The sequence below is a fragment of the Bradyrhizobium sp. HKCCYLRH3073 genome (assembly GCF_051167995.1).
GTDB lineage: Bacteria > Pseudomonadota > Alphaproteobacteria > Rhizobiales > Xanthobacteraceae > Bradyrhizobium.
On record NZ_JBNPUD010000003.1, the window covers coordinates 620030 to 676378 of the forward strand.

General features: G+C 65.5%; 55 protein-coding genes (2 of these 55 only partly in view). 27 read left to right on the plus strand and 28 right to left on the minus strand.

What is annotated here, in order from left to right; genetic code table 11:
- From ACQR1X_RS10470 to ACQR1X_RS10490, 5 genes are all read left to right on the plus strand, one after another.
- Nucleotides 1-1576, plus strand: the 3' portion of a protein-coding gene (locus ACQR1X_RS10470) for a hypothetical protein (RefSeq protein WP_434898770.1). Its footprint begins 245 nt before the window's first position; the window shows 1576 of its 1821 coding nt (coding positions 246-1821); its start codon lies beyond the left edge, outside the window; its stop codon occupies nt 1574-1576.
- 226 nt (nt 1577-1802) lie between these two features.
- Nucleotides 1803-6029, plus strand: coding sequence for a sulfotransferase (locus tag ACQR1X_RS10475; protein ID WP_434898771.1), 4227 nt, complete (start codon nt 1803-1805; stop codon nt 6027-6029).
- Between the two features lie 723 nt (nt 6030-6752).
- Nucleotides 6753-7346, plus strand: coding sequence for a formyltransferase family protein (locus ACQR1X_RS10480; protein ID WP_315799870.1), 594 nt, complete (start codon nt 6753-6755; stop codon nt 7344-7346).
- Between the two features lie 298 nt (nt 7347-7644).
- On the plus strand, nt 7645-7995 hold the full coding sequence (locus ACQR1X_RS10485) for a hypothetical protein (RefSeq protein ID WP_315751045.1): 351 nt from the start codon (nt 7645-7647) through the stop codon (nt 7993-7995).
- A gap of 22 nt (nt 7996-8017) precedes the next feature.
- Nucleotides 8018-8485 (plus strand): hypothetical protein, encoded by a 468-nt coding sequence (locus ACQR1X_RS10490; protein ID WP_315799869.1) that lies wholly within the window; start codon nt 8018-8020, stop codon nt 8483-8485.
- 6 nt (nt 8486-8491) lie between these two features.
- Here ACQR1X_RS10490 and ACQR1X_RS10495 read toward each other — a convergent pair whose 3' ends face one another.
- Nucleotides 8492-8722 carry a hypothetical protein gene (locus ACQR1X_RS10495; RefSeq protein ID WP_315799868.1) on the minus strand — a complete coding sequence of 77 codons (231 nt, stop codon included), beginning with the start codon at nt 8720-8722 and terminating at the stop codon, nt 8492-8494.
- Between the two features lie 232 nt (nt 8723-8954).
- Between ACQR1X_RS10495 and ACQR1X_RS10500 the strand changes: the two genes are divergently transcribed.
- Nucleotides 8955-9845, plus strand: a complete 891-nt coding sequence (locus ACQR1X_RS10500) for a DMT family transporter (protein WP_316178619.1) — start codon at nt 8955-8957, stop codon at nt 9843-9845.
- A gap of 199 nt (nt 9846-10044) precedes the next feature.
- The gene (locus tag ACQR1X_RS10505) at nt 10045-11505 is read left to right on the plus strand and encodes a caspase family protein (RefSeq protein ID WP_315799866.1); all 1461 of its coding nucleotides are present in this window, start codon (nt 10045-10047) and stop codon (nt 11503-11505) included.
- Between the two features lie 74 nt (nt 11506-11579).
- On the opposite strand, the gene ACQR1X_RS10510 is transcribed toward ACQR1X_RS10505, so the two are convergent.
- Complete coding sequence (locus tag ACQR1X_RS10510; RefSeq protein ID WP_315799865.1) at nt 11580-11819, minus strand: BrnA antitoxin family protein; 240 nt, start codon at nt 11817-11819, stop codon at nt 11580-11582.
- 2 nt (nt 11820-11821) lie between these two features.
- Nucleotides 11822-12784: a cysteine synthase A gene (gene cysK / locus ACQR1X_RS10515; RefSeq protein WP_434898772.1), complete on the minus strand. Its 963-nt coding sequence runs from the start codon at nt 12782-12784 to the stop codon at nt 11822-11824.
- Between the two features lie 489 nt (nt 12785-13273).
- Between cysK and ACQR1X_RS10520 the strand changes: the two genes are divergently transcribed.
- Nucleotides 13274-13492, plus strand: coding sequence for a hypothetical protein (locus ACQR1X_RS10520; RefSeq protein ID WP_315711782.1), 219 nt, complete (start codon nt 13274-13276; stop codon nt 13490-13492).
- Nucleotides 13493-13667: 175 nt separating this feature from the next.
- Here ACQR1X_RS10520 and tgt read toward each other — a convergent pair whose 3' ends face one another.
- Nucleotides 13668-14822, minus strand: a complete 1155-nt coding sequence (gene tgt, locus ACQR1X_RS10525) for a tRNA guanosine(34) transglycosylase Tgt (RefSeq protein ID WP_316178614.1) — start codon at nt 14820-14822, stop codon at nt 13668-13670.
- A 273-nt stretch (nt 14823-15095) separates the two neighbouring features.
- Between tgt and ACQR1X_RS10530 the strand changes: the two genes are divergently transcribed.
- Nucleotides 15096-16121, plus strand: coding sequence for an aspartate-semialdehyde dehydrogenase (locus ACQR1X_RS10530; RefSeq protein ID WP_315799862.1), 1026 nt, complete (start codon nt 15096-15098; stop codon nt 16119-16121).
- A gap of 111 nt (nt 16122-16232) precedes the next feature.
- Here ACQR1X_RS10530 and queA read toward each other — a convergent pair whose 3' ends face one another.
- The 4 genes from queA to coaD form a co-directional block, all read right to left on the minus strand.
- Nucleotides 16233-17327, minus strand: a complete 1095-nt coding sequence (gene queA, locus ACQR1X_RS10535) for a tRNA preQ1(34) S-adenosylmethionine ribosyltransferase-isomerase QueA (protein ID WP_316178612.1) — start codon at nt 17325-17327, stop codon at nt 16233-16235.
- 198 nt (nt 17328-17525) lie between these two features.
- A complete protein-coding gene (locus ACQR1X_RS10540) occupies nt 17526-17990 on the minus strand; it encodes a peptidylprolyl isomerase (RefSeq protein WP_315799860.1) in 465 nt (154 codons plus the stop codon).
- A gap of 291 nt (nt 17991-18281) precedes the next feature.
- On the minus strand, nt 18282-18845 hold the full coding sequence (locus tag ACQR1X_RS10545; protein ID WP_315711771.1) for a peptidylprolyl isomerase: 564 nt from the start codon (nt 18843-18845) through the stop codon (nt 18282-18284).
- Nucleotides 18846-18913: 68 nt separating this feature from the next.
- On the minus strand, nt 18914-19408 hold the full coding sequence (gene coaD / locus ACQR1X_RS10550; RefSeq protein WP_316215874.1) for a pantetheine-phosphate adenylyltransferase: 495 nt from the start codon (nt 19406-19408) through the stop codon (nt 18914-18916).
- A 292-nt stretch (nt 19409-19700) separates the two neighbouring features.
- Between coaD and ACQR1X_RS10555 the strand changes: the two genes are divergently transcribed.
- Nucleotides 19701-19958 carry a hypothetical protein gene (locus ACQR1X_RS10555; protein WP_434898773.1) on the plus strand — a complete coding sequence of 86 codons (258 nt, stop codon included), beginning with the start codon at nt 19701-19703 and terminating at the stop codon, nt 19956-19958.
- Between the two features lie 43 nt (nt 19959-20001).
- Here the strand turns inward: ACQR1X_RS10555 and gyrA are convergent, their stop codons facing one another.
- The 3 genes from gyrA to ACQR1X_RS10570 all read right to left on the minus strand — a co-directional run bounded on the left by gyrA (nt 20002) and on the right by ACQR1X_RS10570 (nt 23966).
- The gene (gyrA, locus tag ACQR1X_RS10560) at nt 20002-22746 is read right to left on the minus strand and encodes a DNA gyrase subunit A (RefSeq protein WP_315799857.1); all 2745 of its coding nucleotides are present in this window, start codon (nt 22744-22746) and stop codon (nt 20002-20004) included.
- 171 nt (nt 22747-22917) lie between these two features.
- Nucleotides 22918-23316 (minus strand): DUF2306 domain-containing protein, encoded by a 399-nt coding sequence (locus tag ACQR1X_RS10565; protein WP_434872846.1) that lies wholly within the window; start codon nt 23314-23316, stop codon nt 22918-22920.
- A 152-nt stretch (nt 23317-23468) separates the two neighbouring features.
- The gene (locus tag ACQR1X_RS10570; protein WP_315711764.1) at nt 23469-23966 is read right to left on the minus strand and encodes a single-stranded DNA-binding protein; all 498 of its coding nucleotides are present in this window, start codon (nt 23964-23966) and stop codon (nt 23469-23471) included.
- Nucleotides 23967-24427: 461 nt separating this feature from the next.
- Between ACQR1X_RS10570 and ACQR1X_RS10575 the strand changes: the two genes are divergently transcribed.
- The 6 genes from ACQR1X_RS10575 to uvrA all read left to right on the plus strand — a co-directional run bounded on the left by ACQR1X_RS10575 (nt 24428) and on the right by uvrA (nt 32345).
- Nucleotides 24428-25171: an outer membrane protein gene (locus ACQR1X_RS10575; protein ID WP_315799855.1), complete on the plus strand. Its 744-nt coding sequence runs from the start codon at nt 24428-24430 to the stop codon at nt 25169-25171.
- A gap of 193 nt (nt 25172-25364) precedes the next feature.
- Nucleotides 25365-26120 (plus strand): outer membrane protein, encoded by a 756-nt coding sequence (locus ACQR1X_RS10580; protein WP_316215877.1) that lies wholly within the window; start codon nt 25365-25367, stop codon nt 26118-26120.
- 284 nt (nt 26121-26404) lie between these two features.
- Nucleotides 26405-27190, plus strand: coding sequence for an outer membrane protein (locus tag ACQR1X_RS10585; RefSeq protein WP_316215878.1), 786 nt, complete (start codon nt 26405-26407; stop codon nt 27188-27190).
- Between the two features lie 212 nt (nt 27191-27402).
- Nucleotides 27403-28143, plus strand: a complete 741-nt coding sequence (locus ACQR1X_RS10590) for an outer membrane protein (protein ID WP_315799852.1) — start codon at nt 27403-27405, stop codon at nt 28141-28143.
- A 286-nt stretch (nt 28144-28429) separates the two neighbouring features.
- Nucleotides 28430-29074, plus strand: a complete 645-nt coding sequence (locus tag ACQR1X_RS10595) for an outer membrane protein (protein ID WP_315799851.1) — start codon at nt 28430-28432, stop codon at nt 29072-29074.
- Nucleotides 29075-29351: 277 nt separating this feature from the next.
- The gene (gene uvrA, locus ACQR1X_RS10600; protein WP_434898774.1) at nt 29352-32345 is read left to right on the plus strand and encodes an excinuclease ABC subunit UvrA; all 2994 of its coding nucleotides are present in this window, start codon (nt 29352-29354) and stop codon (nt 32343-32345) included.
- Between the two features lie 157 nt (nt 32346-32502).
- On the opposite strand, the gene ACQR1X_RS10605 is transcribed toward uvrA, so the two are convergent.
- From ACQR1X_RS10605 to ACQR1X_RS10620, 4 genes are all read right to left on the minus strand, one after another.
- Nucleotides 32503-32799, minus strand: coding sequence for a DUF1963 domain-containing protein (locus ACQR1X_RS10605; protein WP_316236425.1), 297 nt, complete (start codon nt 32797-32799; stop codon nt 32503-32505).
- 127 nt (nt 32800-32926) lie between these two features.
- Nucleotides 32927-33253, minus strand: coding sequence for a hypothetical protein (locus ACQR1X_RS10610; RefSeq protein ID WP_316236424.1), 327 nt, complete (start codon nt 33251-33253; stop codon nt 32927-32929).
- A gap of 232 nt (nt 33254-33485) precedes the next feature.
- On the minus strand, nt 33486-33800 hold the full coding sequence (locus ACQR1X_RS10615) for a hypothetical protein (RefSeq protein ID WP_434847757.1): 315 nt from the start codon (nt 33798-33800) through the stop codon (nt 33486-33488).
- Between the two features lie 160 nt (nt 33801-33960).
- On the minus strand, nt 33961-34953 hold the full coding sequence (locus ACQR1X_RS10620) for a lipase family protein (RefSeq protein ID WP_315799847.1): 993 nt from the start codon (nt 34951-34953) through the stop codon (nt 33961-33963).
- 273 nt (nt 34954-35226) lie between these two features.
- On the opposite strand from ACQR1X_RS10620, the gene ACQR1X_RS10625 reads away from it, so the two are divergent.
- A complete protein-coding gene (locus ACQR1X_RS10625) occupies nt 35227-35871 on the plus strand; it encodes an HAD hydrolase-like protein (RefSeq protein WP_315799846.1) in 645 nt (214 codons plus the stop codon).
- A gap of 174 nt (nt 35872-36045) precedes the next feature.
- On the opposite strand, the gene ACQR1X_RS10630 is transcribed toward ACQR1X_RS10625, so the two are convergent.
- The 6 genes from ACQR1X_RS10630 to ACQR1X_RS10655 all read right to left on the minus strand — a co-directional run bounded on the left by ACQR1X_RS10630 (nt 36046) and on the right by ACQR1X_RS10655 (nt 42564).
- A complete protein-coding gene (locus tag ACQR1X_RS10630) occupies nt 36046-36978 on the minus strand; it encodes a cytochrome D1 domain-containing protein (RefSeq protein ID WP_434898817.1) in 933 nt (310 codons plus the stop codon).
- A 245-nt stretch (nt 36979-37223) separates the two neighbouring features.
- Nucleotides 37224-37793, minus strand: coding sequence for an SRPBCC family protein (locus tag ACQR1X_RS10635; RefSeq protein WP_434881585.1), 570 nt, complete (start codon nt 37791-37793; stop codon nt 37224-37226).
- Between the two features lie 105 nt (nt 37794-37898).
- A complete protein-coding gene (locus tag ACQR1X_RS10640; RefSeq protein WP_315799844.1) occupies nt 37899-38792 on the minus strand; it encodes a UPF0149 family protein in 894 nt (297 codons plus the stop codon).
- Between the two features lie 460 nt (nt 38793-39252).
- Nucleotides 39253-40023 carry an AAA family ATPase gene (locus ACQR1X_RS10645; protein ID WP_316236420.1) on the minus strand — a complete coding sequence of 257 codons (771 nt, stop codon included), beginning with the start codon at nt 40021-40023 and terminating at the stop codon, nt 39253-39255.
- A gap of 75 nt (nt 40024-40098) precedes the next feature.
- Nucleotides 40099-40956: a PCC domain-containing protein gene (locus tag ACQR1X_RS10650; protein WP_434898775.1), complete on the minus strand. Its 858-nt coding sequence runs from the start codon at nt 40954-40956 to the stop codon at nt 40099-40101.
- Nucleotides 40957-40962: 6 nt separating this feature from the next.
- Complete coding sequence (locus ACQR1X_RS10655; protein WP_434898776.1) at nt 40963-42564, minus strand: acyl-CoA synthetase; 1602 nt, start codon at nt 42562-42564, stop codon at nt 40963-40965.
- 254 nt (nt 42565-42818) lie between these two features.
- Here ACQR1X_RS10655 and ACQR1X_RS10660 point away from each other — a divergent pair, with 254 nt between their 5' ends.
- The 3 genes from ACQR1X_RS10660 to ACQR1X_RS10670 all read left to right on the plus strand — a co-directional run bounded on the left by ACQR1X_RS10660 (nt 42819) and on the right by ACQR1X_RS10670 (nt 43930).
- Nucleotides 42819-43361, plus strand: a complete 543-nt coding sequence (locus tag ACQR1X_RS10660) for a DUF3828 domain-containing protein (protein WP_434898777.1) — start codon at nt 42819-42821, stop codon at nt 43359-43361.
- 15 nt (nt 43362-43376) lie between these two features.
- Entirely contained in the window at nt 43377-43649 is a 273-nt protein-coding gene (locus ACQR1X_RS10665; RefSeq protein WP_434898778.1) for a GNAT family N-acetyltransferase, read from the plus strand.
- Nucleotides 43650-43765: 116 nt separating this feature from the next.
- Nucleotides 43766-43930, plus strand: coding sequence for a DUF1127 domain-containing protein (locus ACQR1X_RS10670; RefSeq protein WP_315799839.1), 165 nt, complete (start codon nt 43766-43768; stop codon nt 43928-43930).
- A gap of 100 nt (nt 43931-44030) precedes the next feature.
- Here the strand turns inward: ACQR1X_RS10670 and ACQR1X_RS10675 are convergent, their stop codons facing one another.
- Nucleotides 44031-44438 carry a DUF3597 domain-containing protein gene (locus ACQR1X_RS10675; protein WP_316178580.1) on the minus strand — a complete coding sequence of 136 codons (408 nt, stop codon included), beginning with the start codon at nt 44436-44438 and terminating at the stop codon, nt 44031-44033.
- A gap of 399 nt (nt 44439-44837) precedes the next feature.
- Here ACQR1X_RS10675 and ACQR1X_RS10680 point away from each other — a divergent pair, with 399 nt between their 5' ends.
- Nucleotides 44838-45749, plus strand: coding sequence for a DUF2189 domain-containing protein (locus ACQR1X_RS10680; protein ID WP_316178578.1), 912 nt, complete (start codon nt 44838-44840; stop codon nt 45747-45749).
- Nucleotides 45750-45939: 190 nt separating this feature from the next.
- On the plus strand, nt 45940-46761 hold the full coding sequence (locus ACQR1X_RS10685) for a lytic murein transglycosylase (protein WP_315799836.1): 822 nt from the start codon (nt 45940-45942) through the stop codon (nt 46759-46761).
- Nucleotides 46762-46828: 67 nt separating this feature from the next.
- Here ACQR1X_RS10685 and ACQR1X_RS10690 read toward each other — a convergent pair whose 3' ends face one another.
- Nucleotides 46829-47092: a hypothetical protein gene (locus ACQR1X_RS10690; RefSeq protein WP_316178946.1), complete on the minus strand. Its 264-nt coding sequence runs from the start codon at nt 47090-47092 to the stop codon at nt 46829-46831.
- A gap of 477 nt (nt 47093-47569) precedes the next feature.
- Between ACQR1X_RS10690 and ACQR1X_RS10695 the strand changes: the two genes are divergently transcribed.
- The 5 genes from ACQR1X_RS10695 to ACQR1X_RS10715 all read left to right on the plus strand — a co-directional run bounded on the left by ACQR1X_RS10695 (nt 47570) and on the right by ACQR1X_RS10715 (nt 52315).
- A complete protein-coding gene (locus tag ACQR1X_RS10695) occupies nt 47570-47722 on the plus strand; it encodes a DUF1127 domain-containing protein (RefSeq protein ID WP_006614327.1) in 153 nt (50 codons plus the stop codon).
- Between the two features lie 157 nt (nt 47723-47879).
- On the plus strand, nt 47880-49313 hold the full coding sequence (gene trmFO, locus ACQR1X_RS10700; protein WP_434898779.1) for a methylenetetrahydrofolate--tRNA-(uracil(54)-C(5))-methyltransferase (FADH(2)-oxidizing) TrmFO: 1434 nt from the start codon (nt 47880-47882) through the stop codon (nt 49311-49313).
- Nucleotides 49314-49320: 7 nt separating this feature from the next.
- Entirely contained in the window at nt 49321-50421 is a 1101-nt protein-coding gene (locus ACQR1X_RS10705; RefSeq protein WP_316178574.1) for a serine/threonine protein kinase, read from the plus strand.
- A 67-nt stretch (nt 50422-50488) separates the two neighbouring features.
- On the plus strand, nt 50489-51379 hold the full coding sequence (locus ACQR1X_RS10710) for a TauD/TfdA dioxygenase family protein (protein WP_434886167.1): 891 nt from the start codon (nt 50489-50491) through the stop codon (nt 51377-51379).
- A gap of 243 nt (nt 51380-51622) precedes the next feature.
- Nucleotides 51623-52315: a TauD/TfdA dioxygenase family protein gene (locus tag ACQR1X_RS10715; protein WP_434898780.1), complete on the plus strand. Its 693-nt coding sequence runs from the start codon at nt 51623-51625 to the stop codon at nt 52313-52315.
- 13 nt (nt 52316-52328) lie between these two features.
- Here the strand turns inward: ACQR1X_RS10715 and ACQR1X_RS10720 are convergent, their stop codons facing one another.
- The 5 genes from ACQR1X_RS10720 to yajC all read right to left on the minus strand — a co-directional run.
- Nucleotides 52329-53189 (minus strand): phytoene/squalene synthase family protein, encoded by an 861-nt coding sequence (locus ACQR1X_RS10720; protein WP_434889393.1) that lies wholly within the window; start codon nt 53187-53189, stop codon nt 52329-52331.
- Nucleotides 53186-53569, minus strand: coding sequence for an Mth938-like domain-containing protein (locus ACQR1X_RS10725; RefSeq protein WP_434892056.1), 384 nt, complete (start codon nt 53567-53569; stop codon nt 53186-53188). The genes ACQR1X_RS10720 and ACQR1X_RS10725 overlap by 4 nt, the downstream gene beginning before the upstream one ends.
- 55 nt (nt 53570-53624) lie before the next feature.
- The gene (secF, locus tag ACQR1X_RS10730; RefSeq protein WP_315799828.1) at nt 53625-54650 is read right to left on the minus strand and encodes a protein translocase subunit SecF; all 1026 of its coding nucleotides are present in this window, start codon (nt 54648-54650) and stop codon (nt 53625-53627) included.
- Nucleotides 54651-54658: 8 nt separating this feature from the next.
- Nucleotides 54659-56260 (minus strand): protein translocase subunit SecD, encoded by a 1602-nt coding sequence (gene secD, locus ACQR1X_RS10735; RefSeq protein ID WP_434892055.1) that lies wholly within the window; start codon nt 56258-56260, stop codon nt 54659-54661.
- 88 nt (nt 56261-56348) lie between these two features.
- Nucleotide 56349, minus strand: a 1-nt sliver of a protein-coding gene (yajC, locus tag ACQR1X_RS10740) for a preprotein translocase subunit YajC (protein ID WP_172108587.1). 368 nt of this gene lie beyond the right edge of the window; only 1 of the gene's 369 nt is visible here; its start codon lies beyond the right edge, outside the window; only part of the stop codon is in view: it crosses the right edge, with 1 base visible at nt 56349.

Sequence of the window (56349 nt, forward strand, 5' to 3'; positions counted from 1 at the left end):
TCCCGGAGACGTCACGATCGGCGGCAAGGCCTTTACGCTCAACGCGACCGACACCGCGGTGCTCACCCAGGTCTCGAACGAGATCACGACGCTGATCAACGCGGCGCCGAACACGACCAATCCGGCGACCCTCGCCGAAGCCGACCAGACCATCCACAACGTGCAGATGCAGATCCTGGCGCAGATCCAGGGTGACGCGCATCTCTCGGCCGCGCTCAACAACGTTCCCTTCCTGGCCAACACGGGTGCCATGGATGTGGCGTTCCAGAGCCTTCCCGCCGGCAACGACAGCGCCACCAATCTCGCTGCAGCGGCCGCGGGCGACCTGACCGCCATCGGAACGGTGTTCAATGCCGTCGCTGACCTTTCGCTGGGCGGCATGAGCGCCAACAATATCAACCAGGTCCAAGCCGACTTCACGGCCGTGGCGCAGGGCCTCCAAGCGATCCTGAACGATCCCGCGAAGCTCGCTGCGATTGAAGCAGGTCAAACCGCTGTCGATGCCCAGACGACGACGCTGCATCTGATGACGCTGCTCAGCCAGGCAAACCTTCAAATCAACAACTACAACGTCGCCGAAACGATGGCCAGCCCGACGGCGCTGCGCGGCTCCGCCGACAACATCGTCGACATGATCGACGTGTTCCAGAACGACGCGGCCCTCAACGCCGCGGCGGGCGGCACCGGCATGCCGGGACACGGCGGCGGCTTCTCGGAGATGCCCGGCGGCCTGACCGGCACGGTCACGAAGTTCCAGGACAATCAGGCGCAGACCAATTTCTGGGCCAACTTCCTCGCCGAGGGCAACACGCTGGGTGCGAAGCTGGTTGCGGTCGCCAATGGAACGGGGACGGCGTCGCAGGCCCTGATCGACCAGATCACCAACTACCAGAACTTCGGTGCGGCATTCGATGCGGCGCAGGGCGCGGTGTTCAAGGGACGCTTCGACGACGAGCTCGCCGCCGGCGCTCTGCAGTCCGACACCACCATGGCCACGAAGGCCCTGATGGGCATCATGAACGGTGACACCGGTGCAGCCCTGGCGACCGATCAGGCGATGTTGAAGGCTGCCGCCGCGAACTACATCGGCAATGCCGGAGACATCGCGGGCAACAACATCGCGATCGGCGGATCGGCCTACGTCACATCCGCGACGAGCTTCGTGACGGCGACGGCGGTCAATGGCATTGCCCAGGGCACCGGTATGCCGGCGGGCGCCACGCCGAACATCGCCAACGGCACGGGCGGAACGCCTGCGAGCACGACCACGCCCGGCGGCGGCATGGGCGGAGGTGGCACGACGGGTGGCGGCACCACCGGAGGCGGCACTGCCGGCGGAGGCACCACGGGTGGCGGGACGACCGGAGGCGGCACGACGGGCGGTGGAACGGCCGGCGGAGGAACCACCGGCGGCAACAACAACACCACCACGACCCATCACTGCGGCGGCCACCACAGCCATCACAGCAGCCACCACACCGCGGCAGCAGCGGCGGCGCCAGCCGCAACGGCGGCAGCAGCATCGAGCGGTCCGGACATGTCCCACCACCACGCGATGCATCACATGTGGGGCTGACGCCCTCGGCAACCTGACCAACATTGGCCGGCGCAGACCCTTGGGTCTACGCCGGCTCGTTGCGTTGTGGCAGCACCGGCCATCGACGCTGCACGTGGCCGGACAAATTCCATGCACGGCTCGAAGGGTTCTAGCCGACCGCTTGCGATCGGCCTCGTCTAAGCCTCCGTTTCGCTTCAATCCGCCTCGACAACGGCATTCGTCGAACATTCAGCAAGTTGTCATCATGAACGAGCTCGCCGTCGCCTTCCGCCCCCGCCTCGTGCCCGCAGCGTCCGACGGCGGACAGCCGTCGGCGGCCGCGCTCAGCGATCAAGCCTTGCGCATCGCCGAGCACGCCTACCGGAAAGTTCTTTCGCTTCAGCCCCGTCATTTCCGCACCCTGTGCAGCCTCGCCATGGTCCGCCTGCAGCTCGGCGACACGCATGAGGCACGCGCCCTGCTCGACCAGGCCGCAGAGGAAGCCGGCGACGCCGCGGATCTGCACCTGTCGCTCGGCAAGACTTTCGCAGGTCTCGGCGACCTCGCCAGAGCGAGCACGCATCTGCAGCGTGCCGTCGCGCTCGACGAACGCTCGGCCGAGGCCCGGCTGCTGCTCGGCAGCGTGCTCACCAGCCTTGGCGATCCCGCCGGGGCGGTTCGGCATCTGGAGCTGGTGCTGGCCGCGGACGCAGGCAGCGCCGATGCACACCAGGCGCTCGGCTTTGCCTTGCAGCGCCTCGACCAGTACGAGCGCGCGCTCGCGCACCACGAGGCCGCGCTCGACGCGCGGCCCGATTTCGCCGCAGCCGCCGCCAGCCTCGGCGACGCCTGCCGCATGCTCGGGCGGCATTCGGAAGCCATTGCCCACTACACGCGCGCGCTCGCGATCCAGCCCAATGCGCCGGTCGTGCTGCTCAACATCGGCGGCTGCCAGCAGGCCGCCGGCGAGCTCGATGCCGCGATCCGCACCTATCAGCAGGCCCTTGCCCTGAGCCCGCATCTCGCCGAGGCGCACTACAATCTCGGCAATCTGCACCTGGAGATGAAGAGCGTCCCTGCCGCCATCTTCCATTATGAGCGCGCCATCGCCGAACGGCCGGACTTCCCGGAGGCCCATAACAATCTCGCCAATGCCCTGCAATCGCGCGGCAAGCACGACCTGGCGCTCGCGCATTACGACGAGGCGGTGCGCCGGCGCCCCGACTATGCCGTCGCCCACCGCAACCGCGGCGATGCGCTGCGCGACGTCAAGCGCTACGAGGACGCCGTCGCAAGCTATCGAACGGCCCTCGCCCACGATCCCCGCGACGCGACGACGATGAACCATCTCGCCGGCGTGCTGATGATCCTGGGACGGCTCGACGAGGCGGCGCTCGCGTATGAATCCGCCCTGGCTGTCAACCCGCGCAGTATCGGCACGCACCTCAACTACGGCGTGGTCAAGCCGTTCGCGGTCGACGACGCGCGCTGGGCGCCCTTGCAGGATCTGGCCGCGAACTCGGAGACGCTCACCGAGGATGCGCGCATCGCGCTGCACTTCACCCTCGGGCGGGCTTATGCCGACATCAAGGACGGCGAACGGTCGCTGGTCCACCTCAACGCCGGCAATGCTCTCGAGCGCCGCCGCATCAACTATGACGAGAACCAGACGCTGCGCCAGATCGAGCGCATCCGCGCGGTGTTCTCCAAGGACATGCTGCAGGCGCGCGCCGGCCATGGCGATCCATCGCAGGCGCCGGTGTTCGTCATCGGCATGCCCCGGTCCGGCACCAGCCTGGTCGAGCAGCTCCTCGCCAGCCATTCCGCCGTGCACGGCGCCGGCGAGGTCAACTATTTCGCGGCCGCCGCGGGACTGTTCACCGACCGTGCCCGCGGCGACTATCCGGAGATGCTCGCCAAGCTGTCCGACGCCGACATTGAGGCCCTCGCGCGCGCCTATCTCGAGCGGTTCACCGACCTGCCGGCGGACACCAAGCGCATCGTCGACAAGATGCCGTCGAACTTCCTGTTCGCCGGGCTGATCCATCTCGCGCTACCGAATGCGCGCATCATTCACGTCCGGCGCAATCCGATCGACACCTGCCTGTCTTGCTACACGCAGCTGTTCGCCGAGCCGCAGCCCTTCGCCTACGACCTCGCCGAGCTCGGCCGCTACTACCGCGCCTACGATGCCCTGATGGGTCATTGGCGCAAGGTGCTGCCGGACGGCGTCATGCTGGAGGTGGCGTATGAGGACGTGGTGCGTGACTTCGATGCGCATGCGCGCAAGATCGTGGCGCATTGCGGGCTCGACTGGGATGACGCCTGCCTGTCGTTCCACGAGAACGAGCGTCCGGTGAACACGGCCAGCCTGGTCCAGGTCCGCAAGCCGCTGTTCTCCGGATCGGTCGGCCGCTGGCGGATGTATGGCGACCGGCTGAAGCCGCTGCTCGATGCGCTCGGCAGCGAAGCCGTGCGGCCGACCATTGCCGAGGCGATCGCGGGCGCCAAGCCGCCCCAGCCCGTGAACGTGGCCCCGCCCGTGGTGACGCCGACGACAGCATCGCTTTCCTTCGCTTCGCAGCAGGCCGGATCGTTGCAGACGTTGGTCGAAGGCGCCGCTGCCGTGGCAAAGAGGCTGCAAGGCCGCGGCGACTCCAAGGATGCCGAGACGATCTACAACCTGATCCTGGCGGGGCAGCCGAACCAGTTCGACGCGCTGGTCGGACTCGGCATGATCTGCACCACCGCCAACCGGCTCGACGAGGCCAAGGACTTCTTCGTGCGCGCGGTCGCGGTGAACGACAAATCCGCCGAGGCCCATGGCAGCATCGGAGCCGTCGAGGCCTCCGCCGGCCACTATGAGACGGCCGTACAGCATTACGAGACGGCACTTGCGCTGGCGCCGAGCCACCCCGGCATCCTCTACGCCTTCGCCATGGTTCGCCAGAACCAGGGGCTGATCGACGAGGCGATGGCCCTGCTCCGGCGGGCGATCGACAACAAGCCGCAGCACCTCGATGCGCATTTCGCACTCGGCAACCTGCTCTACACGACAGGAAAAGACATCGAGGCAGCGAAACACTACCTCAAGGTCCTCGACTTCAGCCCGGAGCATGCCGAGACCCACAACAACATCGCCAACGTGCTGCTGCGCCAGGGCCATCGCGAGCGCGCCATCGAGCACTACAAGCGGGCGATCGCGAGCCGGCCCGACTATGCCGACGCCTATGGCAATCTCGGCAACGCCTTCCTCGAGCTCAACCGGCTCGAGGAATCGATCGAGCAGAACCTGCTGGCCATCAAGATCAAGCCGGAACGCTTCGGCTCCTACAACAATCTCGGCGTCGCCTACCAGGCGCTCGGCCGCTTCGACGAGGCGACGGCGGCGTTCCAGAAGGCCCTGGAGCTGGCGCCGGACGACGCGCCGATCCACCTCAATCTCGCGAACATGTCGAAGTTCAAGCCGGACGACAGCCGGCTTCCTGGTCTGCGGCAGCTGATCGAACGCGTCGACCAGCTCGATCAGGAGAAGCAGATCGCAGCCCATTTCGCGTTTGGCAAGGCGTTGTCCGACCTGAAGGACTACGACCTGGCCTTCTCGCATCTGCACAAGGCCAACACCCTCAAGCGCAAGACCTTCGACTACGACTCCGAGCAGCGGCTCGGCATGATGAAAAACGTCGCGACGCGCTTCACGCCCGAGTTCTTTCGCATGGTTGCAGGGCACGGCGACGATTCCTGGGCCCCGATCTTCATCGTTGGCATGCCGCGCTCCGGAACCACCCTGATGGAGCAGGTGCTGGCCAGCCATTCCAAGGTCTTCGGCGCGGGCGAGCTCGAGACCTTCAAGGATCTTGTCGGCGAATGCGCCAACCGCCAGAAGGTCGTTCCGGCGTATCCCGATCTGATCACGCTGCTGCCACCCGAGGAAATGACGAAGATCGGTCAGGAGTACACCGCCCGCGTTCGGACGCTGGCGCCCGAAGCCGAGCGCATCGTCGACAAGATGCCGCTGAACTTCCTGTTCGTCGGGATGATCCATGCGGCGTTCCCGCGCGCCAGGATCATCAACGCGCGGCGCGACCCGCTCGACAATTGCATTTCCTGCTACTCGCTGCTGTTCACAGGCTCACAGCCCTTCGCCTACGACCTGACCGAACTCGGCCACTACTACCGGGGTTATGAGGGCGTGATGGAACACTGGCACAAGGTGCTACCGCCCGGCATCCTGATGGACGTTCAATACGAGGATCTGGTCGACGACCTCGACGGCGTGTCGCGCCGCGTGCTCGCCCATTGCGGGCTCGACTGGGAGGATGCCTGCCTCGACTTCCATCGCACCGAGCGCATGGTGCGCACGGCGAGCCTGATGCAGGTGCGCGAGCCGATCTACCGCCGCTCGATCGGAAGCTGGCGCCGCTACGAGAAACATCTTGGGCCGCTGTGCGCGGCGCTCGGCATCGACCTTCCGCCGCCGGAAACCACATGACCGCCGGCAAATAACCGGGTGCTGTTGCCCAGGGATCGGTGACAGGCGCGGCACCCGGCTATCCGGCCGCGCGGCGGAGCGGCTCGAGCATTGTGCTCCTGGGCCTTTAAGAAATTATATTCGTCATACGCAGAAGCGTCAGTTTTACTACGCAGACGCGCCAACTGATAACACAACCAGAAGTTCTATGACCTCTTCAGCCATGGGTCCAGGAAATTGCGTTCGAAGACCGACCAAATCGCGCCCGTTGAGCCGACAGGAGCGGCATCTTCGGTTGTCCTCATCAGTACAGTTGATAGCTCGGCGCCTTTAGTTGAGCTGTGTCGAGCAATATGCGTGATGCAGTACCGGTCTATACACAACCTATAGGCGAATTTCCGGCACCTGTCCTGACGTCCCGGTTCATCTGAGGCCGCCGCCGGTACCGACGAGGGCGTGTCATCCGCCACGGTCGTCTCGGCCTGCATCTTGATGGCGGCCAGGTTGATGGCGACCATGGCGATCGGCGCGCCAATAGGCGTGAGGGGCCCCGCCAACTCCGGCTCGGAGCGGCCTTCCCCTTTCCCGTTTGGGTCCCACAGCGCCTCCGGCGGCCGGACGAAGCCAGACTGTGACGACGGCCCAGCAGGCGCTTGACCTGGAGGCCAAGGCTTGGTTTGACCCGTTTCGCCCGGTCAGAGCCTCCGACCGGATCCAGCCCCCAACCGTGGAAGATCCCTGGCCATGCGCATCACTCTCGTCGGCTCCCGCCATTTCGGTGTCGCCACACTGAACATGCTGCGCGAGAGAGGAATCGAGATCGCGCGGGTCGTCGTTCATGATGGCGAGGACCGGCTTGCAGCCGCGGCGCGGGCGGCCGGGATCGAGGTCGTGGTCCAGGCCAATCCGAAGGTCGTGCCCGCCGGCGAGATCGCCCCCGGCACGGACCTGATCGTCACGGCGCATAGCCACGCCCGCGTCACTCACGAGGCGGTCGCAGCCGCCCGGCTCGGCGGCATCGGCTACCATCCGTCGCTGCTGCCGCGTCACCGGGGCATCGCTGCGGTGGAGTGGACCATCAAGGAAGGCGATCCGATCGCCGGCGGCACCATCTATCACCTCGCCGACCGCATGGATGCGGGCGCCATCGCCGCCCAGGAATGGTGCTTCGTCAAGAAGGGAGAGACCGCGCGCGAGCTGTGGGAGCGCGCTCTCGCACCGCTCGGGCTCAAGCTGCTCGGCGATGTCGTCGAATCGGCCAAGGCGACCGGCGCGATTCCGGCCAAGCCGCAGGACGAGCAGTTCGCGACCAAGGCGCCCAGCCTCACCCCGCACTGAGCATCTGATCGCATCGCCCTGATAAGTTGTGGACATCCTCCCCGCTGGCGCCCTCGCGGTGCCCTGCGAACGGCAGCATGGGCGGTCAGCGGAAAGATGTGGGCGTTCGCCCGCTTATGCCGTGGGCGAAGGCGCAGTTTGCGCACAATGCCGCCCGAATGCCTCCAAGCCGGGTTCCGCATTAATCGTTAATGGACTGAAATTGCTAGATAAAAATCCGTTGTGGCGCTGCGGCAAATTTTCGTCACAATTCTTCCAAATAAGGTCGTGATCAACGACATTTGAGGGACAACGATTCATGCGTCTCGACCGCATTGGAATGGCTTTCGCCGCGTCGATCCTGGTGGGCAGCTCGGCCGCCCCCGCATTCGCCCAGTCGCCCTATGACGGGCAGTGGCAGGTGACGATCGTCACCAACAGTGGCAGCTGCGAGCCCACGGCCAGCTCGACCTTGATCGTCGCAGACGGTAAGATTTCTGCGGCTGGCGCCAATGTGTCGGGTTCGATTGGACGCGAAGGCCTCGTCAAGGTCTCCATCAATGGCGCATATGCGAATGGGCAGCTCAACGGCAATTCTGGCTCGGGCAAGTGGAACGGCGCCTCGGCAGGCATCCCCTGCAGCGGCCGCTGGCAGGCTTCGCGCCTGTAACGGCGCGCACACGCTCCTGAAGATGGTGCGGCGGGTCGCGGCCACCGCCGTTGTTTTGACGGCGGGCGTGACCGCCTCGCCGGGGCATGCCGACCCTGGTCCCTTCACGGGCATGGCCGGAACATGGGGCGGCAGCGGCACGGTTGCCCTCGAGGACGGCTCAACCGAGCGCATCCGGTGCCGGGCCAATTACGGCGTCTCGGGACCGCGGATGACGCTCGTCCTGACCTGCGCCAGCGATGCCTACAAGTTCGGGCTGCAGGCCGAGGTGATCGCTGAGGGCTCGGCCATCTCGGGAACCTGGAGTGAGACCAGCCGCGGCATCAATGGCGTGCTGCAGGGCCGTGGCGGCGGCGGCAACTTCCAGCTGCTCGCGACCACCGCCGGCTTCAACGCCAACATCGCGCTCGCCACCCGCGGCAAGAGGCAGTCCGTGTCGATCCGGGCCGACAGCCAGTTCCGCGCAGCCAACATTTCACTGTCGCGGTGATCCCGATCAACTGCCGCGCCTGGCGCCGGGGACCGCACCTGCGGACGGCGGCGGAGCAAGCTGCGCGGCGGTGCGCTTGATGGTCTTGGCGACCAGCAGCGCCTGCTCCCGCGTCATGGCGAAGTCCTGCACACCTTTATGGGTGGTCAGCGACAGCACCATGAGATGAGGCTCCCGCTCCGGCCAGCCAGTGGCAAAGGCGGTCACGAAGTCGGCTGAAGCGGCGCGTTCGGTCATGTCTTGTCTCTGGCTGCCTTAGACTGTGTTGTGCTGTTCGCGGGCTGTATCGCGGCGGTCGCTTTAGGACGAAACACAGCCACACTCCACGTTTTTCTCGATGACGCGCGTCCGTCGCGAGCAAAGCCTGCAGCGGCGTTGGTGCGCTGCACCGTTGATTTCGTTTGCATTGCCCTGCGCGCGAGGTGATACAGCCCGCCTTCGCCGCCGTCCTCGCTCTCCCCGCCACCGCATGAATCGTCCCGCTTCGAAACTGATTGCCGCACTGTGGATGACGGGCTGGCTCAGCCTGATGCTGGTGATGGCGGTGGCCGGACGCGAAGCGATGCGCGAGCTCAACGTGTTCGAGCTGATGGAGCTGCGCTGCCTGATCGGCCTGGTGATGCTCTCGCCGGTCATCGCCCTCAGCGGAGGCTTTGCCACCTTGCGCACCTCGCGGCTCAAGCAGCACGCGGCGCGCAACCTCGTCCATTACGGCGCGCAGCTCGGCTGGTTCTTCGCGCTCACCTTGATCCCGATCGGCCAGGTGGTGGCGATCGAGTTCACGATGCCGATCTGGACGGCGCTGCTGGCCGCGGCCTTCCTCGGCGAGCGCATCACCCTGTTCAAGCTGGCGGCGATCGGGCTCGGCCTCGTCGGCGTCGTCGTGATCGTCCGCCCGGATACCGGGGCGATCAATCCGGGACAGCTCATCGCGCTGGCCGCCGCGGTCGGCTTCGGTATCTCGATCGCACTGGTCAAGCTGCTGACGCGCACCGAGCCCACCGTGTCGATCATCTTCTGGATGCTGGTGGTGCAATCCGTCGCCGGCCTCATCCCTTCGCTCGTATTCTGGACGCCGCCATCGGCCACCGCCTGGGGCTGGATCCTGCTCGTCGCCCTCTGCGGCACCTTCTCGCATTTCTGCATGGCGCGGGCGCTGCTCTACGCCGACGCCACCATCGTGGTGCCCATGGATTTTCTCCGCGTTCCGCTGACCGCCACCGTCGGCTGGCTGGTCTATGCGGAGCGTCTCGACGGATTGACCGTGGTCGGCGCGGCGTTGATTCTCGCCGGAAACCTGCTGAACCTGCGTCCGCCGCAGCCTCGGCCGGTGCCGATGGGCAGTTCGGCAGGGACCTGAGGCGCCGAGCATCCCCTCAAGCGGCGTGACCCGGATCACGGAACCGCCGCGCTACACGCGATCGTCGTGGATCTGGCGCAACACCCGCGAACTGGTTTATGGCGGAAGCGTGATTTTTTGACCGGGAACAAGACTTTTGGCGCCGATCCGCGACAAATGCTGCAGTGAACGCTTCGCTTGATCGTTGGGGGATCTCCTGATGCGCTATCTCACCGTCGCCCTGTCCCTGCTCTGCGTGGTGCTGACCGCTGAAGCCGCCAAGGCCGACCGCCGGGTCGCCTTTGTCGTTGGAAACGGCGCCTATAAGAGCGTGGCCCAACTGCCGAACCCGCCGGTCGATGCCAAGGCCATGGCGGCCACCCTGCGCAACGTCGGCTTCGACGTCGTCGAGGGCACCAATCTCACCCGCGACAAGATGACCGAGAAGCTGCTCGATTTCGGTCGCAAGGCGCAGGGCGCCGATATCGCGGTGTTCTATTACGCCGGACACGGCATTGCGATCGCCGGCACCAACTACCTGCTGCCGGTCGACGCCGACCTGAAATCGGAGATGGACGTCAAGCTGGGCTCGGCCATCAACATCGACGTCACGCTCGACCAGACGATGGGCGACGCCAAGGTCAAGCTCGTCTTCCTCGATGCCTGCCGCGACAATCCGTTCGCCGCCAAGATCAAGTCGAACTCGCCGACCCGCAGCGTGTCGGTGCAGACCGGCCTGGCCGAGATGAAGTCCGGCGAGGGTACGCTGATCGCGTTCGCCACCGGCCCGGGCCAGACCGCCCTCGACGGCGAGGCCGGCGCCAACAGCCCGTTCACCCGCGCGCTGATCTCGCACATCGCCCAGCCCGGCATCGAGATCCAGCAGGCCATGACCGCCGTGCGCGCCCAGGTCAATGAGGAGACCAGCAAGGGCCAATTGCCCTGGGGGCATACCAACCTGATCGGCGCCGTCTACCTCAACCCGGCGGCGGCCCCTGCTGCAACGGCCGCCACGGCCGGGACGACGCCGGCCGTCGCGACGGCCACCGTGACCGCAGGCGAAGCCGAGCTCGAATTCTGGCGCTCGGTGAAGGACTCCAACAAGCCGGAAGAGCTGAACGCCTATCTCTCGACCTACCCGAACGGGCAGTTCAAGTCGCTGGCGATGGCGCGCATCGCCGCGATCGAGAGCGGCGCCATCAACACCGCCACTCGCAACGTCGCCAAGGGCGTCGATCCCGCCACCTACACCGAGGAAGGCACTCAGGTCAGCGAGGATCAGATCGGCCTCGACAAGACCAAGCGCCGCGACGTGCAGCGGCGGCTGACCGGTCTTGGCTTCGACACCAGGATGACCGGCGTGTTCGACGACCAGACCCGCGGCGTCATGAAGCGCTGGCAGGCGGCCCGAGGCTATCCGTCGACTGGATTCCTGACCAAGCTGCAGCACAAGGCGCTGCTGGCAGAGCCGCAGCCCGCGCCGGCGACCGCCGCAGTCGGCGACGAGGCCAGGCCGCGCCGCGCCAAGCCGGCCGGCAACGTGGCTGCCGGCGGCCCGCCGCCTCAGGGTGCGCCGGTCTATCGCAATCCGCCGCCGCAGGACAATTCGGGCAACGCCGCCGGCGCCGCCTTCATCGGTGGCATGATGGGCGGTGTGCTCGGCAGCGCGCTGCGCCGGTAAGCGACTTCGTCTTTCCCCCGTAAAAAAGCCCGGAGCACGAGCTCCGGGCTTGTTCGTTAGAATGCAGCCGCCCCTCAGAGCCCTGCCGCCTTGCGCAGCGCCGCGTTGATGCGGTCCTGCCAGCCCGGCCCTTGAGACTGAAAGTGCTCGAGAACGTCCTGGTCGATCCGCAACGTCACCTGCTCGCGCACACCAGGAACCGCCGCCTTCTTCGGCGGCGCCTCCACCGGCTTGGTGGTCACCTTCTTGAACGCGGCCTCGGCCTCGGTACGGGCGTCAGCGAGCGTGCGCGGACGCCGCGGCTGGTCGGCCATGATCAGATCCCCTCGAACAGTGCGGTGGACAGATAGCGCTCCGAGAACGACGGCACGATCGCCAGGATCATCTTGCCCGCGCTGTCCGGCCGCTTGCCGATCTCGATCGCGGCTGCAATCGCCGCGCCCGAGGAGATCCCGCCGGGAATGCCCTCGGTGCGGGCCAGCGCGCGCGAGGTCTCGATGGCGGTGGTGCTGTTGATCTTGACGATCTCGTCGATCACCGAGCGGTCGAGAGTGTCCGGCACGAAGCCGGCGCCGATGCCCTGGATCTTGTGCGGCGAGTGCTGCCCACCCGACAGCACCGGGCTCTCCTCCGGCTCGACCGCGACGACCTTGAGGCCGGGCTTGCGCGACTTCAGCACCTGGCCCACGCCGGTGATTGTGCCGCCGGTGCCAACGCCGGCGACGAACACGTCGATATTGCCCGCCGTGTCGTTCCAGATCTCCTCGGCCGTGGTGCGGCGATGGATGTCCGGGTTTGCGAGGTTCTTGAACTGCTGGGGCATCACCGAGTTCGGCGTCGTCTGCAACAGCTCCTCGGCGGTGGCGATGGCGCCTTTCATGCCCTGCGACGCCGGCGTCAGCACGATCTCAGCGCCGAGGAAGGCGAGCATCTTGCGCCGCTCCACCGACATCGACTCCGGCATCACCAGTTTGAGCTTGTAGCCACGCGCCGCCGCGACGAAGGCCAGCGCGATGCCGGTATTGCCCGAGGTCGGCTCGATCAGCACGGTGTCGGGCTTGATCACGCCGGCCTGCTCCATCGCCAGGATCATGCCGACGCCGATCCGATCCTTCACGCTCGCGGCGGGATTGAAGTATTCCAGCTTGGCGAGGATGGTCGCCTTGACTCCATGTTGCTCCGGCAGCTTTCGCAACCGCACAATCGGCGTATTGCCGAACGCGTCGACAATTGAATCAAATACGCGCCCGCGTCCTGGACGCTGTGCTGACGACTCCATGAAATCACTCCTCTGCGCGCCCCGCGCGACGTCGACAACGCTTCTGACCATCTTCAGCGAGCCTGTTGCGCTGCGCAAGCACGTTTGCGCGATCTTAGGACGATCGCGGCGCACAACAAGTCGTGGCTAAATTGCGAAAAACCAACGCATTTGTGTTGCGACAAGGTCAATAAACTCGGTGTATGCTTGATTTCAGCCGGATGAAGATTCACGGTGCAGGTCGACTGCAACCCGGGCGGACATCAGCAAGATGTCATCTTCGGAGTGATACAATCGGGGCGTTCGTGCCAAACGAAAGCGCCGTTGTAGAATAGATATAAGAACAGACCACCCAGACAAAACTCTTTGTGTGACGGATTTGATATCCGCGAAAGTTGGACTCGTCGGAAATAGACCCGTTCGAACGCGACTTGTTCGAAATCGACCCTTTTCGAAATTGACGTCGTTCAAGCAGAGATCGCCAACAAAGAGATCGTCCAGGAGGTCAATATGTCAGCACTCGCTGATCTCGTGTCGACCGCAACCGCCCGCCCGAATCCCCGCGGCTGCGATCTGCCGACATGCCCGGTCTGCGCCGACTCCATGATTGCCGCGGAGGCGTCGGCATATTTGGCTGACAATGCGATCAGCTATCTCTGGACCTGCGACACCTGCGGCTATGGCTTCGTCACCAAGCACTCCGTGAAAAGCCGCTTCGTCTGCAACTGAACGGCCCCAGGGCGAGAGAGTTCCGCGACGTGATGTCACGGCCGTTCGATGGCCGAGGATAACGCAACCGTCGGCCATCGAGCCGGTCGGCAGTGCATGATCAGCACAATTTCATGAGGGCCGGCGCACAGGGCCGGGCTCACAACAAGCTGACGGCCTTCACCTGAAGCGGCCGTCAGCCGGCGCGCGAGGCGATGTCGCCGCGCGCCCAATCGGCCTTGGTGCGCTCGTAGAATTCCGTGAACCGCCCCTGTGCAATCGCCTCGCGCATCCCGGCCATCAATTGCTGGAAATAGGCAATGTTGATTTCCGACAGCAGCGTCGCGCCGAGCGCCTCGCCCGCCTTGATAAGATGATGCAGATAGGCGCGGGCATAGCTGCGCGCCGCCGGCCACGGGCTCTCCTCATCCAGCGGCCTGTCATCGTCGGCATGACGCGCGTTGCGCAGGTTCACTGGCCCGAAGCGCGTGTAGGCGACGCCGTGGCGGCCGTTGCGGGTCGGCAGCACGCAGTCGAACATGTCGATGCCGCGCCGGACCGACTCCAGGAGATCGTCAGGCGTGCCGACGCCCATCAGGTAGCGCGGACGGTCGGCCGGCAGCGCCGGCGCGGTCGCCTCGATCATCTCGAGCATGACCGCCTGCGGCTCGCCGACGGCGAGGCCCCCGATCGCATAGCCGTGGAATCCGATCTCGACCAGCGCCTGCGCGCTGGCGACGCGCAATGCGGGCACATCGCCGCCCTGCACGATGCCGAACAGCATGTAGCCTGCCGGCGCCTTCTCGAAGGCGCGGCGGCAGCGTTCGGCCCAGCGCAGCGACAGCCGCATCGCGCGCTCGATATCGTCGCGCTCGGCCGGCAGCCGCACGCATTCGTCGAGCTGCATCGCGATGTCGGAGTTGAGCAGGCGCTGCACCTCGATGGCGCGCTCCGGTGACAGCTCGATCTTCGCGCCGTCGATGTGCGAGCGGAACGTCACCGCCTGCTCGGTCACCTTGCGCAAGCCCGACAGCGACATCACCTGGAAGCCGCCGGAATCGGTCAGCATCGGACCGCCCCAGCCGGTGAAGCGCTGCAGGCCGCCAAGGGCGGCGATGCGCTCTGCTGTTGGCCGCAGCATCAGGTGATAGGTGTTACCCAGCACGATGTCGGCGCCGGCCTCGCGGACGTCGCGCCAGTGGATGCCCTTCATGGCGCCGGCGGTGCCGACCGGCATGAAGGCCGGGGTGCGCACCACGCCGTGCGGAGTCGTCAGCCGGCCGGTACGGGCCGCGCCGTCTGTGCCGAGCAGTTCGAAATGGTTGGGAAGGTCGCTGACCGAGGAGCTCATGGCCGGCTTATTGCGTCAGGACCGCCCCCGATTCAACCGCGATGGCGCTGTTTTGGTGCCTTTCGGCCGTTGACGGCGGTTCCGGCCGCCCCTATGGTCCGGCGCCATGTCGACCTCGACCAAACGCACGACGAAAACCACCAAGCCCTTGCGGGCCTCGGGAGGCGTGCGCGCGTAGTCGAACTCGATTGCGACCATCTTCGAACCGAAGCCCCGCCTGATGAAGGTCCGGGGCTTTTTTTATGTCCAGATTCCAACCGGAGACTTGAAGACGTGCCTCACGATCCCACCATTGCCATCGTCGGCGTCACCGGCGCCGTCGGCGCCGAGTTCATCGCCACCCTGGACCGCCGTAATGTCCGCGTCGGCAAGCTCAAGGCGCTGGCAAGCGCCCGCTCGGCCGGGCAGACCCTCACCTTCCGTGGCCAGACGATCGTGATCGAGGAGCTCAACGAGCGCTCGTTCGAAGGCGTCGACATCGCGCTGTTCTCGGCCGGCAGCGGCATCTCCAAGAAGTTTGCGCCGATTGCGGTCCGCTCCGGTGCCGTGGTGGTCGACAACTCCTCGGCCTTCCGGATGGACCCGAACGTTCCGCTGGTCATCCCGGAGATCAACGCCCGCCGCATCCGCGACCACAAGGGTATCATTGCCAACCCGAACTGCGCGGCCATCACGGCGCTGGTGCCGCTGTGGCCGATCCACCAGAAGAACCGCATCAAGCGCATGATCATCTCGACCTACCAGGCCGCCAGCGGCGCCGGTGCGGCGGCGATGGACGAGCTGGTGCAGTCGACCCGCGCGAGCCTCAACGGCCAGGTCTATGCGCCCAAGGTGATGCCGCACCCGTTCGCCTTCAACCTGTTCAGCCACAACACCGCCATCGATCCCGACACCGGCTACAACGACGAAGAGACCAAGGTCATCAACGAGACCCGCAAGATCTTCGAGGATGAAGGGATCGCCGTCGGCGTCACCTGCGTCCGCGTGCCGGTGCTGCGCGCGCATTGCGAGGCGATCACCTTCGAATGCGAGAAGCCGATCACCGAGGACGACGTCCGCCGCATCCTGGCGACCGCGCCCGGCGTGCGCGTGGTCGACGACCGCGCGAAGAACTACTTCCCGATGCCGGTCGACGCCTCCGGCCAGGACGACGTGCTGGTGGGCCGCATCAGGACGGATCTGTCCGATCCGTCAGGTCACTCGATCGCGATGTTCGTCGCGGCCGATCAGCTGCTCAAGGGCGCTGCGCTGAATGCGGTGCAGATCGCCGAGCTCTTGCCGGAGCAGGCCATGGCGTGAGGCGGCCACGCACCCTCCTCACCAACACTGTCATCACCCGCGAAAGCGGGTGATAGACGGTGGGCACGCATCGCCTTCGGCGCCGCTTTGCCCACCCTACGTTTCTGCGCTCTACGGCTCGACGACCCGCTCGTCCGGCTGGCGGAACAGCAGACACGCATCGCCGTAGGAATAGAACCGGTAGCCGCTTTGAATCGCATGCGCGTAAGCCGCCTGCATCGTCTCGAGCCCGGCGAAGGCCGAGACCAGCATGAACAGGGTCGAGCGCGGCAGATGGAAGTTGGTCATCAGGATGTCGACCGCGCGAAAGCGATAGCCGGGCGTGATGAAGATCGACGTCTCCGCCTCGAATGGTGCGATCGTGCCGTCGGGCTGCGCCGCGCTCTCGAGCAGCCGCAGCGACGTCGTTCCGACCGCGACGATGCGGCCGCCTTGGGCGCGGGCCTGGTTCAGTGCAGCGGCGGTCTCAGGCGTCAGACTGCCCCACTCCGCATGCATGCGGTGGCCTTCGGTGTCATCGACCTTCACGGGCAGGAAGGTGCCGGCGCCGACATGCAGGGTGACGCGCTGCAGCCCGACGCCGCGCTCGCGCAGCCGCCGTTCCAGCGTCGGCGTGAAATGCAGTCCGGCGGTGGGGGCCGCCACCGCGCCCTCCTTGGCCGCGAACATGGTCTGATAATCGGTCGCGTCCTGCTCGTCTGCGGGCCGCCTGCCGGCGATGTAGGGCGGCAGCGGCGGCCGGCCGAGATCGGCGATCGCCTGGTCGAGCGCGGGCCCATGAAACACAAAGGACAGCGTCAGCTCGCCCTCCTCGCCCTTGGCTTCGACGGTGGCGTCGAGATGGCCGAGCAGGCAGACCTTGCCCTCGTTGCCGAAACGGATCGTATCGCCTGGCGCGAGCTTCTTGGCGGGCCGCACCAGCGCCTGCCAGCGCGAGCCGTCGAGCCGCTTGATCAGGGTCGCCTCGATCTTCGCCTCGGTCTCGCGGCTGATGCGGCGTCCTGAGAGCTGAGCGGCGATGACCTTGGTGTCGTTGACGACGAGCTGATCGCCCGGCTCCAGCCAGTCCGGCAGGTCGGCGACCGTGCGGTCGCGCAGCACGCCATCGCCCTGCACCACCAGCATGCGCGCGGATTCGCGCGGGCTCGCCGGCCGCAGCGCGATGTTTTCGGGGGGCAACTGAAAGTCGAAGAGGTCTGTGCGCATCGTCGTTCTGGAACGACCGTCGAAAACCTCATCCTGAGGAGCGCGTCAGCGCGTCTCGAAGGATGAGGCCCGACTGTGGCCTCATGGTTCGAGACGCGTGCTGCGCACGCTCCTCACCATGAGGGTCAAAAGCCGAGGGCGGTACTGCACACCGACCATGAACACGCCGAGAGGCGTGTTCATGGAGAGGGTCGTTGGTTACGCCGCGTCGGCGGCCATGTAGGCCTTCACGATCTTGTCCGGGTTCTGCACCGGCTCGCCGCGCTTGATCTTGTCGACATTCTCCATGCCCTCGGTGACCTTGCCCCAGACCGTGTACTGCTTGTCCAGGAAGCGGGCGTCGTCGAAGCAGATGAAGAACTGGCTGTCGCCTGAATCTGGATTGGCCGCACGCGCCATCGAGGCGGTGCCGCGAACATGCGGCTCGGCGTTGAACTCGGCCTTCAGCTTCTTGCCGGAGCCGCCGGTGCCGGTGCCCTGCGGGCAGCCGGTCTGCGCCATGAAGCCGTCGATGACGCGGTGGAAGACGATGCCGTCGTAGAAGCCCTCGCGGACGAGCTCCTTGATGCGCGCGACATGGCCGGGCGCGAGATCGGGACGCATCTCGATGGTGACGGGGCCCTGGGTGGTCTCGAGGATCAAGGTATTTTCGGTCACAGCCATGCTGGTCTCTCGGTTTTGGTAGAATTGACGGGGGTCAGGACAAAGCAAATCCTGGGTCTGAAATGTCGCGGCGCCTTCCCATGTGCGGCCGTCACCCCTCCTGACGGCAATCCGAGCACGACGAGGCCCGCGATGCTGGTCCAGAATAGACCCAATGCGTTTAAAGCTGAAGCCACCGGCCCTGTCGATGTGGCGGGCCGGCAGAATCGGCATGCCGCCGCGACGTGGCAAAAGGTTCCTTAAGGCCCGAGGGAACCGGGCGCGAGACCCGGGTGTCCCCCTGCTCTGCCTCTACTTGATGTCCGAGGCGACCTGAACCTTCACCATCTTGTCCGGATCGGTGACGGCACCGCCCGAGGAGCCCGGAGGCGCCTTCTTGAGCTTGTCGACGACGTCCATGCCCTGCACGACCTCGCCAATCACGGTGTATTGGCCGTTGAGGAAGGAGGCATCGCCGAAGCAGATGAAGAACTGCGAGTTGGCGGAATCGACGCTATCGCCCCGGCGCGCCATGCCGACGGTGCCGCGCTTGAACGGCGTTGACGAAAACTCCTGCTTCAGGTTCGGGTACTTCGAGCCGCCGGTGCCATTGAAGTTCTGGCCGTCACCGGTCTGCGCCATGAAGCCGTCCATGACGCGGTGGAACGGCACGTTGTTGTAGAAGCCTTCGCGCGCCAGCGTCTTCAGCCGCTCGGCATGCTGTGGCGCCAGATCGGTGCGCAGCTTGATGATGATGCGGCCCTTGGTGGTGTCGATGACCAGGGCATTCTGCTTGTCGAGGCCGGCAGGCAGCGACTGGGCCAGCGCCGGCAATGCGAAGACGAGAGCGAAGACGAAAGCGAGCGCGCGGATCATGGCAACTCCGATGACATGAGACGATGTGGAGAGGAAGGCACCGCCGGAACCGGCCGGTGCCTGAAGGATCACTTGAACTTGGCCTTGAGACTTTCGGCCACCGACGGCGGCACGAAATGCGAGATCTCACCGCCCATGGCGGCGATCTGGCGAACCAGCGTGGCTGCGATCGGACGGACACCCACCGAGGCTGGAACGAACACCGTCTGGACCTGCGGTGCCATGGTCTGGTTCATGCCGGCCAACTGCATCTCGTAGTCGAAATCGGTGCCGTCGCGCAGGCCCCGGATCATCATGATCGCACCGGCCTTCTGCGCGGCCGTGACCGTCAGATTGTCGTAGGTCGAAGCCTCGAAGCTGCAGCCCGCCGCGGCTGCCACGGGGCCGAAGATCTCATGCGCCATCGCCAGCCGCTCCTCGGTCGAGAACAGCGGCTTCTTGCCGTGATGCACGCCGACCGCGACGATCAGGCGGTCGCAGAGGTGGACGGCCTGCCGGACCACATCGAGATGGCCGTTGGTGACGGGATCAAACGAGCCCGGATAGAGCGCAATGCGTTGCATGCGCTCGTCCTATACCGCCCGGAACAGGCCGGCAAGCCGCCGTCAGGCGCGCTGGCGTGGCTGTGATGGGCAAAGAGCGGCCGAGAGACTGCATTGCGATGGAACGAGGTGCGACGCCGGTGGGCCGGAACCGTGGTCGGCTACCGCGATTGTTTCGTCGGAACATCCGACATGAAACACGCTCGCGCCGAGACGAAACCAATTCGCCCGTCCCGCGAAGACGTCTCGAAACCCGACCTGGTTATCAAATCGTTAACGAACACGGGCCGAACGGCCCAGACAGGGGACCGTCATGATCAAAGCGCTATCTGCAGTCGCAGCAGCCGGCTTGGTGGCTGCCGGCATCACCCTCCTGCCCGGCTTCGCTCCCCAGGTCGAAGCCAGCGTGCCGCGTCCGCTGGCCAAGGGGGACCGCCTGGACATCCGCCCGATCGGCCGCGACTGCTCGCAGCAGGCCTGGCCCAACTTCGAGGCGGGCTGCCTGCGCAGCGCCGGAACCCGGGGAACCATCCGCGAGGCCAGGATGGTCTCGGTCGAGCGGACGCAGTGAGGCGAACAGCGAAAGATCTGCGTCGTCCGCGATTCGCTACGCCCTATTCGCCATTCGCCTGGTCAGCGTTCCCGTTGCCGTTCTCGGCCTCCTCGCCGATATGCTCCACCGAAACGACGTGCTCATCATCGGCGGTGTCGAACACGATGACGCCCTGCGTCGAGCGTCCCGCGATGCGGATGCCGTCGACGGGGCAACGGATCAACTGCCCCTTGTCCGTCACCAGCATGATCTGATCGCCATCCTCGACCGGGAATGAGGCGACGAGCTTGCCGTTGCGGTTGTTGACGGACATCGCGACGATGCCTTTGCCGCCGCGGCCGGTGGTGCGGTACTCGTAGGACGAGGTGCGCTTGCCGTAGCCGTTGACCGAGACGGTCAGCACCACCTGCTCCTGCGCCGACATCTCGACATAGCGTTCCTGCGACAGCTGGATCGCGCCAGCGGCCGCCTCCTCGCCCTCGGCCTCGACCGGCTCCTCGGTGGCAGCATCGCCCGACATCGCCCGGCGCATCTTCAAGTACGCCGTACGCTCGTCCGAGGTCGTCTCGACATGGCGCAGGATCGACAGCGAGATCACCTTGTCGCCGCCGGCGAGCGCGATGCCGCGCACGCCCATCGAGGTCCGACCGGTGAAGACGCGCACGTCGGTGACGGGGAAGCGGATGCACTGCCCGCCCGACGCCGTGAGCAGGACGTCGTCGCGCTCGGTGCAGATCTGAACGTTGACGATCTCTTCGCCCTCGTCGAGCTTCATCGCGATGATGCCGGAGCGGCGCACGTCGACGAAATCCGACAGCTTGTTGCGGCGGACGTTGCCGCCGGTGGTCGCGAACATCACGTCGAGATTGGCCCAGGAGGATTCATCCTCCGGCAGCGGCATGATGGTGGTGATGCGCTCGCCCTGCTCCAGCGGCAGGATGTTGATCAGCGCCTTGCCACGCCCGTTGGGCGCCGCGATCGGCAGCCGCCAGACCTTCTCCTTGTAGACCTGGCCGCGCGACGAGAAGAACAGCACCGGCGTGTGCGTGGAGGCCACGAACAGCCGGCTGACGAAATCCTCCTCGCGGGTCTGCATGCCCGAGCGGCCCTTGCCGCCGCGGCGCTGCGCCCGATACGCCGACAGCGGCACGCGCTTGGTGTAGCCGGCATGCGACACGGTCACGACCATGTCCTCGCGCTGGATCAGGTCCTCGTCCTCGACCTCGCCTTCCTGCTCGGCGATCACGGTGCGGCGCGGCGTGCCGAACTCGGCCTTAACAGCGGCGAGCTCGTCCTTGATGATTCCCTGCACCCGCGCCCGCGAGCGCAGGATGTCGAGATAGTCGTTGATCTCGACCTTGAGCTTGTCCAGCTCGTCGGAAATCTCCTCGCGACCGAGCGCGGTCAGGCGCTGCAGGCGCAGGTCGAGAATCGCCTTGGCCTGCTCGAACGACAGCCGGATGGTGCCGTCCTCGGAAAGACGGTGGCGTGGATCGTCGATCAGCGTGATGATGGCCTCGACGTCGCGCGCCGGCCAGTCGCGCGACATCAACGCCTCGCGCGCGGTCGCAGGATCGGGCGACGTCCTGATGACCCGGATGACCTCGTCGATATTCGCCACGGCCACCGCAAGGCCGACCAGGATATGAGCGCGGTCGCGCGCCTTGTTGAGCAGGAACTTGGTCCTGCGCGTGACGACACGCTCGCGGAACGCGACGAAGATCGTCAGCAGGTCCTTCAACGTCATCGTCTGCGGGCGGCCGCCGTCGAGCGCCAGCATGTTGGCGGCGAAGCTCGTCTGCAGCGGCGTGAACTTGTAGAGCTGGTTGAGCACGACGTCCGGCACGGCGTCGCGCTTCAGCTCGACGACGACGCGGTAGCCGTCGCGGTCGCTTTCGTCGCGCAGGTCGGCGACGCCTTCGATCTTCTTTTCGCGCACCAGTTCGGCGATGCGCTCGACCATCGTCGCCTTGTTCACCTGGTAGGGAATCTCGGAGATGATGATCGCCTCGCGATCCTTGCGGATCGTGTCGATCGTCACCTTGCCGCGCATCATGATCGAGCCGCGGCCCAGGTGATAGGCCGAGCGGACGCCGGCGCGGCCGAGGATGATGCCGCCGGTGGGGAAATCCGGCCCTGGAATGATGTTGATGAGGTCGTCGATCGTGAGCGCGGGATTGTCGATCAGCGCGATGCAGGCATCGATCACCTCGCCGAGATTGTGCGGCGGGATGTTGGTGGCCATGCCGACCGCGATGCCGCCGGCGCCATTGACCAGCAGGTTCGGATATTTGGCCGGAAGAACCGACGGTTCCTTGTCGGAATTGTCGTAGTTGGCCTGGAAGTCGACGGTGTCCTTGTCGATGTCGTCGAGCAGCGGAATCGCCGACTTGGCGAGCTTCGCTTCGGTGTATCGATAGGCCGCGGGGGGATCGCCGTCGACGGAGCCGAAATTGCCCTGGCCGTCGATCAGCGGCACGCGCATCGAGAAGTCCTGCGCCATGCGCACCATGGCGTCGTAGATCGACTGATCGCCATGCGGATGGTATTTACCGATGACGTCGCCGACCACGCGCGCGGACTTGACGTACTTCTTGTCGGGCGTGTGCCCCTGCTCGTACATCGAATACAGGATGCGCCGGTGCACGGGCTTGAGGCCGTCGCGCGCATCGGGCAGCGCTCGCGACACGATCACGCTCATCGCGTAATCGAGGTAGGAGCGTTTCATCTCGTCGAGGATGGAAACGGGACGAATGTCGGAAGGTCCGCCCGGCTCGCCGGGCTTCTCATCTTCTTTATCGGACAAAGGGGATACCGGTCGGTTTTGACACGCGAAAATCGCTTGGAATCATATAGCGCATGGCGCTGCCGCTAGCCACCCCCAAGGGGGTTCGGAGCGCGCTTTTTCTGCTCGCCTTTCCAGGGACTTAACCGATTGCCGCGGCCGCCCATGGCAGGCTCCGGGAACCCTGTTTGGCTATGGGCCGAAGACCACCTTGTGCATGATCCGTCCAGGCATGAGCGTGAACAGTCCGGCAATCACGAGGGCGCCGGAGAACAGCGTGATCATGGCCCGGCGATGGGGCCCCACCCGATGGCGGTGCGCAGCCCACACCGCAACCGGCAGCACGGCCAGCGTATAGAGCGACAGCAGGTGAATCGGGCTGAAGGGACCGACCAGCCGGATGGTGTGAATCCAGAACGAGCTGGCCGCAACGGCGGCCATGAGAGCGACCCAGATCCAGCCGAGCGTTCGATGCGGCAAGGTCCCTTTCGGGGCTGCGAACTGGACCAGCCCCAGTGCGAACGCCGTCATCGCGGCGACAGCGTGCAGCAGCACGGCGGGCTCGGCGGCGAGCAGCGGTGCGAAGCTCATGCAACACCCCGGTGGTCACGTTACGCACAGCTCAAGCGAACGAAACGTCAGACGCGCGCGATCGCCTGCAATGCGAGACCCGAGGTGATCGCCCCGGCTCCCGTCCCGACACGGACGGAAGCCACCTTGTATCGACCGAGGACGCAGGCGGCTCAGAACGGAATGTCGTCGTCCATGTCGCTGTTGCGTCCGCCACCGCCGGCCGAAGCGACCGCGCGGCGCGGCGGCGCCATCGACGGACCGCTGCTGCCGAAATCGCCGCCACCCATGTCATCGGAGAAGCTGCCGCCCCCGCCACCACGGCCATCGAGCATCGTCAGGGTCGAGTTGAAGCCCTGCAGGACGACCTCGGTCGAGTACTTCTCGACGCCGCTCTGGTCGGTCCATTTGCGGGTCTGCAGCGCGCCCTCGATGTAAACCTTGGCGCCCTTCTTCAGATACTGCTCGGCGACCTTGCAGAGACCTTCATTGAAGATCACCACACGGTGCCATTCGGTCTTTTCCTTGCGCTCGCCGGTCGCCTTGTCGCGCCACGTTTCCGACGTCGCAATGCTCAGATTGGCGATCGGCCGCCCATCCTGCGTACGCCGGATCTCGGGGTCCTTGCCGAGATTGCCGACCAGAATCACCTTGTTCACACTACCCGCCATCACCACTCTCCCGCGGTTCTCGATCATCGGACCGGCCTGCCTGTCAGCCTCTCGGCACCACGCGACCCGGCCCTTCCTCTCGGGCCGGACCCTATACGGTCGCCACGCCGGCCACCTGCATTCTCGCTGCTTATCCACATATAGCAGGCCGCACCCAATTGTTCCAGTTTTGTTCGCGCGCCTGTGTATACAACCGTGCGTCGAGTTCCATGGAACTCAATGGAACCGAAAGTTCCCCATATGGAACCGCGAAAAAGTTCCGTCAATCACGAAAAAGCGATTAACTTTCATCAGCTTACATTGCCCCACTTCCTCCCCGCCTGTGGCTTTTGGGAGACGGTATCCAGGGTTGAATCGCGTATATTTGAGGACGGATTGGGGCCGCAAGCGTGGTCGCACCAACTTCACAGACGTGCGTCTCCGGGGACCATTTTGGAGACGCCCAAAGCGGGAGACTTGGGATGAAAAGAATTTTTCTTGGAGCTGTCAGCTTGATGGTTTTGGGGGCGCTGACGCCGGCGGGAGCCGCCGATCTCGCCGCCCGCCCGTACACGAAGGCCCCGGTGATGGCGCCCGCTCCGCTTCCGACCTGGGCCGGCTTCTATCTCGGTCTGCAGGGCGGTGGCGGCTGGGGCCGCAGCGATGAGACCTTCTTCGGTGCGCCGAATACGGCGATCTTTGCCGGCACGCAGCGTTACGACATCACCGGCGGCTTCGCCGGCGGCGTGATCGGCTACAATTGGCAGGTCGACAACATCGTGTTCGGCCTCGAGGGCGACTATCACTGGGCGGACATCGACGGCCGCTCGGCCGTGATCAACGCCGGCGTCGGTGACACCTACTTCACCAAGCTGCGCGGCTTCGGCGACATCAAGGGCCGGCTCGGCTGGGCCACGGGTCCGGCACTGCTCTTCGTCAGCGGCGGTGCCACGGTCGGCGATCTGCAGCACCGCTACGATGGCGTTCCCGGCAACGTGTTCGTGCAGAACGACTGGCGCTGGGGTTGGACGATCGGCGCCGGTGCCGAGTACATGTTCGCTCCGAACTGGTCGGCCAAGGTCGAGTACAACTATCTCGATTTCGGCAAGAGCTCGATCCAGTACTCCCCGGTCGCGACCAACCGCTCGGAGTGGAGCGACACCGTCCATACCGTCAAGGCCGGCATCTCCTACCACTTCGGTGGTCCGGGCATGTCGCGCTACTGATCGCACGCCAAGAGCGAATATGTCGAAAGGCCGGCCTCGCGCCGGCCTTTTTTTGTGTGCCAGAACCGGTACTTGCCGAGCCGTTGTGTCCTTTGGGTGACGGCTTTTTACGGCGGAAGGGGCTATCAAGGTCCGGCGGGTGGGCGTTGGTGAGAGCGTGCGTGCGGGCGTCGGACTTGGTTTGGGGAATGCGATGAGAAGGCTGTTGCTGGGGGCGACAACTTCGCTGGCGCTGGGGATTGCGCCGGCCATCGCTGCCGATCTGCCCGCGCGCACCTTCACCAAAGCGCCTGCGATGATCACAACGATCTATGATTGGAGTGGTTTCTATGTCGGCCTGAACGCCGGCGGCGCATCCTCCCGCACCTGCTGGACCAACAAGGTCAGCTTCGCAGGTGTCGCTGCGACCAACGCCGAGGGTTGCCACGATGCGACCGGCGCGCTGGCGGGCGGCCAGATCGGCTATCGCTGGCAGGCTGGCGGCTGGGTATTCGGCGTCGAAGGTCAGGGCAACTGGGCCAACCTCAAGGGCAGCAACACCAGCCAGTTCGCCCCGGCCGTGACCAACCAGACCAAGATCAACGGCATCGGCGTGTTCACGGGCCAGGTCGGCTATTCCTGGAACAACGTGCTCTGGTACGTAAAGGGCGGCGCCGCGGTCGCAAGCGAGAAGTACAACGGTCTCGCCACGGCAACGGGCGCGGCTCTCGACCAGTCCAGCGCCACGCGCTGGGGGGCTGCGGTCGGCACCGGTGTCGAGGTCGGCTTCGCCAAGAACTGGTCGGTCGCAGCCGAATACGAGCACCTGTTCATGGGCAACCGCACCCTGGGCTTCTCCGGTGTTCCCGGCGGAGCCGCGGGCCGGACCGATGCGGTCGGCCAGGACGTCGACATGGCGACGGTCCGCGTCAACTATCGCTGGGGCGGTCCCGTCGTCTCCAAGCACTGACCCTCGAGGACAGGCACTCGAAGACTGGCGCGCTCGAAGACTGGCACTCGAGGCCTGACGCGCCAGGCGCTCACCATGCGTGCCCTCGGGACAGCTCCACGATCGGCGCGACGGCCGCGATCTTTACCCGCGCTTAAGCACGTTCGACACATCCCGCCGCACGCCTGCTGCCGATCACGAGTTTAGAAAGCAGTGTCTCCTACAACCAGCCACAGGCCACCTTCGCGTGGGCCCGGATCGGAGGGATCCGGTGCGAGGACAGTTATGGGACTGGGGAGAGACGAATGCAGAAGACGACCTTGATCTTGACCGCTGGAGCCGCGGCCCTGGGACTGGCACCGGCCTCCGCGGCCGACTTCGCGACGCGCCCTTACAGCAAGGCGCCGCCGCCCGCCTATGTCACGCCGCTGCCGAGCTGGGCCGGGTTCTACCTCGGCGTCAATGGCGGCGCCGACTGGAGCCACAACTGCTGGACGCTCAATCGCGTCGGCGGCGTGCCGGTCGTGCCGACCCAGTCCGAAGGCTGCCACAATGCCTCGAGCGGACTCATCGGCGGCCAGGTCGGCTATCGCTGGCAGGCGGCGAGCTGGGTGTTCGGCGTCGAGGCCCAGGGCGACTGGACCGACCTGAAGTCGTCGAACGCGAGCACGGCTGCGCTGGCTGCAGGCATCACCAACACCACCAAGACCGATGCGATCGGCCTGTTCACCGGCCAGGTCGGCTATGCCTGGGGCAACGTGCTCTGGTACGTGAAGGGCGGCGCGGCCGTCACCCACAACAAATACACCGGCACGGCGAATGCGGCTGCGCCCTTCCCGGTCGGCACGCTGCTGGATTCCGCCAGCGAGACCCGCTGGGGCGGCACCGTCGGCACCGGCGTCGAGTTCGGCTTCGCGCCGAACTGGTCGGTCGCCGTCGAGTACGACCACCTGTTCATGGGCTCGCGCGACATCAGCTTCCCGGCCACCGCCACCGTGCTGTCGCGCGTCGACACCATCAAGCAGGACATCGACATGGCGACCGTCCGAGTGAACTATCGATTCGGAGCGCCGATGGGCACCCGCTACTGAAAAAAGCCGCCACTCGCGCGCATTCGGAAAGGCCGGCCTCCACGCCGGCCTTTTTCGTGTCAACAGCCCGGCAGCGTCGCGGCGTTTTTGTGCTAAATATATGATTTATAACGCTTTTTCGTTTCTGTGGCGGGCGCGTTACAGCGTCTCCGGGATGCCCTGTGTATGACTTGCCCATCGCTTGTCATTCCAACCTCCCGGGGGAGAATTTGATGAAGAAGTTGCTTGTGATCACGACGGCCCTCGCCGGCGTCGCGGCCGCCACGTCCGCGTCGGCGGCCGACATGGCGGCACGGCCCTACACCAAGGCGCCGCCCATGGTCGCGCAGATCCTGAGCTGGTCGGGCCTCTACGCCGGCATCCAGGGCGGCGGCGGCTGGGGCACCAGCAAGGAAACCTTCCTTGGCCGCTTCAATGCGCCGGGCTTCCTGGGCACCCAGAACTACAACACCAATGGCGGCTTCGTCGGCGGCGTGCTCGGCTACAATTGGCAGGTCGACAACGTCGTGTTCGGCCTCGAAGGCGACTATCACTGGGCCGACATCAACGGCCGCTCCGCAGTGGTCAATGCCGGCGTGGGCGACACCTTCTTCACCAAGCTGACCAGCTTCGGCGACATCAAGGGCCGCCTCGGCTACGCCGCAGGTCCCGCTCTGTTCTTCGTCAGCGGCGGTGCCGCCGTGGGCCAGCTGCAGCACCGCTACGACGGCGTGCCAGGCAACGTCTTCAGCCAGACCACCACCCGCTGGGGCTACACGGTCGGGGCCGGCGCGGAATACATGTTCGCCCCGAACTGGTCGGCCAAGCTCGAGTACAACTATCTCGACTTCGGCAAGAGCGCGATCCAGTACAGCGCTTTCGCGACCAACCGCTCCGAGTGGAAGGACACCGTCCACACCGTCAAGGTCGGCCTCAGCTACCATTTCGGCGGCCCGGTCATTGCCAAATACTGATACCTGCAACCGACAGGTTCCGAGAAAGGCCGGCGAAAGCCGGCCTTTTTTGTTGCACCGATACCACCGTGCCGGCTCGCCACACACGGAACCAAGCAATTGAGTAACATAGGCTTTCTGGAACTGGGCCGTAAAAACGCGGTTTGGCCGCGAGTGTGTCTTCAGGGTGACGGTAATCCGTACGGAACCGGGCTATAGGAACCTCGTCAACTTGAACGGGTGAGTCTGTTTCGTGCGTAAGCTTATCGGTGCGATGCGGACTTCGAGGAATAAACTGGAGACTGGAATGAAGAAGATCTTGCTCGCGACCGTGGCCCTGGCCGCCCTGGCCGCTCCCGCTGCCGCCGCTGATCTCGCCGCACGCCCGACCTACACCAAGGCCCCGGTTCTCGCGCCGGTGCAGACCTGGACCGGTTTCTACATCGGTGCGATGGGTGGCTACGCCAATGAGGACGCCGACTTTGCGGCCATGAAGGGCGGCTTCGCCGGTGGCACCGTCGGCTACAACTGGCAGCAGGGTGCTGTCGTGTTCGGCCTCGAGGCCGATGCTGCCTGGGCTGACATCAATGCCTCCGTCGGCGCGCTTGGCGTGACCGCCGAATCGAAGATCCGTGACTGGGGCACCGTCCGTGGCCGCATCGGTTACGCCTTCGGCCCGACCCTGCTGTACGCCACCGGCGGTTACGCCTGGGCGGACAACCGCATCTCGCTGACGGCTCCGGGCGTCGCCGTTTCGGACAGCAAGATCCACTCGGGCTGGACCGTCGGCGCAGGCGTCGAGTACATGTTCGCCCCGAACTGGTCGCTGAAGGGCGAGTACCTCTACAAGAGCTTCGGTGGCGAGAGCTACACCTTCACCGGCCTCGGCACGCTCGCGACCGGCACGCTCAACGTGCATTCCGGTCAGGTCGGCATCAACTACCACTTCTAAGAACGTCGCCTCCGGGCCAACGCACACAGCCTCCGCTCTGCCAGAGCGGAGGCTTTTTCTTTGCGGGATCGCGCACAGGGCCGGACGGAACCGGCAGCCTCCTGCCAATCGCTGCCATTCCCTGAGCGCATTGTTGATGATTCGCTGACGGTACTGGAAATCCGGCCGCGTTCTTCCTACGTTCCGACGATACCTTTTCCCTCTGGCGTCCGATGGCCGGCTCCCGGCAGAACGCGCCTGCAACAATGGCGCGGTCTCGCGCCGTGGGACGATCGTCATGGATGAAGTGCTCAAGGCCAAGCAGCGCGCGCAAGCCAACCAGTCGAGCCTGCGGGCCATCACCATCCGCGGCGCCCGCGAGCACAATCTGAAAAACATCGACGTCGAGATCCCGCGCGACAGGCTGGTGGTGTTCACCGGGCTGTCCGGCTCCGGCAAATCCTCGCTCGCCTTCGACACCATCTATGCCGAGGGCCAGCGCCGCTACGTCGAATCGCTGTCGGCCTATGCGCGCCAGTTCCTCGAGATGATGCAGAAGCCGGATGTCGACCAGATCGACGGCCTGTCGCCGGCGATCTCGATCGAGCAGAAGACGACCTCGAAGAACCCGCGCTCGACGGTGGGCACCGTCACCGAGATCTACGACTACATGCGCCTGCTGTGGGCGCGCGTCGGCGTGCCCTACTCGCCCGCGACCGGCCTGCCGATCGAGAGCCAGACCGTCTCGCAGATGGTCGACCGCGTGCTGGCGCTGCCCGAAGGCACCCGCCTCTATCTGCTGGCGCCGGTCGTGCGCGGCCGCAAGGGCGAGTACAAGAAGGAGCTCGCCGAATATCTCAAGAAGGGCTTTCAGCGCGTCAAGATCGACGGCACCTTCCATGAGCTCGCCGAGGCGCCCACGCTCGACAAGAAGTTCCCGCACGACATCGACGTCGTCGTCGATCGCATCGTCGTGCGCCCCGACATCGGCCAGCGCCTCGCCGAGAGCTTCGAGACCGCGCTGAAGCTCGCCGAGGGCCTGGCAGTCGTTGAGTTCGCCGATGCGCCCGCCGCGACGGCGCCAGCCGAGGAAAAGGAAAAGAAGAAGACCGCCAAGATCCACGACAAGAGCGGGCCCGAGCGCATCCTGTTCTCCGAGAAGTTCGCCTGCCCGGTGTCCGGCTTCACCATCCCCGAGATCGAGCCGCGGCTGTTCTCGTTCAACAACCCCTATGGCGCGTGCCCCGAATGCGGCGGCCTCGGCGTCGAGCAGCACGTCGATGCCGACCTCGTGATCCCCGACAAGGACGTCACGCTGCGCAAGGGCGCGATCGCGCCGTGGGCCAAGTCGTCATCGCCCTACTACCTGCAGACGCTGACCGCGCTGGGGAAGTTCTACAAGTTCACGCTCGACACCAAGTGGAAGGATCTGCCGAAGAAGACGCAGAACGCGCTGCTGCACGGCTCCGGCGACGACGAGATCAAGTTCACCTATGAGGACGGCGTTCGCGCCTACGACACCAAGAAGCCGTTCGAGGGCGTCATCACCAACATCGAGCGCCGCTTCCGCGAGACCGAGAGCGAATGGGCGCGCGAGGAGCTCGGCAAGTACTTCAACGACGTGCCCTGCGCCGGCTGCAAAGGCTTCCGGCTGAAGCCCGAGGCGCTGTGCGTCAAGGTCGGCGGCAAGCACATCGGCGAAATCAGCGATCTCTCCGTCAAGGCTGCCGGCGAATGGTTTGCCGAGGTGCCAAAGGCCCTGAACGCGCAGCAGACCGAGATCGCCACCCGCATCCTCAAGGAGATCCGCGACCGCCTGACCTTCCTGCTCGATGTCGGCCTAAACTACCTGACCCTGGCGCGCTCCTCCGGCACCTTGTCCGGCGGCGAGAGCCAGCGCATCCGCCTGGCCTCGCAGATCGGCTCGGGGCTGACGGGTGTGCTCTACGTGCTGGACGAGCCGTCGATCGGCCTGCACCAGCGCGACAATGCCCGCCTGCTCGACACGCTGAAGCGGCTGCGCGACCTCGGCAACACCGTGATCGTGGTCGAGCATGACGAGGATGCCATTCGCCTCGCCGACTACGTGCTCGACATCGGCCCCGGCGCCGGCACCCATGGCGGCAACATCGTCGCCGAGGGCACGCCGGCCGAGATCATGCGCAATCCGGCGTCGCTGACCGGCAAATATCTCACCGGCGAGCTCGAGGTCGAGGTGCCCGAGCGGCGGCCGCCGAACCATCGCCGCACCATCAAGGTCGTCAACGCCCGCGGCAACAATCTCAAGAACGTCTCGGCCGAGATTCCGCTCGGCCTGTTCACGGCGATCACCGGCGTGTCCGGCGGCGGCAAGTCGACGCTGCTGATCGACACGCTGTACAAGGCGATCGCGCGCAAGCTCAACGGCGCCAACGAGGCGGCGGCGCCGCACGACCGCATCGAGGGCCTGGAGCACATCGACAAGATCATCGACATCGACCAGTCGCCGATCGGCCGCACGCCGCGCTCCAACCCCGCGACCTATACCGGCGCGTTCACGCCGATCCGCGAATGGTTCGCCGGCCTGCCCGAATCCAAGGCGCGCGGCTACGAGCCCGGCCGGTTCTCGTTCAACGTCAAGGGCGGCCGCTGCGAAGCCTGCCAGGGCGACGGCGTCATCAAGATCGAGATGCACTTCCTGCCCGACGTCTACGTCACCTGCGACGTCTGCAAGGGCAAGCGCTACAACCGCGAGACGCTCGACGTGCTGTTCAAGGGCAAGTCGATCGCCGACGTGCTAGACATGACCGTCGAGGAGGCCGCCGAGTTCTTCAAGGCGGTGCCGCGCGTGCGCGACACCTTCGAGACCCTGCGCCGCGTCGGCCTCGACTACATCCATGTCGGCCAGCAGGCCACCACGCTCTCCGGCGGCGAGGCGCAGCGCGTCAAGCTCGCCAAGGAGCTGTCCAAGCGCGCCACCGGCCGCACGCTCTACATCCTCGACGAGCCCACGACCGGCCTGCACTTCCACGACGTCAAGAAGCTCCTGGAGGTGCTGCACGAGCTGGTCGCCCAGGGCAACACGGTGGTCGTCATCGAGCACAATCTCGAGGTCATCAAGACCGCCGATTGGGTCATCGACCTCGGCCCCGAAGGCGGCGACGGCGGCGGCGAGATCGTCGCCTGGGGCCCGCCCGAGGACATCGTGAAGGCCCCGCGCAGCTACACCGGGCGGTTCCTGAAGCCGGTGCTGGAGAAGTCGGCCAAGCCGAAGAAGCGCAGCCGCGGCGCCGCGAGCGAGGCGGCGGAGTAGTTCCGTCGCGCCGTCATTGCGAGCGAAGCGAAGCAATCCAGAGCCGGGCGCGAGACTCTGGATCGCTTCGTCGCTCCGCTCCTCGCGATGACGGTCGGGACGACGGGCTCGTGCGCCATGCGAGAGGTCGCTGCTTGCACGGACCCTAGATCGTACATCAGTTCGATTGAACGAACGACTCCGACGCGTAGCAATCGAAGCACAGGAAGACGTAGATCATCCCGCAATCCGCGATACATATCTCGTCATTGATCGAATCGAGTTGACCGTAGAACGTCATCTTGACCCGGCAGGTCTTGCAGGTCGGCCATTCATCACCCTGGATGAAATCGGGGCTTCCACCGAGCCGGTGCCTGCGTCCGATCGGCTTTGGCGCCCATTTGAAAGGTGGCATTTCGCGCGCGACGTCATCCAACGGTTCAGGGACGAGCTGAAACGGCGGAATGACTTTCATGCGCGGGTCCGCTGGACTTCGAGGTTACAAGGCTTACCCAGCCTATCGTCTCCCCCCTGTAACGCAACGACAAAGCCCGCCGCTCAGCCAAGCGCGACGGGCTTCATCGTTGCTCTACCAACTCAACTCACCAGCGATAATACCCGCTGCGCGTGCCGTTGTTGTTGCCGCTTGGGCCGACGTCGCCCTGGGTCGAGCTCGGGGTCGGGTGGTTGGTGCCGTTGTAGCCGGCACCCCAGCCCGGGCCGTCATACTCGCCCGGCGCAACCGCGACGTAGCCTTCCTCATAGACCGGTCCGGGCGCCCAGGCGTAGGAATCGCGGTAGGCATAGGTGCTGGTGACCTGGCCACCATAGCCGTAGCCGCCGGGGCCGTACTCGCCGGCTGATGCGGCGGCGGTGCCGGCGACCAGCGTGACCGCGGTCAAAGCCGCCAAACCAAACATGCGTGTCATGAACTTGCTCCTTCGTTCCTAATTATCGCGGAGCAAACAACGTGAGGACCCCCGCGGTTCCGCGGCAGGTCAAGACAATGCTGCGACACAACGCTTCGCTCACATTGCCGCGATCAAATGATCCAACGCGGCTGTATCTTAGCGGCTCACTGCGGAAGAAAAGCCCGCCGCTCGTGTCCGGGCGGCGGGCTCGTCAACTTGACGCTGACTTATCTGAAAGCTCTGAAAGCGACTACCACTGACGATAGACGCCGGTCAGCGTGCCATTGTTGTTGCCAGACGGACCGACATCGCCCTGGGTCGAGCCCGGTGTCGGATGGTTGGTGCCGTTGTAGCCGCCGCCCCAGGCCACTGGGCCAGCCACCGGACCCGGCGCGTAGGCCGGCCCCGGCGCTGCGCCATACACCGGCTCGGAATCCGTGGTCTGCGCCGGCGGCACCCAGGCCATGGAGTCGCCGAAACGGGCATAGCCCTGCGCGGACGCAGCGGCGGTGCCGATCACCAGCGTGGCTCCGGCCAGCGCGGCCATCTTGATCGTGCGTTTCATGTCTCTCTCCTTGCTTCTGTGCGGGGTCAACCACCGCACCGCGCAAGGCGTTCCTGCAGCGCACACTCACAAAAATCGTGATCAAAGGTTGATTGGCCGCCGCACCGAGCCCCTTGCAGGACTGAGCGAACCCAGCCCCGCAAAAGCTCCCCTGCGACGCTCAAGCCGCGACGGCGACCGCCCGCGGCCGCGCCACGCCGGTCTTGGTGACTCCCGGCAGCGGCGGCGCCTTCGTGCCGGTCGCATGCGGGAAATACTGCAGCTGCATGGAATGCATGTAGCCGGCTTCCGCGGTCCAGGAGTCGTTCGCCTCGACGATCGGCGTGATCGTGAACAGGTCCGGATTGCTCGGCGCAATCGCGGTATAGGTCGGGATCGATGCGCTGAGCCACTCGAGCGGTTTGTAGATCGAGTAGTAGTTGGTGTCCTTCAGGACAGGCGCCGGCGGCGGATAGGTGCCGAGAATCCCGTTCAGGTTGGCCCACCCCATCGGCACGATGTCGTTGCTGTTGACCGCCGCGTAATAGGTGTAGCTCTTTGCGAAGGTCGCCGCGAATCCCGCGTTCCACATCGTCGGAGCAGCGAAGGTGTGCGGCCACAGCGTGAACTTCAGCGACGAGTTCAGCTTCGGCAGCTGATCCTGCAGCCATGCCGTCGCCGCCACAGCGAGCGCGCCGCCGAGGCTGTGCCCGGTCACCATCAGTTGCAGGTTCTGCTTGGCCGCGAGGCCGCGCAGATAGTCTAGCAGCGACAGGTCCGTCGTGGGATCGGTGAGCGCGATGACCAGCGCCAGCGCGTCGTTGATTCCGGCGCTGATCTGCAGCGGCGCGCCGGCCTGCTGCGGATACAGCCACGGCACCTGGAAAACCGCGTCGGCATCGGCGAGCACGTTCTCGAAGGCGCCGGCAACCGAGCCGTCGACATCGGTGCCGCGGAACGCCAGCGCATAGCTGCCGTCGCTGCCTTGCGCGACATAGGCGAGCACGCCGTTGTTGACCGCCGGGCCCCAGACGAGCGACCACGGACCGTTCGCCGCGCCCGACGGGACGGACTTCAGCATCGTCACGAAATCGCTCGGCTGAACCGCATCGAGCGCGTCGTCGATATAGGCGAAGTAGGACAGATAGGCTGCAGCCACCTTGTTGAGGGCCATGTGAAATCTCTCTGGCTTGAATGATGAAAACAATTTCGATCAAATCGGGCAGGCAGACCCTGATCCGCCGGCGCACCGGGATCATAGACCGCGTCATCTCCAGGTGCACATCACAACATGTTCACCCCCTGATCATCTAACGTCGCCATGGCGCTGCGAGACGCAACGGTCGCGTCTCATTGCGCCCCGCCCCTCCCGTTGCTATGGCGCAGGGCTGTCGCAGGACGACACGCCTCGACGATCATCAGCCCCTCGCCACGCTTACCCCGCGCGATGCCATATTCTCTCGTCATCTTCGATCTCGACGGCACCCTCGCCGACAGCTTCCCGTGGTTTCGGGTCCACGTGAATGCGGTCGCCGCGCGCTTCGGCTTTCGCCAGGTGAAGGACGAGGACATCGACGGGCTGCGCCATGCCTCGACCCGCGAGATCCTCGATTTCCTCCAGGTGCCGCGCTGGAAGCTGCCCTTCATCGCGCGCCACGTGCGCCGCCTGAAGACGGCGCATGCCGCAAGCATTCCGCTGTTTGCAGGCGTCGACATCATGCTCGACACGCTTGCCGCGAACGGCACGACGCTCGCATTGGTCTCGTCGGACAGCGAGGCCAACGCGCGGCAGAAGCTCGGATTGCGCGCCGGTCTGTTCGCCGATTTCGATTGCTCGGCCTCGGTGTTCGGCAAGGCACGCAAGTTCCGCCGCGTGCTGAAGCGGCTGCGCGTCGACCCGGCCCGGGCCATCGCGATCGGCGACGAGACCCGCGACATCGAGGCGGCGCGCGCCGCCGGCATTGCCTTCGGCGCGGTGACATGGGGCTATGCCGCGGAGCAGGCGCTGCGCGACCAGCGACCGGAGATGCTGTTCACGCGGGTGGAGGAGATCGTGGAGCGGCTGGTCGTGCATGCCGGACGAGATCCGTAGCCTGCATCGGCGCCGGGATGCAGGGACAATGACGAACCTCGATACCTGCCCGCGTCTTTGTGAGCGCCTCGTCAAAGCCCGGATGAGCGCAGCGACATCCGGGGTCATCGCCGGCGTCGCAGAAGAACCCGGATATCGCTGCGCTCATCCGGGCTACAGTCCGTGCCCAGCGCCTCACCGCCGCAGGAACGCGCCGAAGGCGCGCGGACCGTCGCCGACCTTGATCTCTCCCGTGACCTTCAGCGCGGCCACGTCGATGACGCTCAGGATGTTGCTCTCCCAATTGGCGACGATGACGCGCTGGCCGTCGGCGGTCGCCTCGATGCCCTCCGGATAGTCGCCGACACTGATGCGCTTGAGCGGCTGCAGGCTCGCCAGGTCGAACACGCTGACCGTGCCGTCATACTGGTCGGTGGCGAAGCCCCTGCCCTGCGCCAGCGCCACCGCATAGGGCCGCAAGCCGGTCTTGACCCGGCCGATCTCGCGGCGCCCGGCGAGGTCGATCACCGAGACGTCGTTGGAGGCGACATTTGCCGTGTAGGCGCGCTTGCCCTCGGCGTCGATGGTGACACCGAACGGCCGCGTGCCGACCTTGATGGTCGCAAGGCGCTGGCGCGTCGCCGTGTCGATCACCGAGACCATGTCGTCGTCGCGGTCGGCGGACAGCAGCAGCTTGCCGTCGGGTGTCACTGCAAGCCCCGACGGCGAGGCGCCGACCGTGATGCTGCCGATCACCGTCCGGGTCTTCGCATCGATCACGCGGATCGCGGCGTTGTACCAATCTGCGACGTACACCGTCGAACCGTCCGGCGTCACCGCTATGCCGAGCGGCCCGCCACCGACCTCGATGCGGCCGACGACTTTTCGCTCGGCAGCATCGACGACGCTGACGGTCTTGTCGTCCGGACTCGCGATATAGGCGAAGCGGCCGTCTGCGGCGACGGCAACTCCGGCCGGCTTGCCGCCGATCGGAATCGTCGCCACCGGCTTCGAGGTCGCGAGATCGACGATCGTCAGATCGTCGCTGAGCTGATTGGTGACGAAGGCTTCCTCGGCGTGAGCTGCGGTGCCAAGGGCGAGCAAAGCACCAAGCAGAAGGACTCGAATATGATTAGAGAGATGACAAACGCTGCGGCCGCGGTCTCCGTCTTTACCTCGCCCAGCTTGCGGGGACGCGACGAGCTTCGCTCGCGCTGAGAGGTCGGATTGCATCGGAGATGCAATCCGGGTGAGGGGGTACAGGTCCCTCTGTTCACACCACCCGTGCGGCTGCCCCTCACCCCAGCCCTCTCCCCGTGAAGGACGGGTAGAGGGAGCGCACCGCTGACCAGGCGACATCTTCCGCCTTGCGCTCAGCTGCCGCTCTCCACCTTCTTCTTCAGGCCCTCGAGCCCGCCCTTGTAGAGCCCACTCACCGCGTTGACCGCGGCCTCGTCGTTCAGCTCCGGCGGCGGGTCGTTGTTGGGGAAGCCGCGGTAGAACGCGCCGGTCCATTCGACCACGCTGCCCTTGCCGTCAGCGCTCGGCGTCACCGCGATGGTCGACGAGTAGTTCGTCACCGGCAACACCTTCACGTCGACGGCGGTGATGCGATACGAATAGCTCATCTTCTCGGCGTCGTATTTGTAGAGCTCCTCGTCGACGGTCGCGCCGCCTTTCAGGGTCAGCTTGCGCGTGGCGCCGATCTCGTTGCCCTTGTCGCCCGCGGTCTTGTCGACGACGCCGAGCCAGCTCATGTCCTGGAAGTTGCCGATCACGGCCCATACCTTGGCGGGCGCGGCGTTGATCTCCACGTGCTCCTGCACCTTGCGCCGGGTGGGCCCATGCGCTTCCGCCATCGTCAGGGTCGTGATTGTCAGGGCCGTCGTCGCGATCGCGAGCGCCGTCCTTGCGGTCAGCGCCTTGCCGAACACCATCCTCATCTCGTTTCCTCGGTCACTTTCATTGGCCCGCGCATCCGGCGCGGACAGGCCTATCTTTGCACCGCACTGGATTGTTGCAACAAAAAAGACCGTGTCGTGGCCGCCTCAATTCGCGCCGCAGCAGCGCTTGTATTTCTGGCCGGAACCACAGGGACAGGGGTCGTTGCGGCCGGTCTTGCCGAACGAGGCGAACGGATTGGGCTGCCGGGCAAAGTTGGTCGACGTGGGCACCGGCGGCCCGCTCTGCCGGTATTGATACAGCGTCAGCACCGCCTCGCGGATATCAGCCGGCGCCTCGCGGTCGAGCTTGGCGTTCTCGGCACGATCGTCGTCGAGCGCCAGCTCGATCGCCACCATCAGACGCAGCGCCGCCTCGCCCACCTCCCCGTCGACCTGCCGATAAGCCTTGAACCTCTCATGGCGAAGGTCCACGGCCGCCGCAAAACCGTCGATCCACAGCTCCCAGACGACGTCGCCGTTGAAGGCGTCGATTGGAAAACGCGGCTGGTACTGCTCCGGATGCTGCGCGAGCGTCAGCGCGATCTCCCGGTGATAGTCCATGACCAGCCCGAGCACCTCATTGGCATGGTCGATGCTGGAGAAGACGGAGCGATGCCCCTTGCCGAGCCCGAAGGCCGCCGCGAACCATTCGCCCGGCGGAATCGGCTCAGGGAGCACGAGCAGGCCGGCGATGAAGCCGTCGAGCTCCTCCAGCACCATGGCGCGATCATCCAGGGCCAGCAGCGCCCGTTCGAGCTTGTCGTGGCGACCGATCTGCTCCGGCATGCAGCCCCCTCTTCCTTCGCTCCCGTCACGTTCCGAGTCGCCCGACGGGCAAGCCGCGCACACGGCCGAGCCACGACGCGGCCGTTTTGACACCAAAACAGCCGTGCGCGCAAAACCTAAATTTCCGCACGGGATCAGCGGCATCACCCTTGTCCAGTCCTGCCGCGAAAAATATTCTTCTTTCGTTTTTACGGAATTTCTGTTTTCCTGCATGCGTCCCGTCCTCACGAGAGGGGCGCTTCGCGGTCGTCACGGGCGTGGAGGGCGGGATGCGATGGACGTCACGGGCCCGGTGCTGATGCGCAAGACGACGGGTCGCGGGGCGGACGGCGAAATCGTGTGGTCCTGACCTCCCGACGCTGAGGTCAAATGGGTGTCGATGCCTTCTGGGCGTCGCGCCGATGACGGTGGCCAGAAAGCCCGGTGCACCGAGGAGAGCGCGTATAAGTCGTAAACCGTCGCGCAGGGAAGGCCGGTTGCTCGGCCAATCCTGTGGTTCCTGCCGCCTGCATTTTTTTCGCAGGCGGGCCATGGGTGCGGCCCGCACCCGGCCTTCCCTGCGCCCTCTCACCTTGGGAGGGCGGAATGAATGTCAAAGCTCGGATGCCAGGGCATCGCGAGATCGGTGTCACATGGCCAGTCGCGGCGAGCAATCCAGAGTCGTCTGGAGCCCTCACTCCGCGAACACCGCCTGCACGAACCCGTCCGGATCATTGCAGAACTCGCGCATGGCCTTGAAATGATCGGTGTCCTGCACGCGGACGGGCTCCAATCCGTATTTGGTCAGCCGCAGCAGCGTCGCGCCCGGATAGGCCATCAGCACCGGCGAATGCGTCGCCATCAGCACCTGGCAATGACTGGAGTCATCCATCCGCCGCATCAGCTTCAAAAACTCGATCTGCCGCGCCGGCGACAGCGCCGATTCCGGCTCGTCGAAGATGTAGATGCCCTGGCGCTGGCAGCGCTCGTCGAAGAAGCGCAGGAAGCCCTCGCCGTGGGAGTGGGACAGGAAGTCCGGCGGCGGCCCGCCGAGCGGATCGTCCAGTGCGGCCTGGTCGAGATAGCGCGCCACCGAAAAGAAGCTCTCGGCGCGGAAGAACCAGCCCTGCGTGATCTTCGGCAGCCAGCTCGCCCGCAGCGCGGCAGCGAGTGCGCCGCCCATGCGCTCCACCGCGCGACCATGATCAACCGGCATGTAACCCTTGCCGCCGCCGGCCTCGTCATAGCCGGCGAGCGCTGCGATGCCTTCGAGCAGGGTCGACTTCCCGGTGCCGTTCTCGCCGACGATGATCGTAATCGCACTCGTGAAGCTGAGCTCGAACTCATCCTGCAGGAACGGCAGGCAGAACGGATAGGCGGCGCGATCGGAGATCTTGGCCGGATCGAGCCACAGCCGCTTCAGATAAGGGGCTGGCAACCGGATCTCGCGTTGCTTCCTCGCCATGACGCCTTCACAACCTCGGTGACATCACCGGCAATCTCGCACATCGCGGCCGCCTCGGCCACCGCCGCACCGACGCTATGCCACGACCTCCAGCACCAGCTCCATGGTCATCAGCACCGGATTGTCGCCGCGGACGAGGCGGCCTTGCGCGAGTGCGCCGGTGTAGTCGACCAGCGCGACGTCAACAGTGGCTTCAACGCTGTCGTCACCGGGCGCGATCGTGCCGGCGGTGATCGTCAGCTCCGTCGCGAACGGCTCGACGACGCCGCCGTCCTCGAAGCGCGCCCCGATGGTCGAGCCGACGCCGCCGCGAATGCGCGCTTTGCTGATCCGCTGCGCCCGGCAGAACGCCTCGAGGCAGCCGGCGAAATCCTGGTTCGGCCGCAGCCGCAGCGCGAAGGCGCGGCGATCCGTCATGGCAGCGCTCGGCGCAGCCGTCACCGGGCCGAACAGCTTGAAGCCGGTCTCGGGATCAGGCGCGGCCGTGAAGATCGCGCCATCGAGCCCGAAAGCCTCGACCTCGAACGGCTCGGCGACGATGGTCTCTTCCGGCAGGATGTGCCCTCCCCCGGAGCGGCCGCCCTGTTCCGTCCACAGCGCGTGGCAATGGAAGAATGGCGCGCCGTCGCGCACGCCAAGCGTCATCGTCGCGGTCGACAGGCGCGTCACACCGGCGGGCCGATAGGTCTCGCTGTAGAACGCGGCATGATCCGCCGTCTTCGACAGCGCCGGCATCACATAGGCGAACGGTCCGAGCGCCCCGCCTTTGATGTCGAGCACGCCACCGGCAAAGCCATTGGCCGCGAAGCCGCGGCGCGCGGCTTCCAGCAGCGGCAGGCCTTTTTCGAGCGCGAACGTGAAAGCGCGGCCGCGCGCCGCGACCCACTGGATGCGGTCGGCCACGGGCGCGCCGGGCTGGATGATGGATCGCATCACGTGTCAGCCCTGCTTGCTGAGATCGAGCAGGCCGCGGGCCTCGAGCTCGTCGCGCACCAGACGCTTCGGAATCTTGCCATAGCCCGATTTGGGCAGCGCGTCCCAGAAGAAAAAGCGCTTCGGCATCTTGTAGCGCGGCAGCTTGGTCGCGAGATAGCCGGCGATGGCGCTCTCGCTCGGCGCCGCCGCGCCCTCGCGCGCGACGCAGACGGCGACGCCGACCTCGCCCCACACCGGATCGGGCACGCCAAGCACGGCGACCTCGCCGATATCCGGATGCGTCAGGATCTTTTCCTCGACCTCGCGCGGATAGATGTTGGAGCCGCCGGAGATGTACATGTCCGACGCGCGGCCGGTGATGTAGACGAAGCCGTGTTCGTCCATGTGGCCGAGATCGCCGGTGCGGAACCAGCCGTCGCGAAACGCCTTCGCATTGGCCTCCGGATTGTCGTAGTAGCCCGCGAACACGGCCGGTCCGATGACGCAGATCTCGCCAGTTTCGCCGGGCTTGAGCTCACGCCCCTGATCGTCCTGGATCGAGACCTGCATGCCCGTGCGCTCATAGCCGCAGGTGCCGATCCGCGCCTCCGGTCCATCCTCTTCCTCATGCGCCGCGGCCGGCAACACCGTGATGTTGCCGGTGACCTCGCCGAGACCGAAATACTGCACGATCACCTTGCCGAGCCGCGCCAGCGCGCGCTTCTGGTCCTCGCGATACATCGGCGCGCCGGCATAGATCACGTGGCGCAGCGAGGAGTGATCGAACTGGTCGACTGCGGGATGCTCGACCATCATCTTCAGGATGGTCGGGACCGTGAACAGGTTGCTGACGCGATGCCTCTCGATCAGGCGGAAGGCTTCGGCGATGTCGAACTTCTCGCTCGGCAGCAGCACGGTCCTGGCACCGCGCGCGCTCTGCATGAGCTGGTGAACGCCAGCGCCGTGCGACAGCGGCGCGACCACGAGCGAGGCATCGTGCTCGGTCGTCCCTGGTGTGAGATCGGCGAGATGATTGGTGATGACGAACGCCATCTGGCCATGCGTCAGCACCGCCGCCTTGGAGCGGCCGGTCGTGCCGGAGGTGAAGAAGAACCAGCAGGGATCGTCATGCTCGACGGCCGCGTTCGCGACGTGCGCGCCGACATGCGCCTTCATGGCGTCGGCCACGGTCCCCGTGCCGAAGCTGCCGCCTTCACCGATGCGCCACGTGAAGTCAGCGGTCGTCACCGCGGCGGCATGATCCGGAAAGTCGCCGTGGCAGAGAAACGCCTTCGCGCCCGAGGCGGTCGCGAGGTAGGCGACCTCGTCCGGCATCAGTCGGAAATTGGTGGGCACCCAGACCGCGCCGATCCGGAACGCGGCGAACATCGAGACGAACATCTCCTCGCAGTTCTTGGAGTGCACCAGAATGCGATCGCCCTTGGCGATCCCCTGCTCGGCCAGCGCCGCCGCGAGCGCCGAAACCATCGCGTCGATTTCGCGCCAGGTCCACGACCTCTCGCCCCAGACGAAGCCGACGCGGTCGCCGAGCCGGCGGCCGTTTTGCGTGACGATATGCGCGAGGTTCATCACGCGGCGGGACATCCGCAGGGGTGCCGGTGTCATCGACAACCTCTCGCGCCGCTGCAACTGACGAACAGACCCATGGAAGCGTCCCCTCATCGATCCTTCAGGCGATCTCAGCCGCCCGATACCTTTGGGCCTGTTTATCCCGGTCCTGCTCGCCCTCGCAAGGCCGGCCTCCCCATCGCACCCATGCGGTGGCGTGTTTCGAACGGATGCAGATGCCGCGCGACAAACCGTGGCCGGCCGCGCATTTCTTCATGTCACCGCGCGCCGAATCGGATTTGAGGACAACCATGATCGATCGTCGCTTCCTGCTTCTCGGCCTCGCTGGCGTGCTCGCCGCTTCTCCGCTGCACGCGCAGGCGCCTTCTTCCAACGAGCCCGTCGGCATCATGACCGCGATCTACACCCGCGTCGCCAAGGGCAAGGGCGAGGATGGCGGCACCTTCGTCATCGAAGACAAGGCGGCGCGCGCGAAATATCTGTCGAAGTCGCTGGCCGCCCAATGGGCGAAGATGGACGCCCGCACGCCCAAGGGCGAGGTCGGGGCGATCGATTTCGATCCCGTCACGAATTCGCAGGATCCCGATGTCGCCTCATTCAAGGTGACGCCGGAAATGCAGGACGGCGACAAGGCAACCGTCGCGGTCAGCATTCGCGGCCACCGGACCGAGCGCAAGGAACAGGCCGATGACGTCATCCGTTACGACCTCGTGCGCGAGGCCGGCCGATGGAAGATCGACGACATCCGGGGCGCCGTCGACGGCAAGCCGTGGTCGATCCGCGCGATGCTGGTGGAGTTCCTCAAACTCACCGAGAAGCCCAAGCGAAAGTAGCGAAAGTTGACACGCATGACTGATGTCCAAGACAACAAGGCCGCCAGCCGCTTCGAGCTCGACATCGAGGGCAACGTCGCGTTTGCCAACTACCGGGCCACGCCGCAGGGAGTGATCATCACCCATACCGAGACCCCGCTACCGCTGCGCGGCCGCGGCATCGGCTCGCAGCTCGTGGAGGGCGCCCTTGCGCTGATCCGCGCCGATGGCGGCAAGGTCATCGCGGGCTGCAGCTTCGTTGCCGATTACCTCCGCGACCATCCGGAGAACCGGGACATCATGGCCTGATGGGGCCGTGGAATTACCGGGCGAGACGATTGGACGGTGCGCTTTAACGCAATGGCTACCTGGATGGATCAGCAATCCCCCGCCGAACAAGCAACCAGACCCATGGGGAGAGGCACATGTTCATCACAGCCATTTTCGACGTTCTCAAGCGCTACGTTCACTACCGCACCCAGCTCGCCTATCTCGACCAGCTCGATGAGCGCACGCTGCGCGACATCGGCTTCGAGCGCGACCAGCTGCACGCGGAGGCCTGGGAACGCGCCGGCTTCGTACACGTCTGAGGCGCTGGCGCAGCCTCACGCTCGACGCGATCCGAGACGACAAAGGCCCGCACGATGGCGGGCCTTTCGCTTTCTTGGCCTTGCCGTGAGCGGCGCACGCTCAGTGCTTGATCTCCGGCGGCAGCTTGCCGCCATTGGCGGCGAGCTTGCTCATCACCTGCTTGTGCAGCCACACGTTCATGCTGGCGGAATCGTTGGTGTCGCCGCTGTAGCCGAGCTCCTTGGCGAGCTCCTTGCGCGCAGCGAGACTGGAATCGATGTCGAGCGCCTTCATCAGGTCGACGATCGAGGTCCGCCACTCCAGCTTCTCGTGCTTGGCAGCCGCCGCCTTGTCGACGATCGCAGCCACATCGACATTTTGCGGCGCAGCAGCAGGGGCTGCCGTCGGGGACGCGGCCGCGCCGCCTGCCGGCGCGGTACCACCAGCGGCGGGCGTGCTGCCGCCGGCCGGTGCAGCCTCGGCATGATGGCCGAAAATTGCGCCCATGATCTTTCCGAAAACGCTCATCAATGGCTCCCAATGGATAGTGATCGAACAAGAACTCGGCCGGCGATGTTCCGTTGCGAAGAGGCCCGTCAAAACCCCTCCGCCACCACCCGCCTGCCAAACGCGAACACGGCGACGAATGTGAAGCTTACCCAAGGCGGAATGACGGCGGAATGACTTTATTGGACAATGCTCAGCTTCTGCATGGACGTACCGTTTTAAATGCACTGCGACAATCACAGCACTCACCGAGGCGTGAGTAGGCGCAGCCGGTTTTGCCACTATCTTCATGACTTCCGTTCGCGAATGGCCGCCCCGAGGTTCGTCGCGTCTGGCCATCCGCGAATTTGTTCCAACGAAAAGCGCAGCCCGCCTGCGTGGTTGGGAAGCGCCCTACGCAAGTTGAGGGAGCACACGACGATGGCCACCTACCACAGCAATGCTGCCTCCCACGTGCGGGCGGCAGACGAGGTCGCGGCTGAGCTGACGATTCGTACGATCGACATGTCGAGCCTGATGCGCGCGCTCCGGCTCGGCTGGGATGACTTCAAGGCGGTGCCGAGTCACGCCGTGATGCTATGTGCGATCTATCCCGTTCTCGGCCTGGTGCTGGCGCGCGCAGTGTTCGGCTATGCGGTGGTGCCGCTGTTGTTTCCGCTGGCGGCGGGCTTCGCCCTGCTCGGCCCGTTCGCCGCGCTCGGTCTCTATGAGCTCAGCAGCCGCCGTGACCGCGGCGAGGACACCAGTGCCTGGGACGCCCTGGAGGTGCTGCGGTCGCCGTCGTTCGGCTCGATGCTCGGACTGGGCACGCTGCTCCTCGCGCTGTTCGTCACCTGGGTCGCGACGGCGCAGGCGATCTACGTCGCAGTGTTCGGCTATGGCGGCGCGACCGGTGTGAGCGATTTCCTGCAGCGGGTCTTCACCACACCGCAAGGTTGGTGGCTGATCGCGGTCGGCTGTGGCGCAGGCTTCCTGTTCGCGCTGCTGGCGCTGTGCCTCAGCATCGTGTCCTTCCCATTGATGCTCGACCGTCACGCCGGCGCGCTCGAAGCGGTGGTCACCTCGCTGCGCGTGGCGGCCAAGAATCCAGTTCCGGTTGCGGCCTGGGGCCTCATCGTCGCAGTGCTCCTGGTGGCCGGCACGATCCCGTTCTTCCTCGGCCTCGCCGTCGTGATCCCGGTGCTCGGCCACGCCACCTGGCATCTCTACCGTGAGGCCATCGCGATCCATCCCGACGCCGCCCGGATCGTGCCGCCGGCCCCCCGCAGCTCCAAGCCCGCGGCGGATTTCCCGGCGAACCTGTTCCCATGGCGCTCGCGTGACCAGATGTGAGGACGCCGCGATGAATCTTCACCGCCGCCGGCCTCCAGGCCGGCGGTCGCGTCGAGTGGCCGCAGAGTGTGGCGGCGCTCACGAAATCCGACGCCAATGTGATCGAAAGGCCTTGCTGCTGCCGCGGTTACGCCCGACATGGAGCACGCCCAGCAACGCCTTTTGAATCCATTGCCGTCCAGGTGTTTCGATGATTGCTCGCGTTCTCGCCGTTTCCGCTCTTGCCTGTCTCGCTGCCCTCACCCCCCTGTCAGCGCCAGCGCATGCCGCGGTACCCTGCGGCAACGGCAATTTCGACGGCTGGCTCGCCGAGTTCAAGACCGAAGCGGCGGCCAAAGGCATCTCGCAGAACACGATCAATGCGGCGCTGACGGGCGTGACGCCCGACCAGAGCGTGCTGAACCGCGACCGCGGTCAGAAGGTGTTCAGCCAGACCTTCGAGGAGTTCTCCGGGCGCATGGTGCCGCCGCGCCTGACCCGCGGCTCCAACATGCTGAAGCAATACGGCTCGGTGCTGTCGCGGATCGAGCAGAGCTACGGCGTGCCCGGCGAGGTGCTGGTCGCGATCTGGGGTCTCGAGACCGATTTCGGCGTCAACGTCGGCAAGTTCCCGACCATCCGCGCGCTCGCGACGCTGGCCCATGACTGCCGCCGCGCCGAGCAGTTCCGCGGCGAGTTGCTGGATGCGCTGCGCATCGTCGACCGCGGCGACCTTCAACCGGCCGAGATGCACGGCGCCTGGGCCGGCGAGATCGGGCAGACCCAATTTATGCCGTCGTCCTGGATCAAATATGCCGTGGATTTCGACGGCAATGGCCGGCGCGACCTGATCCGCAGCGCGCCCGACGTTCTCGCCTCCACCGCGAACTATTTGAAGGGCTATGGCTGGCAGAAGGGCAAGGACTGGGAGCCCGGCGGCCCGAATTTTGCGGTCATCCAGCAGTGGAACAAGAGCGAGGTCTATGCGCGGACGATCGCGACGTTCGCGACCCAGCTGGCGCGGGCGCCGTAGGAGGGAGAGTGAGGCCGATCGCGGCATCGCGACCGGCCGTTCGTTCGATGATGCTGTGATACGCCCGCTACTTGCTCATCCCGGCCTGCATCGCCCTGGTCAGGTGCATGCTGCAGGCGCCCATCTTGCCGCTCAGAAGCGCGTCTTGCGCCGCCGCGATCTCTTTTTGCGCCGTGTATCGGGCGTCGCCGTCGGCCATGGCCTCGATCGCCGTCTCGGTCTTTTCCAGGTTGGCCCCGCTGCAGCCGGCGCCATGCATCCGCGCGGCCTGAGCCGGACCGAACGCCACGATTGCCGCAGTGATGAGCGCGGCCCCAAACAGTTTGTTCATTGTTCTTCCTCGCTGGTGCGGCGGCATCGGCATCATTACCGGATACCGCGACACTTTGTCGCACCTTCCGCAAGATGGCACGAAATGAAATCGCCGCGAGCGATCCGTGATGGCGAGCCTTCCATTCGAGAGGTAAAGCCAAAATAATGAATTTATATTCATTTTATCAACCCATGCATTTCGCGAGGTACGGGCCGGGCGGGCACCTCCAAAACTTGTCCAGCATCGGAGTTGGCATTACGCGATCCGGCAATCCGAACGAGCGATTGAAAAACCGCATGAATACGGGGTTTTTTGCAATTCGCTCAGCGGCTGGGCGTCCTGCCCGATTCTTACCCAAGCGTTACTCAAGCTATGCGCCGAGGGGTTAGCTGCATCGCAACATTCACGCTTCCGCATCGCAACATTCCCTTCTATGTTCATTTCAACGATGAAGTTCCAACGAAGAACTGAATCGCGAACTAAAGGAGATTTCTCATGTTGCTCTCGCTCATCCGCATGGTTCAGGCGTTCCGTGAGTATCAGCGCAACGTTGCCGAGCTGTCGCAGCTCAGCGATCGCGAACTCGCCGACATCGGTCTCGATCGCTCGGACATCCCGCGCGTTGCCGCCGGTCACTACAACGGCTGATCAGCACTCTTCCGATATCTACCGGACATCGCCCGCCTCGCTGCGGGCGTTGCCGTTTTCGGGCGGTTCGCACACGGCGACACACGCGCCCGCTTTCTCGCGCCGAGCCTCACTGGCGCATTTGCAGCGCTCGGGAAAAGCGCTACCTGTCCCGCGCATGACAGGCTCCAAATCACCTTCGAAGACCATCCACATTGTCGGTGCCGGCCTCGCCGGCTCGGAAGCCGCCTGGCAGCTCGCCGAGGCTGGAGTCGACGTCGTGCTGCACGAGATGCGGCCGGACCGCATGACCGAGGCGCACCGGACCGCGACGCCGGCCGAGCTCGTGTGCTCCAACTCGTTCCGCTCCGACGACGCGGCCAATAACGCGGTCGGCCTCCTGCATGCCGAGATGCGTCGGCTCGGCTCGCTGATCATGCGGGCCGCCGACGCCAACCAGGTCCCGGCCGGTGGTGCCTTGGCCGTCGACCGTGACGGCTTCTCGGCCGCCGTCGCAAGCGCGCTGGAAGGCCATCCGCGCATCGAGCTGCGCCGCGGCGAGATCACCGGCCTGCCGCCGGCGGACTGGGAGAACGTGATCATCGCCACCGGTCCGCTCACCTCGCAGCCGCTGGCCGAGGCCGTCCGTGACCTGACCGACGAGACGGCGCTCGCCTTCTTCGACGCCATCGCGCCGATCGTGCACAAGGACACGATCGACATGTCCAAGGCCTGGTTCCAGTCGCGCTACGACAAGGTCGGTCCGGGCGGCACTGGTGCCGACTACATCAACTGTCCGATGACGAAGGAGCAGTACGACGCCTTCGTCGCGGCGCTGCTCGCCGGCGAGAAGACCGACTTCAAGGAGTGGGAGACCAACACGCCCTATTTCGACGGCTGCCTGCCGGTCGAAGTGATGGCCGAGCGCGGTCACGAGACGTTGCGCCATGGTCCGATGAAGCCGGTCGGCCTGACCAATCCGCACAATCCGACCGTCAAGCCCTACGCGATCGTGCAACTGCGCCAGGACAACAAGCTCGGCACGCTCTACAACATGGTCGGGTTCCAGACGAAACTGAAATACGGCCCGCAGCAGCAGATCTTCCGCACGATCCCCGGTCTCGAGAACGCCGAATTCGCGCGGCTCGGCGGGCTGCATCGCAACACCTTCCTCAACTCGCCGAAGCTGCTCGATGCGCAGCTCCGTCTGCGCGCGCAACCTCGGCTTCGCTTTGCCGGCCAGATGACGGGATGCGAGGGCTATGTGGAGTCGGCGAGCATCGGCCTGATCGCAGGCCTCTACGCCGCCGCCGAGGTGCGCGGCGCCGATCTGCTGCCGCCACCGCCAACCACCGCGCTCGGCGCCCTGCTCGGCCATATCACCGGCGGCCACATCGAGACGATCGACGGCGCGACGCGCTCGTTCCAGCCCATGAACATCAATTTCGGCCTGTTCCCGCCGCTGGCGGCGGCCCCCACCCGCAAGCCGGACGGCACGCGGCTGAAGGGCAACGAGAAGACGGTGGCGAAGAAGCAGGCGATGAGCGCCCGCGCGCTGGCTGATCTCGACCGCTGGATCGCCGAGCACCTGCGCGTCGCGGCCGCTGCGTGAGAGCCCCATGAGTTTGCCGAAGACTGATTCCGCCGTGCTGGCGGCACGTTGGAGCGAAGGCGTGCTGCTCAAGCGCGACGTGTTCTCGACCGTCGAGCGCGGCCGCTTCAAGAGCGAGGCCGGCGAAGTCGATGCGGTGCTGCGCCGGCTCGACGAGGTGCCGTGGTGGTCGTTCGTGCTGGCGCGGCATTTGTTCGCGCGCGAGCGCAAGGCGCTGACGCGCGCCAGGGGGCTCAACGCCGGCCCCGATCTGCTGTGGGCGGGCGATCGCGCGCTGGTCCGCGGCTTCATCAATGGCGTGGCGCTGCATCTGGCCAAGCCGCACGGCAACGTCGCCTATTTCCGCTCGGCCAAGCGGATGATGCGCCGGCTGCATCGCGCCGGAATCACGCACAACGATCTCGCCAAGGAGCAGAACTGGCTGGTCGGTCACGACGGCCATAGCTACGTGACGGACTTTCAGCTGGCCGCCTGCTTCGACAGCCGCAGCCGCCTGTTCCGGATCGCGGCCTATGAGGATTTGCGTCACCTGCTCAAGCACAAGCGGAGTTACGCGCCCGAGGCGCTGACGCCGAAGGAGCGCAAGATCCTGGCACGCAAATCGCTGTTCGCGCGCATCTGGCTGATGACCGGCAAGAAGGTGTATCGCGCGATCACGCGCGGCATCTTCAATTTCACCGACCGCGAGGGGGGTGGACGGCGCCTCGTCAACGATGCGCCGGTGCTGATGGACATGATCCGGAAGAACCCGGCCGTGCGCGACGCCGCGATCGTCGCCTTCGCCGACCGCCGAACCGGCGTCGGGCTGTATGCCTTCGTCGAGGGGGAGCAGCCGACGCTTGAAACCCAGTTGCAGAACGAGCTTGCTTCAGCCAAGGGCCCGAAGCCGCCGGAGCACATCCAGGTCGTGCATGCCCTGCCGCGCGACGCCAGCGGCAGGCCACGCACCGAGCTGTTGCAGCTGGTCGCGATGAACCAGATCGACCTGATCGAGCCGATGCTCACGAGCGACAGTGATCGCGCCTTCCTCAAGGACATCCTGGACTCGCGCAAGAACCTGCGCGACCGGTTCAATTTCGAGGCCGACCTGAAGCTGCCTTCGGCCTGAGCGGACGAGACTTCGCGGCCCGGCCATTGTATCCTGTGGTTGCAATGTCGTTTGGGAGGATTTGGCAATGAACGTCGAGACCCGCGCGGCGACAATCTCTCGGTCGTCGAGCATCGAGATCATCCCGACTGGCCGGCAACTCGGGGCGGAGATTCGACATGTCGATCTCAGGCATCTCGACGATGCGGGCTTCGACGCCCTGCTCCGCGCCTTTCACACGCACTCCGTTTTGCTGGTGCGCGGCCAGGCTCTGACGGACCAGGACCTGATCGCCTTCAGCCGCCGCTTCGGTGATCTCGACTGGGCGCCGGTGCAGGAGAACGGGCGCCGCTTCGTCGACGGTCTGCCCGAAATCTATATCGTCTCGAACGTGAAGGTGAATGGCGAGGCGATCGGCAGCCTCGGCGCCGGCGAAGCGGTGTGGCATACGGACATGTCGTATCTCGACACGCCGCCGATCGCGAGCGCGCTCTACGCGCTGGAAATTCCGCCCGCCGGCGGCAACACCTCGTTCTGCAGCATGTATGCCGTGTACGACGCGCTTCCGCTCGAACTGAAGCGCCGTGTCGCGGATCTGAAGATCAAGCACGACGGCACCTACAACAGCGGCGGCTTCGTACGTCAGGGCGTGACGCCGACCGATGATCCGCGCACCTCGCCGGGCGCGATCCATCCGCTGGTCTGCACGCATCCCGATTCCGGTCGGCAGATGCTTTATCTCGGCCGCCGGCGCAACGCCTATCTGGTCGGGCTCGAACTGGCGGAATCGGAGGCACTGCTCGACGAATTGTGGGCGTATGTAGCCCGTCCGGAATTCGCCTGGGAGCATGTCTGGAAGGTCGGCGATCTCGTCATCTGGGACAATCGCTGCACCATGCATCGGCGCGATCCGTTCGATGATCATGCGCGGCGAATCATGCATCGGACCCAGATCAAGGGAACGAATCGCCCGCACTGATTCGCTTGCGCGCGACATCCGCACGATCAAGCGCCAGATTGCCTGCGAATGAGTTGCAGGTTGCTGGATATTTCCTCGTGCGTCGCCTTGAAGCGTCCAATTTCCGACTCAGAGCGGCAGAGTGTGCCGACAATCGGCAGATCGTGCCGCGATCCTTCCGCGAATTGCCTCCGAGCCGAAACACCCGCGACAAATTACGATGGTTGATTTGCAGGCGCTGGTGAAACTTGGGAGATGACGCAAGTGAGTCTCAGAAGCAACGTTGCTCGAAGCGCCGAAAGCAGCCTCATCCAGGTCATCCCGACGGGAAAGACGCTCGGTGCCGAGGTCTGCAATGTCGATCTCGGATCCTTCGATGATTGGGCGTTCGCCTCGTTCATGCGCGCGCTGCTCAAGCACCAGGTCCTGCTCGTGCGCGGCCAGCGTCTTGGTGAACGTGACATCGCGGCTTTCAGCCGCCGCTTCGGTCACGCGGATCTATTTTACACCTCTCCCGGCGGCTTGCTGGGCGACAGACTGTCATTCTGCAGCCTCTACGCCGCTTATGACGCGCTCTCGCCGGCGCTGCGCAGCCGCGTCGCTCATCTGAAGGTTCGTCATCTCGCGACCGACACCGCCGATGATGGCCGTCGCACCGTCATCGCAGGCCCGGTGCACCCGCTGGTCGGCAATCATATCGATACCGGCCGCTCGATGCTCGCGCTGGGGCAGCGTCGCCATTCCTACGTCGTCGGCCTCGAGCAGGACGAATCAGACGCGCTGCTCGACGATCTCTGGCAGCTTGCCGAACGGCCCGAGTTCAGTTGGACCCACACCTGCCGGCCCGGTGATCTCGTCGTCTGGGACACCCGCTGCACGATCCACCGGCACGAGCCGCCGGACATGCCGAGACTCCTGCACAGCCCGCCACTCTGGAACACGATGCCCTCGGCTTGAGCCCGCGACGGCGTCAGCGCGCGCGAAAACTCGCCGTCCCCGCGGCCCGCCACAGCGTCCACAGCGTCGCAAGGCGCGAGCGGGGGCGCGGTTGAAACGGATCGTCGCGGGGCCCGGCCCGCGCGAGGTCGCGCCGGACCAGCGCGAGCGGCAGCAGAACCGGCCGCACGGCCGGCGGCGCCTGACGCGCCAGTTCGAGGGTGTGATCGAGATGCTGCCGGGCCTGCCCGCGCAGGTCCATGATCACCTCCTGGATCGCCGGTGATGCCTTGCCGGAGAACATCTCCTCCTGGCCGACGGCATGCCGCGCGAGAAGATCGAGCGGAACGTAGAGCTGCCGGTGGGCGGCATCGCGCGGCAGCGACGCGATCACCTGGAGCAACCCTTGCGCGATGCCGGCATGGTGCGCGAGATGATCGGCGTCCGCAAACGGCGGCGCAATGATCTGCGCGGCCAGCGCGAACAGCGCGCCGCGCGTGTCGCCGAGATAGCCGTCCAGCGCCGCCATCGTCGGCATCGGATCGTTATAGAGATCGAACTGGTGCTCATCGACCAGGCGCGTCAGCCTCTCGACCGGAAGCGCGAAGCGCTGCACGGTGAGCAGCAATTCGGCCGCAACGGGATTTCCCTCGGCGCCGCCATGTTCGTGACCCGTCAGCGTGTCGTGCCACCACTGCAGCCGGACTTCGCCCGGCAGCGGCTGCGACACCAGATCTCGAATGCGGCTTACTTCGACGTTGAATGCGTACAGCGACAACAGCGCACGCCGGGGCTCGGGTGGCATGAACAGCGTCGAGGCGTAGCGGTCGAAATCGTGCTCGCGGACAAGGCCTGCACAGAACGCGGCGTCGCTGTTGGCGCTCGTCTCGCTCATGGGACGGCGATGAGCGCTGCCGCAACCCGGCGCCGCTCGCCGATCATGACGTTGTAGGTGCGAATCGCGGGGCCGGTCTGCATCGCATCGAGCACGACGTTCACGCCGCGCAGGGCCGCGCGCAGCGGTGCGGGCGGGATCCAGACTTCGTTTCCGGTGCCGATGATGAGCGTGTCGATTCTGTTCGCCGCGTCGAAAACGCGCTGCAGCGAATATCGGTCGATCTGGCCGGGCTGAGTGACATCCCAGGCCCAGATCGAGTCGGGCAGGCACAACAGCGAGCCGCGGTGCGACATGCCGGCAAAGGCAAAGCCGCCTTTGCCATAGCCGTCGATCGGCGCCGATCGCGGGAAGTGCGGAGTGTCGTTCGGAGTGCTCATGTCCGAGACCAGCTTGCTGCCTCCGGATCTGATCCGAAGGCAAGCTTCCTTCGAATCACGGCATCTTCTTCTTCGCCGCCGGCTTCTCCTCCTGCGCTTCGGCTCGGACCGAATGCACGCCGAGATAGATGAGGATCGGCGACGCGATGAAGATCGAGGTGTAGGTGCCGACCAGCACGACGCCGAACATCATCACCGCGGTGAAGCTGTGGATCGCCGGGCCGCCGAACAAGAGCAGCGCCAGCAGCGCCAGGGTCACCGTGACGTGCGTGATGATCGAGCGCGACAAGGTCGAGTTGATCGATTCGTTGAGCAGCTGCGGCATCGGCATCTTCTTGTAGCGCCGCAGCATCTCGCGGATACGGTCGTAGATGACGACGGTGTCGTTCAGCGAGTAGCCGAGAATGGTCAGCAGCGCCGCGATGCTGGTGAGGTCGAAGTCGACCTGGCTGATCGACATGAAGCCGATAGTCAGCACGATGTCGTGGACGTTGGCGATCATGGCGCCGAGCGCGAACTGCCACTCAAACCTGAACCAGAGATAGATCAGGATCGAGACGATCGCGAGCATCAGGCCAAGCAAGCCGACGGCGAGGAACTCGCCCGAGACGCGCGGACCCACGACCTCGACGCGGCGATATTCGACGGAATCACCGATCGCCGCCTTCACCTTGTTGGCGGCCTCCTGCTGCGCGGCATCACCGCCAGGCTGCTCGGCGATACGGATCAGAACCGATGCATCGGTATCAGCACCGAACTGCTGCAGCTGCACTTCGCCGAGGCCGAGCGTCGACAGCTTCGCACGCATCCCGGCGATGTCGGCGGTGCCCGACTTGGCCCGCACCTCGAGCAAGGTGCCACCGCGGAAGTCGATGCCGAGGTTCAGGCCGTGGGTGAAGAACAGCACGATCGCCAGGATCGACAGTGCCGCCGAGATCGGGAAGCTGATGCGGCGGAACTGCGTGAAATCGAAATGCGTGTCGTCGGGCACGATGCGCAGCGACGGTAGCAGGCCGAGCGCGCTGACCACCGTCAGCACCACGATCAGGATGCCAAGCCCGATGAGAACCCAGTGTGTCACAGTAGCTCCTAGATTGGCACGCTTTGCGGCCGCTTCCACCGCACCCACCCCGCCACGATCAGGCGGGTGAGCGTGAAGGCGGTGAAGACCGTGGTGAGGATGCCGATGCCCAGCGTCACGGCGAAGCCGCGCACCGGGCCGGTGCCGATGTAGAACAGCACGGCGGCGGCGATGAAGGTGGTGATGTTGGAGTCGAGAATGGTCGCCAGCGCGCGCTTGAAGCCGGCGTCGATCGCCGAGATCGCGTTGCGGCCGCCACGCAGCTCCTCGCGGATGCGCTCATAGATCAGCACGTTGGAGTCCACGGCGATGCCGACCGTCAGCACGATGCCGGCGATGCCCGGCAAGGTCAACGTGGCGTTGAGCAGCGACAGCACACCGAAGATCATGGCGACGTTCACGACCACCGCGATGTTGGCGAACACGCCGAACAGCCGGTAGGTCACCAGCATGAACACGATGACCAGGATCGAGCCGACATAGGAGGCGAGCTCGCCCTTGGCGATCGAATCGGCGCCGAGACCCGGACCGACGGTGCGCTCCTCGATGACCGTGAGCGGCGCCGGCAGCGCACCGGCGCGCAGCAGGATCGCAAGCTCGTTGGCCGACTGCACGGTGAAATTGCCCGAGATCTGGCCCGAGCCGCCGGTGATCGGCTCGCGGATGACCGGCGCCGAGATCACCTTGTTGTCGAGGACGATGGCGAACGGCTGCCCGACATTCTCGGTCGTGGCCTGCGCGAACTTGCGCGAGCCGGCCGAGTTGAAGCGGAAGGTGACGATCGGCTCGTTGGTGCGCTGGTCGAAGCCGGTCTGCGCGTCGGAGAGATCTCCGCCGGAGACCAGCACCTGCTTCTTGACGACATAGGGCTGGGTGGGCGGCGACGCGCTCTGCAGCACCTCGGAATCCGGCGGCACCCGCCCCTGCATCGCCTGATCCGCCGGCACCGAGGTGTCGACCATGCGGAATTCCATCTTGGCCGTGCGCCCGAGCAGGTTCTTGAGCTGCGTCGGATCCTGCAAGCCCGGCACCTGCACCAGGATGCGGTCGTTGCCCTGGCGCTGGATCACCGGCTCGACGGTGCCGAGCTCGTTGACGCGGCGCTCGACGATCTGCATCGACTGCTCGATGGTCTGGCGGATGCGTTCCGTGATGGCCGCCGGCGGGATCGTCAGCCGGACCAGTCCGCCGCCGGCATCGCTGACTTCGAGGCTGCGCTGGCCGCTGGAACCGAGCAGCCCACCGAGCGGCTGCGAGAGATCACGCAGCTTGGAGATCGCAGTTCCCGTGTCGCCTTCCTTGGTGATCCGGACCTCGACCCCATCACCCCGGCTCACCAATCCGGTGTAGCCGATCTTGGCATCGCGCAGCGTGCGGCGAACGTCGTCGCGCACGGCATCGAGCCGCTCCTTCTTGATGTAGTTGGAGTCGACCTCGAGCAGCAGATAGGAGCCACCCTGCAGGTCGAGGCCGAGCACCAGCCGGCGCTGCGCCCAGGCCGGCCAGGTCTTGACCGTCGCCTCGGAGAAGAAGTTGGGCACCGCGCACAGGCACACGACGAGCGCCGTGAGAATGATGCCCAGCGCCTTCCACCGCGTGAAATACAACATGGAGCTTGTCCGTAAGGGCCGTAGCCGGCCCGAAAAATCAGAACATCACTAGAGAGCGAAGGCCGGAGTTGATCTGGCCGGGCCGCAAT

Excerpts from the sequence above, each read along its gene's own strand:
- ACQR1X_RS10485 (WP_315751045.1), top strand. The coding sequence starts at position 7,645 with ATGCGTCTCGACCGCATTGGAATGGCTTTCGCCGCGTCGATCCTGGTG.
- ACQR1X_RS10685 (WP_315799836.1), top strand. The coding sequence starts at position 45,940 with ATGATTGCTCGCGTTCTCGCCGTTTCCGCTCTTGCCTGTCTCGCTGCC.
- ACQR1X_RS10675 (WP_316178580.1), bottom strand. The coding sequence starts at position 44,438 with ATGAGCGTTTTCGGAAAGATCATGGGCGCAATTTTCGGCCATCATGCC.
- ACQR1X_RS10480 (WP_315799870.1), top strand. The coding sequence starts at position 6,753 with ATGCGCATCACTCTCGTCGGCTCCCGCCATTTCGGTGTCGCCACACTG.
- tgt (WP_316178614.1), bottom strand. The coding sequence starts at position 14,822 with ATGAGCTCCTCGGTCAGCGACCTTCCCAACCATTTCGAACTGCTCGGC.
- ACQR1X_RS10705 (WP_316178574.1), top strand. The coding sequence starts at position 49,321 with ATGAGTTTGCCGAAGACTGATTCCGCCGTGCTGGCGGCACGTTGGAGC.
- ACQR1X_RS10585 (WP_316215878.1), top strand. The coding sequence starts at position 26,405 with ATGCAGAAGACGACCTTGATCTTGACCGCTGGAGCCGCGGCCCTGGGA.
- uvrA (WP_434898774.1), top strand. The coding sequence starts at position 29,352 with ATGGATGAAGTGCTCAAGGCCAAGCAGCGCGCGCAAGCCAACCAGTCG.
- ACQR1X_RS10710 (WP_434886167.1), top strand. The coding sequence starts at position 50,489 with ATGAACGTCGAGACCCGCGCGGCGACAATCTCTCGGTCGTCGAGCATC.
- ACQR1X_RS10615 (WP_434847757.1), bottom strand. The coding sequence starts at position 33,800 with ATGAAACGCACGATCAAGATGGCCGCGCTGGCCGGAGCCACGCTGGTG.
- ACQR1X_RS10605 (WP_316236425.1), bottom strand. The coding sequence starts at position 32,799 with ATGAAAGTCATTCCGCCGTTTCAGCTCGTCCCTGAACCGTTGGATGAC.
- ACQR1X_RS10490 (WP_315799869.1), top strand. The coding sequence starts at position 8,018 with ATGGTGCGGCGGGTCGCGGCCACCGCCGTTGTTTTGACGGCGGGCGTG.
- ACQR1X_RS10580 (WP_316215877.1), top strand. The coding sequence starts at position 25,365 with ATGAGAAGGCTGTTGCTGGGGGCGACAACTTCGCTGGCGCTGGGGATT.
- ACQR1X_RS10635 (WP_434881585.1), bottom strand. The coding sequence starts at position 37,793 with ATGAGGATGGTGTTCGGCAAGGCGCTGACCGCAAGGACGGCGCTCGCG.
- queA (WP_316178612.1), bottom strand. The coding sequence starts at position 17,327 with ATGCGCACAGACCTCTTCGACTTTCAGTTGCCCCCCGAAAACATCGCG.
- ACQR1X_RS10680 (WP_316178578.1), top strand. The coding sequence starts at position 44,838 with ATGGCCACCTACCACAGCAATGCTGCCTCCCACGTGCGGGCGGCAGAC.
- ACQR1X_RS10555 (WP_434898773.1), top strand. The coding sequence starts at position 19,701 with ATGATCAAAGCGCTATCTGCAGTCGCAGCAGCCGGCTTGGTGGCTGCC.
- ACQR1X_RS10665 (WP_434898778.1), top strand. The coding sequence starts at position 43,377 with ATGACTGATGTCCAAGACAACAAGGCCGCCAGCCGCTTCGAGCTCGAC.
- ACQR1X_RS10695 (WP_006614327.1), top strand. The coding sequence starts at position 47,570 with ATGTTGCTCTCGCTCATCCGCATGGTTCAGGCGTTCCGTGAGTATCAG.
- cysK (WP_434898772.1), bottom strand. The coding sequence starts at position 12,784 with ATGGAGTCGTCAGCACAGCGTCCAGGACGCGGGCGCGTATTTGATTCA.
- coaD (WP_316215874.1), bottom strand. The coding sequence starts at position 19,408 with ATGCAACGCATTGCGCTCTATCCGGGCTCGTTTGATCCCGTCACCAAC.
- ACQR1X_RS10495 (WP_315799868.1), bottom strand. The coding sequence starts at position 8,722 with ATGACCGAACGCGCCGCTTCAGCCGACTTCGTGACCGCCTTTGCCACT.
- ACQR1X_RS10625 (WP_315799846.1), top strand. The coding sequence starts at position 35,227 with ATGCCATATTCTCTCGTCATCTTCGATCTCGACGGCACCCTCGCCGAC.
- ACQR1X_RS10655 (WP_434898776.1), bottom strand. The coding sequence starts at position 42,564 with ATGACACCGGCACCCCTGCGGATGTCCCGCCGCGTGATGAACCTCGCG.
- ACQR1X_RS10595 (WP_315799851.1), top strand. The coding sequence starts at position 28,430 with ATGAAGAAGATCTTGCTCGCGACCGTGGCCCTGGCCGCCCTGGCCGCT.
- secD (WP_434892055.1), bottom strand. The coding sequence starts at position 56,260 with ATGTTGTATTTCACGCGGTGGAAGGCGCTGGGCATCATTCTCACGGCG.
- ACQR1X_RS10645 (WP_316236420.1), bottom strand. The coding sequence starts at position 40,023 with ATGGCGAGGAAGCAACGCGAGATCCGGTTGCCAGCCCCTTATCTGAAG.
- ACQR1X_RS10570 (WP_315711764.1), bottom strand. The coding sequence starts at position 23,966 with ATGGCGGGTAGTGTGAACAAGGTGATTCTGGTCGGCAATCTCGGCAAG.
- ACQR1X_RS10620 (WP_315799847.1), bottom strand. The coding sequence starts at position 34,953 with ATGGCCCTCAACAAGGTGGCTGCAGCCTATCTGTCCTACTTCGCCTAT.
- ACQR1X_RS10670 (WP_315799839.1), top strand. The coding sequence starts at position 43,766 with ATGTTCATCACAGCCATTTTCGACGTTCTCAAGCGCTACGTTCACTAC.
- trmFO (WP_434898779.1), top strand. The coding sequence starts at position 47,880 with ATGACAGGCTCCAAATCACCTTCGAAGACCATCCACATTGTCGGTGCC.
- ACQR1X_RS10510 (WP_315799865.1), bottom strand. The coding sequence starts at position 11,819 with ATGGCCGACCAGCCGCGGCGTCCGCGCACGCTCGCTGACGCCCGTACC.
- ACQR1X_RS10640 (WP_315799844.1), bottom strand. The coding sequence starts at position 38,792 with ATGCAGGAAAACAGAAATTCCGTAAAAACGAAAGAAGAATATTTTTCG.
- ACQR1X_RS10610 (WP_316236424.1), bottom strand. The coding sequence starts at position 33,253 with ATGACACGCATGTTTGGTTTGGCGGCTTTGACCGCGGTCACGCTGGTC.
- ACQR1X_RS10565 (WP_434872846.1), bottom strand. The coding sequence starts at position 23,316 with ATGAGCTTCGCACCGCTGCTCGCCGCCGAGCCCGCCGTGCTGCTGCAC.
- ACQR1X_RS10575 (WP_315799855.1), top strand. The coding sequence starts at position 24,428 with ATGAAAAGAATTTTTCTTGGAGCTGTCAGCTTGATGGTTTTGGGGGCG.
- ACQR1X_RS10545 (WP_315711771.1), bottom strand. The coding sequence starts at position 18,845 with ATGATCCGCGCGCTCGCTTTCGTCTTCGCTCTCGTCTTCGCATTGCCG.
- ACQR1X_RS10725 (WP_434892056.1), bottom strand. The coding sequence starts at position 53,569 with ATGAGCACTCCGAACGACACTCCGCACTTCCCGCGATCGGCGCCGATC.
- ACQR1X_RS10660 (WP_434898777.1), top strand. The coding sequence starts at position 42,819 with ATGATCGATCGTCGCTTCCTGCTTCTCGGCCTCGCTGGCGTGCTCGCC.
- ACQR1X_RS10650 (WP_434898775.1), bottom strand. The coding sequence starts at position 40,956 with ATGCGATCCATCATCCAGCCCGGCGCGCCCGTGGCCGACCGCATCCAG.
- ACQR1X_RS10500 (WP_316178619.1), top strand. The coding sequence starts at position 8,955 with ATGAATCGTCCCGCTTCGAAACTGATTGCCGCACTGTGGATGACGGGC.
- ACQR1X_RS10505 (WP_315799866.1), top strand. The coding sequence starts at position 10,045 with ATGCGCTATCTCACCGTCGCCCTGTCCCTGCTCTGCGTGGTGCTGACC.
- ACQR1X_RS10540 (WP_315799860.1), bottom strand. The coding sequence starts at position 17,990 with ATGGCTGTGACCGAAAATACCTTGATCCTCGAGACCACCCAGGGCCCC.
- ACQR1X_RS10590 (WP_315799852.1), top strand. The coding sequence starts at position 27,403 with ATGAAGAAGTTGCTTGTGATCACGACGGCCCTCGCCGGCGTCGCGGCC.
- ACQR1X_RS10690 (WP_316178946.1), bottom strand. The coding sequence starts at position 47,092 with ATGAACAAACTGTTTGGGGCCGCGCTCATCACTGCGGCAATCGTGGCG.
- ACQR1X_RS10720 (WP_434889393.1), bottom strand. The coding sequence starts at position 53,189 with ATGAGCGAGACGAGCGCCAACAGCGACGCCGCGTTCTGTGCAGGCCTT.
- ACQR1X_RS10520 (WP_315711782.1), top strand. The coding sequence starts at position 13,274 with ATGTCAGCACTCGCTGATCTCGTGTCGACCGCAACCGCCCGCCCGAAT.
- ACQR1X_RS10475 (WP_434898771.1), top strand. The coding sequence starts at position 1,803 with ATGAACGAGCTCGCCGTCGCCTTCCGCCCCCGCCTCGTGCCCGCAGCG.